45 protein-coding genes and 1 pseudogene (2 of these 46 cut by a window edge) are annotated in these 57,671 nt (G+C 58.7%); 39 read left to right on the top strand and 7 right to left on the bottom strand.

Going from position 1 to position 57,671, the window contains the following annotated elements:
• The 4 genes from N6L25_RS04970 to dinG form a co-directional block, all read left to right on the top strand.
• A protein-coding gene (locus N6L25_RS04970) for a DUF3336 domain-containing protein (protein ID WP_271978520.1) crosses the window boundary here: on the top strand, positions 1–819 show its 3' portion. The gene continues 669 nt to the left of window position 1, outside the view; only the last 819 of its 1,488 coding nucleotides appear in the window; its start codon lies off the left edge, out of view; the stop codon is at positions 817–819.
• A 110-nt stretch (positions 820–929) separates the two neighbouring features.
• Positions 930–2,654 (top strand): ExeA family protein, encoded by a 1,725-nt coding sequence (locus N6L25_RS04965; RefSeq protein ID WP_271978518.1) that lies wholly within the window; start codon positions 930–932, stop codon positions 2,652–2,654.
• Between the two features lie 319 nt (positions 2,655–2,973).
• Positions 2,974–3,414 carry a general secretion pathway protein GspB gene (locus N6L25_RS17665; protein WP_334312382.1) on the top strand — a complete coding sequence of 147 codons (441 nt, stop codon included), beginning with the start codon at positions 2,974–2,976 and terminating at the stop codon, positions 3,412–3,414.
• Complete coding sequence (gene dinG, locus N6L25_RS04955) at positions 3,414–5,558, top strand: ATP-dependent DNA helicase DinG (protein ID WP_271978514.1); 2,145 nt, start codon at positions 3,414–3,416, stop codon at positions 5,556–5,558. The genes N6L25_RS17665 and dinG overlap by 1 nt, the downstream gene beginning before the upstream one ends.
• Positions 5,559–5,815: 257 nt before the next feature.
• On the opposite strand, the gene N6L25_RS04950 is transcribed toward dinG, so the two are convergent.
• Positions 5,816–8,503 carry a LuxR C-terminal-related transcriptional regulator gene (locus tag N6L25_RS04950; protein WP_271978512.1) on the bottom strand — a complete coding sequence of 896 codons (2,688 nt, stop codon included), beginning with the start codon at positions 8,501–8,503 and terminating at the stop codon, positions 5,816–5,818.
• Between the two features lie 268 nt (positions 8,504–8,771).
• Between N6L25_RS04950 and cysB the strand changes: the two genes are divergently transcribed.
• The gene (gene cysB, locus N6L25_RS04945) at positions 8,772–9,749 is read left to right on the top strand and encodes an HTH-type transcriptional regulator CysB (protein ID WP_271978509.1); all 978 of its coding nucleotides are present in this window, start codon (positions 8,772–8,774) and stop codon (positions 9,747–9,749) included.
• A gap of 85 nt (positions 9,750–9,834) precedes the next feature.
• On the opposite strand, the gene N6L25_RS04940 is transcribed toward cysB, so the two are convergent.
• Positions 9,835–10,557: a phosphoadenylyl-sulfate reductase gene (locus tag N6L25_RS04940; protein ID WP_271978507.1), complete on the bottom strand. Its 723-nt coding sequence runs from the start codon at positions 10,555–10,557 to the stop codon at positions 9,835–9,837.
• Positions 10,558–10,939: 382 nt separating this feature from the next.
• On the opposite strand from N6L25_RS04940, the gene thrH reads away from it, so the two are divergent.
• Complete coding sequence (gene thrH, locus N6L25_RS04935) at positions 10,940–11,551, top strand: bifunctional phosphoserine phosphatase/homoserine phosphotransferase ThrH (RefSeq protein WP_271978505.1); 612 nt, start codon at positions 10,940–10,942, stop codon at positions 11,549–11,551.
• A gap of 45 nt (positions 11,552–11,596) precedes the next feature.
• Here the strand turns inward: thrH and N6L25_RS04930 are convergent, their stop codons facing one another.
• Positions 11,597–12,925, bottom strand: coding sequence for an anthranilate synthase component I family protein (locus tag N6L25_RS04930; RefSeq protein WP_271978503.1), 1,329 nt, complete (start codon positions 12,923–12,925; stop codon positions 11,597–11,599).
• Positions 12,926–13,074: 149 nt separating this feature from the next.
• Between N6L25_RS04930 and N6L25_RS04925 the strand changes: the two genes are divergently transcribed.
• Both N6L25_RS04925 and N6L25_RS04920 read left to right on the top strand, forming a co-directional pair.
• The gene (locus tag N6L25_RS04925) at positions 13,075–13,665 is read left to right on the top strand and encodes a hypothetical protein (RefSeq protein WP_271978501.1); all 591 of its coding nucleotides are present in this window, start codon (positions 13,075–13,077) and stop codon (positions 13,663–13,665) included.
• A gap of 186 nt (positions 13,666–13,851) precedes the next feature.
• Positions 13,852–14,862, top strand: coding sequence for a DUF6160 family protein (locus N6L25_RS04920; RefSeq protein ID WP_271978498.1), 1,011 nt, complete (start codon positions 13,852–13,854; stop codon positions 14,860–14,862).
• 251 nt (positions 14,863–15,113) lie between these two features.
• Here N6L25_RS04920 and N6L25_RS04915 read toward each other — a convergent pair whose 3' ends face one another.
• A complete protein-coding gene (locus tag N6L25_RS04915; RefSeq protein WP_271978496.1) occupies positions 15,114–15,731 on the bottom strand; it encodes a hypothetical protein in 618 nt (205 codons plus the stop codon).
• A 619-nt stretch (positions 15,732–16,350) separates the two neighbouring features.
• Here N6L25_RS04915 and N6L25_RS04910 point away from each other — a divergent pair.
• The 10 genes from N6L25_RS04910 (at position 16,351) to N6L25_RS04865 (ending at position 27,240) form a co-directional block, all read left to right on the top strand.
• Positions 16,351–17,268 carry a DUF58 domain-containing protein gene (locus N6L25_RS04910; RefSeq protein WP_271978494.1) on the top strand — a complete coding sequence of 306 codons (918 nt, stop codon included), beginning with the start codon at positions 16,351–16,353 and terminating at the stop codon, positions 17,266–17,268.
• Complete coding sequence (locus N6L25_RS04905; RefSeq protein ID WP_271978491.1) at positions 17,265–19,349, top strand: transglutaminase TgpA family protein; 2,085 nt, start codon at positions 17,265–17,267, stop codon at positions 19,347–19,349. Before N6L25_RS04910 ends, N6L25_RS04905 begins: the two co-directional genes overlap by 4 nt.
• 25 nt (positions 19,350–19,374) lie before the next feature.
• Positions 19,375–20,409 (top strand): DNA polymerase III subunit delta' C-terminal domain-containing protein, encoded by a 1,035-nt coding sequence (locus N6L25_RS04900; RefSeq protein WP_271978946.1) that lies wholly within the window; start codon positions 19,375–19,377, stop codon positions 20,407–20,409.
• Positions 20,410–20,515: 106 nt separating this feature from the next.
• Complete coding sequence (locus tag N6L25_RS04895; protein ID WP_271978489.1) at positions 20,516–20,866, top strand: PilZ domain-containing protein; 351 nt, start codon at positions 20,516–20,518, stop codon at positions 20,864–20,866.
• Between the two features lie 47 nt (positions 20,867–20,913).
• Positions 20,914–21,822 carry an alpha/beta fold hydrolase gene (locus N6L25_RS04890; protein ID WP_271978487.1) on the top strand — a complete coding sequence of 303 codons (909 nt, stop codon included), beginning with the start codon at positions 20,914–20,916 and terminating at the stop codon, positions 21,820–21,822.
• The gene (locus N6L25_RS04885; protein ID WP_271978485.1) at positions 21,819–22,712 is read left to right on the top strand and encodes a DUF4892 domain-containing protein; all 894 of its coding nucleotides are present in this window, start codon (positions 21,819–21,821) and stop codon (positions 22,710–22,712) included. Before N6L25_RS04890 ends, N6L25_RS04885 begins: the two co-directional genes overlap by 4 nt.
• Before the next feature lie 148 nt (positions 22,713–22,860).
• On the top strand, positions 22,861–23,904 hold the full coding sequence (locus N6L25_RS04880; protein ID WP_271978944.1) for a patatin-like phospholipase family protein: 1,044 nt from the start codon (positions 22,861–22,863) through the stop codon (positions 23,902–23,904).
• 130 nt (positions 23,905–24,034) lie between these two features.
• Positions 24,035–24,940 carry a 50S ribosomal protein L3 N(5)-glutamine methyltransferase gene (gene prmB / locus N6L25_RS04875; protein ID WP_271978484.1) on the top strand — a complete coding sequence of 302 codons (906 nt, stop codon included), beginning with the start codon at positions 24,035–24,037 and terminating at the stop codon, positions 24,938–24,940.
• 52 nt (positions 24,941–24,992) lie between these two features.
• Positions 24,993–26,087, top strand: a complete 1,095-nt coding sequence (aroC, locus tag N6L25_RS04870; protein WP_271978482.1) for a chorismate synthase — start codon at positions 24,993–24,995, stop codon at positions 26,085–26,087.
• 64 nt (positions 26,088–26,151) lie between these two features.
• The gene (locus N6L25_RS04865; RefSeq protein WP_271978480.1) at positions 26,152–27,240 is read left to right on the top strand and encodes an MFS transporter; all 1,089 of its coding nucleotides are present in this window, start codon (positions 26,152–26,154) and stop codon (positions 27,238–27,240) included.
• 1 nt (position 27,241) lies between these two features.
• Here the strand turns inward: N6L25_RS04865 and N6L25_RS04860 are convergent, their stop codons facing one another.
• Complete coding sequence (locus tag N6L25_RS04860; protein WP_271978478.1) at positions 27,242–28,393, bottom strand: PilT/PilU family type 4a pilus ATPase; 1,152 nt, start codon at positions 28,391–28,393, stop codon at positions 27,242–27,244.
• A gap of 21 nt (positions 28,394–28,414) precedes the next feature.
• Positions 28,415–29,344: a LysR family transcriptional regulator gene (locus N6L25_RS04855; protein ID WP_271978476.1), complete on the bottom strand. Its 930-nt coding sequence runs from the start codon at positions 29,342–29,344 to the stop codon at positions 28,415–28,417.
• Between the two features lie 126 nt (positions 29,345–29,470).
• Between N6L25_RS04855 and leuC the strand changes: the two genes are divergently transcribed.
• From leuC to cobA, 20 genes and pseudogenes are all read left to right on the top strand, one after another.
• Entirely contained in the window at positions 29,471–30,889 is a 1,419-nt protein-coding gene (gene leuC / locus N6L25_RS04850; protein ID WP_271978474.1) for a 3-isopropylmalate dehydratase large subunit, read from the top strand.
• A 20-nt stretch (positions 30,890–30,909) separates the two neighbouring features.
• Positions 30,910–31,557: a 3-isopropylmalate dehydratase small subunit gene (gene leuD, locus N6L25_RS04845; RefSeq protein ID WP_271978472.1), complete on the top strand. Its 648-nt coding sequence runs from the start codon at positions 30,910–30,912 to the stop codon at positions 31,555–31,557.
• Between the two features lie 16 nt (positions 31,558–31,573).
• On the top strand, positions 31,574–32,647 hold the full coding sequence (leuB, locus tag N6L25_RS04840; protein ID WP_271978470.1) for a 3-isopropylmalate dehydrogenase: 1,074 nt from the start codon (positions 31,574–31,576) through the stop codon (positions 32,645–32,647).
• Between the two features lie 122 nt (positions 32,648–32,769).
• Complete coding sequence (gene asd, locus N6L25_RS04835; RefSeq protein ID WP_271978468.1) at positions 32,770–33,885, top strand: aspartate-semialdehyde dehydrogenase; 1,116 nt, start codon at positions 32,770–32,772, stop codon at positions 33,883–33,885.
• A gap of 383 nt (positions 33,886–34,268) precedes the next feature.
• On the top strand, positions 34,269–37,406 hold the full coding sequence (locus N6L25_RS04830) for a FimV/HubP family polar landmark protein (RefSeq protein WP_271978466.1): 3,138 nt from the start codon (positions 34,269–34,271) through the stop codon (positions 37,404–37,406).
• A 136-nt stretch (positions 37,407–37,542) separates the two neighbouring features.
• Complete coding sequence (truA, locus tag N6L25_RS04825; RefSeq protein ID WP_271978464.1) at positions 37,543–38,448, top strand: tRNA pseudouridine(38-40) synthase TruA; 906 nt, start codon at positions 37,543–37,545, stop codon at positions 38,446–38,448.
• A complete protein-coding gene (locus N6L25_RS04820; protein ID WP_271978462.1) occupies positions 38,445–39,074 on the top strand; it encodes a phosphoribosylanthranilate isomerase in 630 nt (209 codons plus the stop codon). Before truA ends, N6L25_RS04820 begins: the two co-directional genes overlap by 4 nt.
• Positions 39,067–40,275 carry a tryptophan synthase subunit beta gene (gene trpB, locus N6L25_RS04815; protein WP_442915213.1) on the top strand — a complete coding sequence of 403 codons (1,209 nt, stop codon included), beginning with the start codon at positions 39,067–39,069 and terminating at the stop codon, positions 40,273–40,275. Before N6L25_RS04820 ends, trpB begins: the two co-directional genes overlap by 8 nt.
• Before the next feature lie 67 nt (positions 40,276–40,342).
• Complete coding sequence (trpA, locus tag N6L25_RS04810; protein WP_271978455.1) at positions 40,343–41,155, top strand: tryptophan synthase subunit alpha; 813 nt, start codon at positions 40,343–40,345, stop codon at positions 41,153–41,155.
• A gap of 47 nt (positions 41,156–41,202) precedes the next feature.
• Entirely contained in the window at positions 41,203–42,129 is a 927-nt protein-coding gene (accD, locus tag N6L25_RS04805; RefSeq protein WP_271978453.1) for an acetyl-CoA carboxylase, carboxyltransferase subunit beta, read from the top strand.
• A complete protein-coding gene (gene folC, locus N6L25_RS04800) occupies positions 42,113–43,414 on the top strand; it encodes a bifunctional tetrahydrofolate synthase/dihydrofolate synthase (protein WP_271978450.1) in 1,302 nt (433 codons plus the stop codon). The genes accD and folC overlap by 17 nt, the downstream gene beginning before the upstream one ends.
• A gap of 127 nt (positions 43,415–43,541) precedes the next feature.
• Entirely contained in the window at positions 43,542–44,162 is a 621-nt protein-coding gene (locus N6L25_RS04795; protein ID WP_271978448.1) for an SPOR domain-containing protein, read from the top strand.
• Between the two features lie 104 nt (positions 44,163–44,266).
• Positions 44,267–44,812 carry a CvpA family protein gene (locus N6L25_RS04790; RefSeq protein WP_271978445.1) on the top strand — a complete coding sequence of 182 codons (546 nt, stop codon included), beginning with the start codon at positions 44,267–44,269 and terminating at the stop codon, positions 44,810–44,812.
• A 35-nt stretch (positions 44,813–44,847) separates the two neighbouring features.
• Positions 44,848–46,362, top strand: a complete 1,515-nt coding sequence (purF, locus tag N6L25_RS04785) for an amidophosphoribosyltransferase (protein WP_271978443.1) — start codon at positions 44,848–44,850, stop codon at positions 46,360–46,362.
• 44 nt (positions 46,363–46,406) lie between these two features.
• On the top strand, positions 46,407–47,630 hold the full coding sequence (locus tag N6L25_RS04780) for an O-succinylhomoserine sulfhydrylase (RefSeq protein WP_271978442.1): 1,224 nt from the start codon (positions 46,407–46,409) through the stop codon (positions 47,628–47,630).
• Between the two features lie 74 nt (positions 47,631–47,704).
• The gene (locus N6L25_RS04775) at positions 47,705–50,335 is read left to right on the top strand and encodes a DNA translocase FtsK (protein WP_271978440.1); all 2,631 of its coding nucleotides are present in this window, start codon (positions 47,705–47,707) and stop codon (positions 50,333–50,335) included.
• 85 nt (positions 50,336–50,420) lie between these two features.
• Entirely contained in the window at positions 50,421–51,029 is a 609-nt protein-coding gene (gene lolA / locus N6L25_RS04770) for an outer membrane lipoprotein chaperone LolA (protein WP_271978943.1), read from the top strand.
• Entirely contained in the window at positions 51,029–52,375 is a 1,347-nt protein-coding gene (locus N6L25_RS04765; protein WP_271978438.1) for a replication-associated recombination protein A, read from the top strand. The genes lolA and N6L25_RS04765 overlap by 1 nt, the downstream gene beginning before the upstream one ends.
• Positions 52,376–52,502: 127 nt before the next feature.
• Positions 52,503–53,777 (top strand): serine--tRNA ligase, encoded by a 1,275-nt coding sequence (serS, locus tag N6L25_RS04760; RefSeq protein WP_271978436.1) that lies wholly within the window; start codon positions 52,503–52,505, stop codon positions 53,775–53,777.
• 14 nt (positions 53,778–53,791) lie between these two features.
• Positions 53,792–54,616: pseudogene (cobA, locus tag N6L25_RS04755) on the top strand (uroporphyrinogen-III C-methyltransferase); the annotation flags it as partial.
• Positions 54,617–54,684: 68 nt separating this feature from the next.
• Here the strand turns inward: cobA and N6L25_RS04750 are convergent.
• Complete coding sequence (locus tag N6L25_RS04750) at positions 54,685–55,752, bottom strand: 3-deoxy-7-phosphoheptulonate synthase (RefSeq protein ID WP_271978432.1); 1,068 nt, start codon at positions 55,750–55,752, stop codon at positions 54,685–54,687.
• 422 nt (positions 55,753–56,174) lie between these two features.
• On the opposite strand from N6L25_RS04750, the gene N6L25_RS04745 reads away from it, so the two are divergent.
• Positions 56,175–57,671: the 5' portion of a DUF1631 family protein gene (locus N6L25_RS04745; protein WP_271978430.1), read on the top strand. It continues 327 nt past the right edge of the window; the window shows 1,497 of its 1,824 coding nt (coding positions 1–1,497); its start codon is at positions 56,175–56,177; its stop codon lies off the right edge, out of view.

Genomic DNA, 57,671 nt, shown 5'->3' with positions numbered 1-57,671 from the left:
TTGATGGACCAGCAGCAACTCAAGGATTGCCTGCGTGCGAACATGGGGGAGTACACCTTTGAAGAGGCGTTCCAGAAGACCGGGCGCTCCATCAACATCAGCGTTTCGCCGGTGCAGACCAATCAGAAAGCGCGACTGTTGTGCGGATACACGTCGCCCTATCTGCTGATTTGGAGTGCGGCATTGGCCAGTGCCGCAGTGCCTGGGGTCTATCCGCCCGTCACCCTGATGAAAAAAGACCTGTATGGCAGCGTGCTGCCCTATATGTCGCGGCAGAAATTTGTCGACGGCTCGGTGGTCAGTGATCTGCCCATTGAGCGCCTGATGCACCTTTATGACGTCAACTTCACCATCGTTAGTCAAACCAATCCCCACGTGGTGCCGTTCCTGAATCGGCGCGGTGTTGACGAAAAACTGAGTCTCGGTCAGCTGCCGTGGCACTTTCTCAAGTCCGAAGTTCAGTTCCATGGCCAGGGGGTGTTTGACTACCTGCGCAAGCGGGTCAAGCCCGAACTACTGCGACAGCTCTCAGGGCACATGCACACCATCATGGCTCAGCGTTATTTTGGTGATGTCACCATCGCGCCGCAGTATTCGCTGCGTCATTACCGTCACATGCTGGCGAACCCCGATCCCAAAACCGTGCGACAGATGATCCTGGAGGGCGAACGCGCCACTTGGCCAAAAATTTCCATGATCCGCTCCCATGCTCGCATCTCCATGACCCTCGAGCGCTGCGTCGCCCGGCTCAGAGACCAGCAGAAACGCTCGCAACGGGAACTCCGTCTGGTGAACAACGCGCAAACCGGTGGAACTTGAGATGGCAAGCCAGGGAGCGCGGCGGTATGATACGGCGATGATTTTGCGACGGTAGGCAGCCTACGGTTCGAAATCCCGGGCTTTTTGGCACAGCACCTGACTGGACGTCCATGTACTATGAATTTTTTGGGTTTCGGGAACCCCCGTTTTCCATCGCCCCGGACCCACGTTACCTTTACCTGAGCGATCGCCATAAAGAGGCGCTCGCCCACCTGATGTATGGCGTCGGGGGGCAGGGCGGCTTTATTGTCATCACTGGGGAAGTGGGCACTGGTAAAACCACGGTGAGTCGCTGTTTCATCGATAACGCCCCGGACAACGTCGATATGGCGATTGTGCTCAATCCCCGGCTGTCCGCCCGGGAGCTGTTGTCCAGCATCTGCGATGAGTTGGGCATTGCCCATCCGGCGGGCTCCTCCATCAAGCGGCTGGTGGATCTTATCAATCAGGATCTCCTGGAGGCCTACGCCGCGGGGCGTCATAAAGTACTGCTGATCGACGAGGCGCAAAACCTGTCCGCAGAGGTGCTCGAACAGCTGCGGCTACTCACCAATCTGGAAACGGCGGAGAAGAAGCTGCTGCAGATTGTTCTGATCGGCCAGCCTGAACTCAACGACATTCTCGCCCAACCCGAACTGCGGCAGCTCAACCAGCGGGTGACGGCCCGCTACCACCTGGATTCCCTGGGCAGGAACGACCTGCCATCCTACCTGCGTTTCCGGCTCAGCGTCGCCGGGGTGCGGGGTGAGCTGTTCAGCCCCGGAGCGATCAAGAGTCTGTATAAGCTCAGCGCCGGGATTCCCCGGTTGATCAACCTGATCTGTGACCGGGCGCTGTTGGGGGCTTATGCCGAAGGGGAGCATCGGGTGGGTGCCGAGACCATCAAGGTTGCCGCCAAAGAAGTGATCGGCAAGCAGCCCGGCGCGGGCCGGAGACATACGGCTCATCGCTCGACACGTCGTTACGGTGCGCCGGTACTGGTGACCTGCATGGTTGTCGCGGTCGCGCTTACGATGGTGGCCATGGAGTTCTTCCGCGCGGGTCTGGGGCCAGGCTTGGCGGGCATTGAGCAAGCCGTGGCCAATGGCATTGAAGACCACACGGATTTATCCGCTGCCGGCACGGTCGAACGGCCGGCGCCTGCGACCTCGGGCTCAGCCCCGGATGATTCCGCCTCGCCGCCGGCTTCGCCAGTGGAAAGCCGGCCCGAGTTCCAGTTTGAATCCGGTGGCCTCTCCCAGCGACAAGCCTTTGAAGCCCTCTTTCAGCTTTGGGGGGAACAATATGTACCGTCGGAATATCCGGTAGCTTGTGAATTTGCCAAGAGCCGAAGCCTGGATTGTCTCTATCGGGAAGGTACCCGCCGCAGTCTGGAACAGCTCAACCGTCCCGCCATCCTGCGGTTGGTCGACGAGCAAGGTGCGACTCGCTTCGTAGCCCTGGCTTCACTGGATAGCGATCATGCCCGGTTGCAGCTGCCAAACGGTGAACAGCAGACGGTGCGGTTCGGCGAGCTGGAAAGATACTGGTTCGGTGATTTCATCATACTGTGGCGCTTGCCGCCTTACCTGTCGGAGAATCGCAACAGTCAGCTGGCCAGCAGCAAAGAGCTCTGGTTGAGCGCGCAGCTGATGCAACTTGCGGAGTTGTATGGCAACGATGTGGACGAACGGACCAGGGTCAAGGCGATGGACTACCCGAGTCAGGTCCGCTGGTACCAGGGCAAGAAAGGCCTGAAGGTGGATGGCATTGCCGGAGCCATGACACTGATCCAGGTGAACAATGACCTCAACCCAGGCGTGCCCCGGCTATTGAGATCGGGAGATTTCAACTGACATGTCTTACATACTTGATGCGCTGCGGAAGTCCGAGACCGAGCGGCGCCAAGGACAGGTGCCTGATCTTGGCCAGCAGGTCCAGCTTATTCATCGCCCCCAGCCCAGATCCATACCCGCTGCGGTTTGGATTGCGTTGGCGCTGCTGCTTAATGCGGCCGTGCTAGCCTATGTGTTCTGGCCTGGACAGTCGGCAGGCCTGATTGAGTCGGTACAACCCACTTCGGGCGAGCGGTTGTCGGACCCTGCCACAGTGACTGCGCCTAGCGTAGCACCTGCACCGACCGCGGAGACGACAACAAACGCGGAGCCACCACTAATGGTGTCGAATTCTGCCGCGGGGGTTAGTCTGCCCGTCAGTTCGCCGGTGCCTGCGCCCGAGCCGAGTCGAGACACCGCCAACCCCCAACGAACGGCAGTTGCCCAACGGCCAACGGTCATTGTGCCCTCGCCACGACGAAATGAGGCCGTGGCGGAATCGCCATTGTCGGATCGCTATGACTATGGTGAGCGGGTGCCGCATTTGGTCGAGTTGCCGTTATCCTTTCAGCGACAGGTGCCCAGCCTGATCTTCAACAGCCACATCTACGCCTCGGATCCGTCCGGTCGTCGGGTGATGATCAACAACCACTACCTCAGAATCGGCGACAGCTTCAGTGGGATTCGGGTCGAGCGAATTACCGAGGAAGGCGTGGAGCTGAGCCTCCATGGCCGACAGTTCCGTGTGGGTGTCGTGCGTGACTGGGTAAGCCCACGCTGATGGCTCTTACCGAAACCGTCAAGCAGGAAATACAGCAAGCCTACCGCAGTGTCCTTGAGGGCAAGGGCGTTCGCGCCCGCTACGGGCAGCGCCTGATGATTGCCGAAATTGCGCGTTATCTGGGTAGCATTACCGAAAGCGACGGCCTGCGCACCTCGCCGCCGGCCAGTTGCGTGGTGGAAGCCGGGACCGGTACCGGCAAGACTCTGGCCTACTTGATCGCGGCCATTCCGATTGCTCGTGCGCTGGGCAAAACCCTGGTCATATCCACCGCCACGGTGGCGCTGCAGGATCAGATCGTCAACAAGGACTTACCCGACCTCAAGGCTCACAGCAACCTCAAATTCAGTTGGTGTCTGGCAAAAGGCCGGGGGCGTTATCTGTGCATGTCCCGCCTTGAGGCCCGCCTCCATGATGAGGGGGCCGGCGACAGTGAAACCATGCCCCTGTTCCTGCTGGATAACGATAAGGAGCAGGAGCCGGGAACCCGAGAGTTTTTTGAAGACATGCTGGCGCGCTATGGCTCCCAGGAATGGGACGGTGACCGCGACCACTGGGCCAGCCAGATTCCCGATGAGGTGTGGCGACAGGTCACCACCGACCACCGCCAGTGTACCAATCGCCATTGCAGTTACTTCGACAGCTGTGCCTTCTTCGATGCCCGCAAAGGCGTGGAAGATGCTGACGTGGTGGTGGCCAATCATGATCTGGTGCTGGCCGATCTTGCACTGGGTGGCGGCGCCATTTTGCCCGATCCGGAAAACGCACTGTTCATCTTCGACGAGGCCCACCATCTGCCGGACAAGGCGCTGAATCACTTTGCCGCATCGGTGCCGCTGCACGGCACCCGGCAATGGCTGAAGCAACTGTCCCAGGCGTTGGCGAAGATTCCTCCATACCTGACGCCAGGCACCCTGGCGGCGAAAACAGTCGATAAGATCAGTGAGTCGGCGCGGGACGTGGATCTGGTGCTGCAGCAAGTGTTTGACGAGGTCGATCGCGGTCACGACTGGGAACTGAGCGAGGACCGCCGCCAGGACCAGTGGCGTTTCCCGGAAGGGGAGGTGCCGTCGTCAGTGGCTGCTCTTGCCGCTACCGCCCAGGTCGCCACGGCCGCGCTGGTGCGCCAGCTTGGGGTGCTGGCGGACGAGTTGCAAAAGGCGTTTGACGACAAGAAAGACAGCGACGTGGATCGGGACACGGCGGAAGCCTGGTATCCGGTGATTGGCTCCTTCCACAGTCGGGCCGAAGATCAGTTACGGTTGTGGGTTGCCTGGTGTGAGAAGCCCGACGAGGGCAAGGGCAAGGCGCCGCCGGTCGCTCGTTGGACGACAAAGCAACGTTGGGAACACGTCGAGGATATCACCCTCTACAGCAGTCCGGTGCTGGCGGACAATCTGCTCTACAGCCGATTGTGGTCACGGGCCTATGGGGCCGTACTCACCAGTGCCACGCTGACGGCCCTCGGCAAGTTTGACCGCCTGCGGTCGCGGGCCGGGCTGCCGGAGCAGAGCCGATTTATGGTGGTGCCCAGCTCGTTCCGTTACGCCGAAATGGCCAGCGTCGAGGTGCCCGCGATGCGCTCGTTGCCGACAGACGATGACTTCACCGAGGCGTTGGTCAAACGGCTTCCGGATCTCTGGGCCGCGGACAAGGCCACGCTGGTGCTGTTTACCGCGCGTCGCCAGATGCACACCGTGCGGGACCGGTTGGCCGAGCAGTACCCCGGATTGATCACTACCCAGGACGATATGGCCAAGGGTGAAGTACTGCGGCTGCATCGAGAGCGAATCGACGGCGATAAGCCCAGCGTCCTGTTTGGCGTTGCCAGTTTTGCCGAAGGCATTGATTTACCGGGCCACTACCTCAGCCATGTGGTGATCACCCGGTTACCCTTTTCGGTGCCCGATGATCCAATCGAGGCCAGTCTTGCAGAATGGGTGACGGGACGAGGCGGGAACCCGTTTATGGAAATCACCGTGCCTGACGCTTCCATTAAGCTGGTTCAGGCGGTAGGACGGCTGTTGCGCACCGAGCAGGATCAGGGGCGGGTTACCATTCTGGACCGACGGATCGTGACTCGGCGATACGGGCGACTCCTGCTGGATGCCTTACCGCCATTCCGGCGCCTGATCGAGCCGTAACCAACAGGGTTGCTGGTGCCGGAAGGCAAAAAAAAGTGCCAACCAAAAGGGTGGCACTGTAGGAAGGCGGGGGTGGATGGCCCCCTCGCGTTGTCCAACGCGGAACAAGAAATCTGAAGGCCTGAAGTTTCAGAAATCCGGGTGAGGTGACCCTCACCGACAGTACGATCATAAAAGCTCAGGGGGCGTAGAGGGATCGTCCAAAGGGCGTAGAGCATAGCTTTTTCAGGCAGAAAATGTGACCTGAATCACATTGCTCACAGCAATCCGACCTGACGAGCTTTTGCCAGCGCTTCGGTGCGGCTGCTGACCGCAAGCTTACCGTACAGGTTACGGATATGCGCTTTCACGGTGGCGCCTGCCACATCCATCCTGATGGCAATCTCCTTGTTGGCCAGACCCTCATGGATCAGTTGCAGAACCTCCTGTTCCCGTTGACTCAACGCTTCCACCAACGCCACGGCGCCGGTGCCGGCAATACTGGTGCCCATTGGCTCAGTACAGGCCAGCAGCAGCTGACGAAGGGTGCTGGTCCAACGGCCGGGGGAGTGCATCACGTCCGTTTCAAGCATCGCTTGGCGGATCGGCAGGCCTTCATCAAGAAACAGGCGCAGGAATCCCGCTGCCTCGCCTCTGGTAAGGGCCTCACTAAGGATTGCCAGAGCACCCGCATAATCGCCTTCGGCTAACTCGCAGGCGGCGAGGATCAATCTGGCTTCCACATGCTGTCGTACGCTCACAGTTTCCGTGGTTTCCGTCAGCAGGGCGTTCAGCCGCTGCTTGGCGAGCGCAGGTTTGCCCAGATAAACCAGGGCACGCCCGGCACTGAGTTCGTTCTGGGTTCGGGGCAGTGGGCTTGTCGACGGTAATTCGTCGCAGCGTTTGAGCCAGGCCAGTACTCGGCTTCTATCCTCCAGGGCGAGGTAACAGCGCAACAGCAATGCACCGCTGGCGGGTGGCTCAAACACGATGTGACAGTGCCTTTGCCCAGCGGTGGCGGCGGCATCGTCCAGCGCTTCGATCGCTGCCTCGAACCGACCTTCGCTAAAGGCCAGATGGCCGCGGACATACTGGATGATGACGTGCTGTCCGGGTTCGGTGCCGCTTTGCAGGTGCTCCAGCAGCGGGACCAGGTAGGCTTCCGCCAATTGCTGGTCATTGCGCTCCCGGTAGATTTCCACCATGACGCTATTCTGCCAGCAGGAAATCAGTCGTGGCTGTTGCGGGTCGTAATAGTGCTGGTCTACCCAGCCACGGATTTCAGATGAGGTCTCCAGCGCCTGATCGATGTCGCCCCGGCTGCATTGGATCCAGGCCAGTAACCCCCCGCTGGACAGCACCGTGCTGGGTTTACGTTCGAACTGTCCGTGCTGGACGGAGGAGCGCAGTGCATCTTCCGCCGCTGTCAGCTCGCCCTTGCCGAAGTAATCCAACCCCAAACCGTAATAGGTCACGGACTTGAGAGGGATGCGAGTGTGGTCGATGTCCCTCAGTACCTGTTGGGTCAGGTCCGTGGCGCTTTTTTCATCGCTGCGACTGCGGGCCAGGTAAGAGCGTATCAGGGACATTTCGCTTCCCAGCCCTAATGCGCCCTCGGCATCGGGGTGGGAATCGGCCACTCGCCGGTCCAGCTCGTTTTCCAGTTCGGTGAGTTCGGGCTCGATCCGGTCCAGCCGGTTTGCAAAGAACAGGCCCCAGATTCTCAGCATCATCAGCTGGGGACTGGAACGCATCAGGGGCGTCGGCAGTTTCTGTAACCAATCGAGCACCGGCAAATGGAAGCCGGCATGAATCAGATTGTTACCATGCTGTTCCAGTACTTGGGCAAGCCATGGCCAATCTTTGCGATCCACCAACTGGGCGATGCTCTCCTGGATGTGGTTGTGGCCCAGCAGCCATTCGATGCCCTTGATCTGCAGCGCCTCAACCCGCTCTGGATCCTGTTGTCTTGCCTTCTGCAGCAGCGCTTCCCGGAACAGATCGTGATAGCGGAACCAGTGGTGATCGGAGTCCAGTGGAATCAGAAAAAGGTTATCCTTCAACAACCGTTCCAGGTAGTGCTGGCTGTCCTGGCTGACCCGAATCGAATCGCACAGTGATGCACACAGCCTGGGGGGGCAGGCTGTGTCCATCAAGAACCGCGCCACATCGGTGGGCTGCTGGTCGAGGATTTCGCTCAGCACATAGTCACTGATCTTGCGTTCATCCACCGTCAGTGGCGACGACAAGGACTTGGATTGCGGGTCCATCTCCCGTCCAGACAGTGCCGACAGTTGCATCGCGGCCACCCAGCCTTCGGTGTCCCGCCAAACTTGCTTAATGGCATCGTCGCTTAGCGCTATCCCCATGTAGTGACGAAAGAAATTTCGGCACTCAGTCTCGGAAAAGGCCAACAGTTGTGGATGGATGTCGCAGACCCAGCGGCGGACCCGCCAGCGGGGCACCGGCAACGCCGGCTCAACGCGGGAGGTTACGGTTACGGTAATTTGCGGCGGCAGATAATCGATAAAGTAGGCCAGTTGGCGGAGGATTTGCGGGTCCTTGATGACATGAAAATCATCCAGGACCAGAATCCGTGCATCAGGGCTCTGGGCCAGCGTGTTGAGTAACGCGGTGACGGCGCCGTCGAGTTCGTTGTCTGGATAGGTCTGAATGAGAGCGATGACGTCCGCCATTGGCTCGGCACCGTCATGGGCAATGGCACCGGCTACGTAATGCCAGAATCGGCGAGGCACATCGTCATGCTCATCGAGAGCGAGCCAGGCGACCCGGTCGGCCAAACCCGCACACCATTGGCTGACTAGTGTGGTTTTGCCATACCCGGCCGGCGCCACCACCAGATTCAGTCGTTTCGGTTGCTCCGGCTCCAGAAGACGCAAAAGCCGGGTTCGATGAACGGCGCGCACGTCGGCAGCAGGTCGAAGGAATTTGGTGGTCAGCAACATGGGCGCCAGGTCACTCTTTACGTGTTTTCAGTCCGTTAACAGCACAAATTGTGTGGTTTACCCTATTGAAGTCAAGAGTTGATAGAACAAATTGCGAGAAACCGGGCCACCGGTTCGCTATAAATGGTCTAAACTGACTAAACGAAAGCACATATTCTAAAAAGGCATGAAAAATAATATTGATATGCGTATTCTTTCGCCAAGCAGGTTCCGATACGACACATTCATGGAACGGAGTTCGTCGGTTTTCAGGGGAGCGACAGGGTAGATGAAATTACAGCAACTGCGATATATCTGGGAAGTTGCGCATCACGATTTGAACGTATCCGCCACGGCCCAAAGCCTGTTTACGTCCCAGCCTGGCATTTCCAAACAAATCCGTTTGCTGGAGGATGAGCTTGGTATCGAAGTGTTTGCGCGCAGCGGCAAGCACCTGACGCGGATCACCCCCGGCGGCGAAACCATCATCCGCGAAGCCGGCGAAATCCTTCGCCGGGTCGAGGGCATCAAGAAGATTGCCCAGGAGTTCAGTAACCAGAAGAAGGGCGAGCTCAGTATCGCCACCACACACACCCAGGCGCGATACGCATTACCGCCAATCATTCAGGGGTTTATCGAGGCCTACCCGGATGTCTCCCTGCATATGCATCAGGGCACGCCGATGCAGATTTCCGAGATGGCGGCTAATGGCGCGGTCGATTTTGCCATTGCGACCGAGGCCATGGAGCTGTTCTCAGACCTGATTATGATGCCCTGTTACCGCTGGAATCGCAGTATCATCGTGCCCCGCAACCACCCCTTGGCAAACGCCAGCGAATTGACCTTGAAGCGCCTGGCTGAATATCCGCTGGTGACGTACGTGTTCGGCTTCACCGGCCGCTCCAAGCTGGACGAGGCATTTCAGGCGGAAGGCTTGAGCCCCAAGGTGGTATTCACGGCAGCGGATGCCGATGTCATCAAGACCTATGTGCGGCTGGGGTTGGGCGTCGGCATTATTGCCAGCATGGCTTACGATGCCAAAACCGATTCGGACCTGGTGTGCCTGGACGCGCAGCAGCTGTTCCGGCCCAGTGTGACCCGAATCGGCTTTCGCAAGGGCACTTTCCTGCGAGGCTATATGTACGAGTTCATTCAGCGTTTCGCCCCTCATCTGACCAGGGAGCGCATCGATGAGGCGGTTTCCCATCAGGGCAACCGGGCCGAGCTCGATGCCTTGTTCGACGACATCGAACTGCCAACCTACTAGGAGCACTGGCGCTCGCACACCCAGAGCTGCCCTGGAGATGTGCGAGGGGAGCAAGCGGCCTCCGTAGGAGGCCAGATCCAGCGGCTCAGTCTTTCGCGATGATGTTGTCCGAGTGCAGACCGCACTCCTTCTTGGTGGCTTCCTCCCACCACCACCGTCCTTCCCGCTCGTGCTGTCCCGGCAATACCGGCCGGGTGCAGGGCTGACAACCGATACTGATAAATCCCTGCTCGTGCAGCTTGTTATACGGGGCTTCGCTCATGCGGATATAGTCCCACACTTCTTTGGACGTCCAGTGTGCCAGCGGATTGAACTTGACCAGTGTCTTGTCGGACGTGGAGAAGGCTTCGTCAATCTGCACCACTGGTACATCATTGCGGGTGTCAGGGCTTTGATCCTTACGCTGGCCAGTGATCCAGGCATCCAGTGTCGCCAGCTTGCGGCGCAGGGGATTGACCTTGCGAATCCCACAGCATTCTTTGTGGCCATCCTGGTAGAAACTGAACATGCCCTTACGGCTGACCAGGTCCGCCACCTCGTCGGCGTCGGGGAACATCACTTCGATGTCAATGTTGTAGTGTTCCCGTACACGATCAATGAATTCGTAGGTTTCCGGGTGTAGGCGACCGGTATCCAGGGTGAACACCTTGAGATTATCGGTGAGCTTGTGGGCGAGTTCGATAAGGGCCACGTCTTCCGCGCCACTGAAGGAAATCGCGATGTTGTCGTAGCGGGCCAACGCCGCTTTCAGAATGGCCCGCGGGCTGGCGTCGGCCAGTTCCTGCTGAAGTGTGTAGATGTCTGTCATAAGTCTCTAATCGGGAGTCGTTGGTTGTGTCATCAGCGTGGGGAAGTGGACCGGAGCTTCTGGGTCTGAAAAGTGGGCAAGACCAAAAAGGGGCGCGGGGACCTTCAAGCGCTGTAAGTATTGGGCAAATCTATCATTATATGCAGCATTGCCAAAAGAAGATGGGTGCATATCGTTATGCCCTGAAACTGCCCGGTGCATTCGGCGGCGGTTTTTTCTATCATACGACCAGCCAGTAAGGCGTGATATCGCCATTTAATCATTTGGCCTTTTGACCAATCGGCCTTTTATCAATGGAAGCCTGGGAAAACGGTAGATCCGGCCTAGCCTTGCAAGGTCGGTTCGGCGTTGTTTAAGGGCTTCCAAGACCTAGGAGAAAACTGTGGAACTCGCTTGCCTTGACCTGGAAGGGGTACTGATCCCGGAAATTTGGATTGCGTTCGCCGAAAAAACCGGCATTGAGGAGCTCAAGGCAACCACCCGGGATATTCCAGATTACGACGTTCTGATGAAGCAGCGCCTGCGCTTGCTGGACGAGCACGGCTACGGCTTGCCGGCGATTCAGGAAGTCATTGGTGAGCTTGAGCCGCTCGAAGGCGCGCGGGAGTTTCTCGACTGGCTGCGGGAGCGTTTTCAGGTCGTTATCCTGTCTGACACCTTTTACGAATTCGCCATGCCGTTGATGGCCAAATTGGGCCATCCGGCGCTGCTTTGCCACAAACTGGAAGTGAACGACGAGGGCCGCATCACCAATTACCTGCTTCGCCAGCGGGATCCCAAGCGCCAGTCGGTTCGAGCCTTCCAACTGCTGAACTACCGGGTCATTGCCGCCGGTGATTCATACAACGACACCACCATGTTGACCCAGGCGGAAGAGGGTATTCTGTTCCATGCCCCGCAAAACGTGATCGACGAATTCCCGCAGTTCCCGGCGGTGCACGATTACGAGAGTCTGAAGGAAACATTCCTGCGCTTGAGCAACCGCGTCAGCTGATCGCCGCGGCGTCCACGTCCGAATGACGGGCGTGGGCGATTCGTCTCAGGCCTGACCGAACCGCCGCTCCAGCGCCTTCATCATGGGACCGATCTTGTCCAGGGTTTCCTGGTATTCCGAGCCCGGATCCGAGTCCGCCACGATCCCCCCACCACCGTGGCAGTAGAGATACTCCCCGTCTCCATACAGCGTGCGGATCGCTATGTTGCTGTACAAATCGCCAGCGCTGGTTAGGTAAAACGCCGAACCGCAGTAGGGGCCACGCTCGGTCAGTTCCAGTTCCGCAATAATCTCCATGGCCCGAATCTTGGGTGCACCCGTGATCGAGCCGCCAGGAAAGGCCTGGCACAGCGCCGCCAGTGGCTGATGGCCTGGGGCCAATCGTCCGGACACGGTGCTCACCAGGTGGTGGACGTTGCGGTAGCTTTCCAGAGCCATCAACTTGTCGGCCCGAATGCTGCCGGGTACGCAGAATCGGCCCAAGTCATTGCGCAACAGGTCGACGATCATCACGTTTTCAGCCCGGTCCTTCAGGCTGTTGCTGAGTTCCGCTGCCAGCCGGCGGTCTTCCTCGTCGGAGCTGCCCCGGGGACGAGTGCCTTTGATGGGCTGGGTCACGACCTGGTCGCCATTGATTTCAAGAAAACTCTCCGGTGAGATCGACAGCACCGGACCGGGACCCACGGTCAGATAGGCCGCATGACCCGTTGGAAACTGGCTTATCAGGTGGCTGTACGCTTGCCAAAGAGGGCCTGAGTAGGCACTGCGAAAACGCTGGGACAGATTGACTTGATAGCAGTCGCCGCTGCGAATGTAGTCAAGAATGCGGTTGACGTTGCGCTCGAACCGGGCTTGCTGTTCGTCGGCGTGAAACGATCCGAGGGCGAGGGGCCTTTGCTCGGGTGTGACTGGCGCGGCCGTTTCCTCGAGTAACTGCGTCAGGGTATCGACCACCTCGATTTTACAGCCTTCCGCCAGGTGAAGCTCGAATGCCCACCCTGAGCCGGCAATCGGCTGCAACCACCAGAGATAGAGGCCGGCTGCAATCACCACCCGCCCGGATTCCGGCGCGAGTTTCCGCAGCGCCGGTTCCAGCAGAGAGCCCGCCTCGTAATCGAACATGCCTGCCAATCTGGCATTCCCGGGCAGCGTCTCGCTGGCCCGCTGCAGTGCCACCAGCTGTTCGGTGTTGTCGGAATGGATCAGAAACCGCTCCGTCGGCCTGGCCGCAAGCCAGGGCGGGCGGGCGGGGTCGAAATCCGGCGCGAACGGATTACCAAAACAAACGAAGCCGGACCAGCAGGAGAGCGCAGTGAGAAAACGATCACGGTGTTGCTGAGACTCAGCGTGCAGGATGTAAAAGTGATTGGACATTACTTGCTCAAGTTGATGGACCACGCGGTTGTTGCCGCTGCAAGCTCGCTATTATCGCAAAGTTTTGAGTTGGTTGAACGTGGTAGCGAGGTGTGTCGATTTCTATGTCGCACATTCACGCGATACCCAAAGCTAAATCAGGAGGCCTTGTGAATAAGACCGGTATTTTTTCCGCCCTGGCGATGACCTGTGTCCTGGGGGTTGGTTCGGCAGGTGCTGCCGCATCCGAAACGGCCAGGCAGCAGCCAACCGCGGCCCAGATCCAGCAAGAGGTGGATCAGAACCTGCAGTTTCTCGGTGGTCATACGCTCAAGAAGGCCAAGGCGCTGCTTGAATATTACGGAGATTTCGCGCCTTTCGGAGCCGCGCTGATGCCCAGCGGCGACGTCAAGTTTGTCTGGGCCATCAGGCCCGGGGAAGACACCGCCGGAATCAATCCGGCGCTGGTGCTCGAATCCGTCAGAACGGCGTTGCAGGCCCAGGCTGCCAATGGCCGCATTCTGGGTTCGGCGGTGATCTACAAGTACCTGCCCACCGGCAGCGGGCAGTCGGCGGAGCCCCAGGTCAACATCGAACTGGAATACCTCAACGGCGAGGCTCGGGTTCTGGCTACTAAATATCAGAAATCCGACGATGGCTATGCCTATGGCGATGCCGTCCGCGGCGAATTCGAATCCATCGTGTTCGCCTCCCAGCCATCATCTCCGGCCGCCGCAACGGGGACTTCCCAGGGAGGGTGAACGGGTTCTGTTACAAAGGGTGAATGGGTTCTCAGAAGTGTGTAATGGGGTGTAAGTGGATCGTTAAATATTGTGCGCCGTATCTCAGAAACCCGTCTCTTGCTCTGCAAAACTGGCCTTGCGGTTATGGAATGAACCGCGACAAAAAAATAATAGATAAATAGATCCTTAGATAAGGAGAACAAAATGAAAGGCCTGAAAAAACTTGCTCTGGCAACTGCGGTTGCTGCTGTACCCTTCGCCGCCCAGGCGGAACTGAAAGCCATGGACGACGCCACCATGGGCGCGGTGACCGGTCAGTCCGGTATCACCATTGAACTCGAAGCCAACGTCAGCGTCGGTGAAATCGCTTACCAGGACGACGGCTTCCTGGCGATCAACGATGTCACCATCGGTGGTGCGGCCAACCCGCTGACCGGTGCTGGCGGCACGGCCGGCGCGTTGGACGACATTAAACTGTTCATTGACGTGGCCGGTGCTGGCGGTATTGGCGACACTGGTGCCCAGGCTGTGGGTAACACCTACCTGGTGGGTGCCAGCGCTGCAGGCAACGTGACCTGGAACAACACCGAGACCCAAGCGGACGGTTCCGCCAGCTACGAAGCCTCTATGCCTGAGATCCAGGACGGTGACCTGGTGATCGGCATTCGTTCTGTTTCCGGCCTGCCGGTGGACTTTGGTATGAGCGTAGGCTCGGTGAGCCTGGCCAAGAGCACCGCCACTGTCGGTGCCCTGGATGCCGAGCGCCGTGCCAACGGTGGGACCAGCACCACGCTGGTATCTGATCTGAACATGAGCGGCCTGCTGGGCCCGATCGACATCGTGATCCAGGAAGATACCGATGTGATGAACATCAACGCCTACTTCAATGCTCAGGGTACCCTGAACGCTGATTTCGTTGGCACCTACATGGACTTCGAACTGCACAACCGTCGCGGCGCCGACACCAACGGACTGGTCATCACCGACGCTTCAGGCAACACTCTGACCGACACCAGCTTCGCCCACGCTCAGGTTGATGTGGGCAAGGCCACCAATGCTGCTGGCAGCGATGCCCTGGCGTTCAACGTCAACAACTTCTCCGGAGATCTGGATCTGACCAACATCCGTATGGGCAGCTCTGCCGCACCGTCTATCGGGGATGTGTACATGACTGATATCGCCATCGACGCTCAGATGACTGTCTACGGTCACTAAGCCAAGCGACATCGGTTGCTGAAAAGGCCATCCCTCGGGGTGGCCTTTTTTTGTTGAAATTCCGATGGATGAAGGGCTCCCTCCTGAGGGAGCTTCTTGGCTAGCGCCGATAGCCCAGCATGATCGGTAAGAGCTGCACGAATTAATCGAATGGAAAGATTGGGAAATTTGGAAAGTTTGGGGAATTTTGGGAGTTTTGGAAATTTGGGAGTTTTGGAAATTTGGAAAGTGCCGAGGCAACAGGCTGCAGCCTATTGATCCGGCACTTGAATGGACAGATCGAATCCCCCGCCAGGCCGGGGCGTCAGAGTTATGGGGCCTTCGTTGATGCCTTGGGGCAGAGTGATCTGGTCGATACCCGGCGGATTGCCGATGGACAGGTTCAGGTTCTGGCCGTCAAAACTCAAACCTAACTGGTCGTTCAGGAAGGTCTGGTTGAAGGGCCCGTCCGGAATCTCCAGTTGCTCGCCGAAAATGATCGGGGGTTGGTTGGGAATGAAAAACTCGGGAGGCTGAGCAAGGGCGATCTCATCCTGAGGCACCAGCAATGCCCGTCGCAGGAATTCGGCCTCGGCCTGCTGTAATGCATCGTCCTGGGTAAGGCCCTGGTAATGCTGGGCGGCGTCCCGGTAGGCCTGTTCCTCCGCTTCAGTCAACACCGGTTCCCCCGGTGAAATGGTCAGGGACTGCAAAATTCGACGCCGGTCGGCCTCGGGCTTCTGCTGCTGGCGCGGTACCACGATAACGGCAGAGTCCTTGACGTAGGTTTCCACCATCTCATCGGAAGTCAGGGTTTGTACACCGGCCCAGGCGGGCACGGACATAACTGCGCCGGTGATTGCGGTGAGCAGCGGTAGGTGACGTGTCATGGCCAGCCTCTAGTAATTAGGCAAGGAATGGGGGCTTCTGAAAATACTCCTGTCAGAGGCGTTCCTGTGGAGTCGTGTAAAAACTGAAAGGAATACGGAGTACTTACACGGGCTCCTAAGGTAAAGTATTTGGTTTGAGCGCCAGCATTTCAAGCGGAGAATCCAGGGTTTGTGAACGGATTCGGTGAATCGCGGTCCTGTTAGGGAGCCTCTGATTAACTCCGGATCTCCTCTGGCATTCAGAGCCATTCACAATCAAGGCGCGACTTTTTAGTTATGTCTGGACTTGGCAGTAATGTCTGGACCTTGCAAAAAGGCGCAACGCCGAGTGTGGATGGCTCTGAACGCCCCGCAGGGCGCGTTCTGAAGGCTGCACCTGCGGCGTTGCGGCTCTTGCCAAGGCCAAGTTTTTTATCAAAACAGGGCCATTGGCTGCGAACCGCGTCTTGCATCTACAGCCTTCAGATCGCGCAGAGGCGATTCGGAGTTAATCAGAGGCTCCTTAGCCATGGCGCATTCAAATCGCAGCAATGAGGTGGGAATACCAGTGCAGTGGATCGGACAGAGATGGCGGGGCTGGGTGGACCGAAGGATCCCAAGGTCGGATGCGCAACAGTTCATGCAACGTAATATTTTTATCCTCCCTACCGCCATGGGGCTGGTGTTTGGCTTGTTGTTGGTGGTCATGCTGCTCACCGGGATCAATTACCAAAACAGCCTCATTTACCTGATGACCTTTTTGCTCGGCGTGGTGTTCGTGGCAGCCATGCACCAGACCCACAAAAACCTGTCTGGCCTCAAGCTGACGCTGGTTCAAGTGGGGGACGGCCACGTCGGCGAGCGCATACCGTTTGTGTTTCGCGGCGCGGCGGATGCGTCGGATGCGATTGCCATCAGGCTCAGTCTGCCGGAGAGCGGTGCCACCCTTTCCCATGTGCTGGCTCACGAAACGGCCGACCTGGTGTTGATGACAAAGGGCGAACGCCGTGGCTATTTATTACCGGAGCGGGTTCGGGTTGAAACCCGGTTTCCGTTCGGTTTATTGAAAGCCTGGTCCTGGATACGCCCCGTCAGTGCCGCCATTGTCTACCCAAAACCGATTACACCGCCAGAGGGGCATTGGCTCACTGCCGATGACGCCGAGTCTTCGGATGCGTCGGTTTCGGTGGCGGGGCAGGATCAGGCTGAGTTTCGGCCCTGGCGGCAGGGCGATTTGAGCCAACGGGTTCAGTGGAAGCGCTATGCCCGAAGCGGTGAGATGGTGATTGCCGACTGGGAAGGGGAGCAGGGCAGTCCGAGCTGGCTGGACTTTGAGGCCTTCCCCGGCGTCGACCTGGAACTTCGCTTGAGTTACCTCGTTGCCCAGGTAATGGAGCGATCCAAGGCTCAGGATTCGTTTGGATTACGCTTGCCTGGAATCAGGATTGAGCCCGATTGCGGGCCGGCCCACACTGCCAGCTGTCTCCGTGAATTGGCGGTGTTCGGGTTGCCGACGACGCAATGGATGGGATCCAAATCAAGAGATAACGCCTTATGAGCCGTTTACTCCGCAGACTCCATGGCAATGGCTCGGATACCGACGGTGCCTTAGCCGTGCCCGGTCGGGCGCTGCTTTGGCTCATCGGCGCATTCTGGGTATTGCTGCTGCCGCAATGGGATCGGTTGCCTGTCTGGTTGCTGACCACCTGTGTCTTGCTGGCGGGGTGGCGCTGGTTGTCGCAGCTGGGGCGCATCCGGCTGCCCGGGCGGGTGGTCCGCACCTTGATTATGGTGGCGCTCATTGCCACCTATCTGGTGACCGTTAACGGACACTTCACGGTGGATACCGCTGCCTCGTTCTTTGTGATTGCGGTTGCCCTGAAGTGGCTGGAAACCCGCTCCGAGCGCGACTACTACGTGTTGTTCTTTATTCTCACCTACCTGGCGACGGTCAATTTTCTGTTCGAGCAGGGTATTTTCTGGACGCTACTCAATCTCGCCGGTGTGTTGATGTTGCTGATTGGCTTACAGGTCCTTAACGCGCCTGAGTTACCCCATGCCTTCGCCCTGGGCTGGCGCCGACTGGGGGGAATGTTCCTGAAGAGCCTGCCCATTGTGGTTCTGCTGTTCCTGTTTTTCCCCAGATTGGAGCCGCTGTGGAGTGTGCCGCTGGTGTCCGGGGCGGCCAAGACCGGGATTTCGGATTCCATGGCGCCGGGCGATATTTCCAGCCTGGCGCAAAGCAGCGAGCGGGCCTTCCGGGTCAGCTTCGGTGGCGGGATACCGGCGAGCGCGGATCGCTATTGGCGGGGGCTGATTCTGGACCGATTCGAGGGCGAGCGATGGAGTCAGCACCAGCGCACTCCGGTGCGCCCGCCGGGCCGGGTGTTGTCTGATGGCGGGGTCGGGGAGCTTCAGCCTGGTGAATACGATGTCCTGTTGGACCCGACCGGCCAACGGTGGGCCTTTGCCCTCGATAACTCGACCGCCGTATCCGATAATGTGGAGGCCGCTGACTGGGGGCTGTTTCATTTTCGACGGCCGGCGGATACACCGGTTCGCTATCGGCTGGCCCGAACTAGCGCTGTGCCCAACGTATCGGCCTTGAGTGAAACGATGGAGCGCCGGTTTTTGCAGCTTCCGCCGACCGGTAACCCGCGTGCCCGAGCCCTGGCCCGGGAACTGCAGCGGCAGTCTGCCTCCTCCGGCGAGCTGGTTGAAACGTTATTGGCCCGCTTTCGGGATAATCCCTATTATTACACCCTGCGTCCGCCGGTCATGCCAGAGAATGGTGTGGATACCCTGTTGTTTGATGCCATGCGCGGTTTTTGTGCCCACTACGCCGGGGCAACGACATTTGTGTTGCGAGCTGCGGGTGTTCCGGCGCGGGTGGTGGTCGGGTACCAGGGGGGAGAGCTCGGTGCGGGTGGCGACTACCTGATCGTCCGCCAGTATGATGCCCATGCCTGGGTGGAAGCCTGGTTGCCCGAGACCGGCTGGACCCGCATCGACCCAACCGCGGCGATTGCCCCAAGCCGTATTCAGTCAGGGTTGCGGGAGGCCGTGGCCGAGGAAGGCTCGTTTCTCGAAAACAATTGGGCCTCGCCGCAGCGCTATGGCAATTTGGCGCTGCTCCAGTGGGCGTCGCTGCAACTGGACAAGGTCAACTATCAGTGGCAACGATGGGTGGTTGGTTATCAGGGCCAGTCTCAGATGGACCTGATGTCTCGATTGCCCGGCAATATAGGGTTGAAAGACCTGGGCTACATCACTGCTGGGCTGGTCGCGGTGGTGTTGTTGGTCATTGGCCTGGTCGCGGCCTGGCGTCAACGCTCGCTGCTGGCGCAGGACTCGGTGATGCGCCTGCTGGTCCGTTGGCGGCGGGAACTTGGCCGTGCAGGCATCCCCCTCGAGGAGGGCCAGACACCACTGCAGATTGCCGAACGGGTCGCCCACCACGCTCCGCAGGCCGGTGCGCTGGCGCGCTCCTTTGCCCAGACCTTAAACAACCATTACTATGGCGGCCTCAGTCCCGACAAACCAGGCCGCAGACGGCAGACGTTGATGCGCCTGAGAAGGCTGTTGGTATCCCACAAAAAGGCCCTGAAACATCCGGGCTCAACGAAAACGCAAGGTTAGTCCAGTGCACCCAACCGTTCAGTCCATGCCATGGCTTGCAGACGCCTGGCGCTTAGTTGAAGGCAGTATGCGGGCAGGGCGCCTGACTCACGCGTTACTGATTGGTGGTGACCGCGGCGTCGGTAAACAGGTGCTTGCCGAGTCTCTGGCACACCTGTTGGTGTGCGAACAGGTTGCCGCAGCGGTCAACGTTGGAGATAACGGTGGCGAGATGGGGCTAGCCCCCTGCGGGCAATGTAAACAATGCGAACTGGTGGCGGCCGAGTCCCACCCCGATATTCGTCGCTATGCTCCGGAAAAATCACGCTTAATCAAAGTGGACCAGATTCGGGCCTTGTCGGTGTTCGCTGTGTCGTCACCGCAGGTCGCTCGGCGCAAGGTGATACTGGTCGACCGGGCGGACCAGTTGAACCTCAATGCGGCCAATGCGTTGTTGAAGACCCTGGAGGAACCGTCAGACGATGTGGTGCTGTTGCTGCTGCAGGAGAGCGGTCGACCGATCTTGCCGACATTGAGATCCCGTTGTCAGTGTGTGACGATTGCTACACCAGCGAGCCAGGTCGGGCTCGATTGGCTCGAACTCCAGCCCAGAGGCGATACCCACCAGGAAGCTCCGTCCCGTGATCAGCACCTGCGAGCGTTAACCCTGGCGGGCTCAGCGCCCAGGCTCGCATTGGAATATCTCAACGGCGAATTTCTCGGCCAACGCCAGGACGCGCTGGACGCCTTCCGTCGTTTCATGAAAAACGAGCTGTCGCTTGCCGAGGCGGCAAAATCCTTCAAGACCCTTGGCCTGGAGGGCACTCTCTGGCTGATGGAGAACTGGGCAGCTGACCTGGCCAGGCTGGGCGCCGGGGGGCGCGCGAGTGATCCCGATAGCGCGGATATGCTCAGATACCTGGCAACGTCGAACCCACCATGGCGAGTGCATGGCCTGTTGCAGCAGTTGCAGGAGGCTCGCGCCGCAGGTATCTATAATGTCAACCCGGAGCTGGAAGCGGAACGGCTGCTGATGGCCTGGCAGGACTTTATGCCGAGCCGAAGGCGCCGGGCCCCCTAGATCGATCGGCTTCGCGGCCTGCGGGTAAGTTTGATAAATGCCTGCTATGATAGCGAAATACAATAAGTTTTAGACCCTTTTGGGCGTGTGTTTTGAGGATTATGTTATGGGGCCAGGATTTGGTGCACGCAGTGGTATTTTGACGCTGACGATCAAGGACAAGGCGGTGCTGTACGCAGCGTACATGCCCTATATCCGCCAGGGTGGACTGTTTATTCCCACCCAAAAACAGTATCAGCTTGGCGACGAAGTTTTCCTGCTGCTTAACCTGATGGACGAACCCGAGAAAATCCCCGTTGCTGGCAAAGTGGTCTGGATTACTCCCAAGGGGGCACAGGGGAATCGAGCCGCGGGCATTGGCGTCCAATTTAACGGTGACGACGAGACCGCCCGAACCAAGATCGAATCTTATCTGGCCGGCGCCTTAAGCTCCGATCGGCCCACCCACACCATGTAGTGGGGGCGATTGGCGCTCGGGTAATGCAGTTCCGCAGGATCTCTGTAATGAACGACAAAACGGTAATGGCACCTTTGGCTGATCATGGCTCCGCATACCGGGAAATTCGCTGGCCCCTGAAACACTTGGTACTGGCGGGCTTGCACTGGCCAGGGAAACAAGTCGGCAGCGACCGGCCCCCGGTGGTGATGCTACATGGTTGGCTGGATAACAGTCTCAGCTTCGTGAAGCTGGCGCCGGTGGTGGCAGAGCATGCGGAAACGTATGCGCTTGACCTTCCGGGGCATGGCCATTCCGATCATCGTGCTGCCAGCCAATCCTATCTGCTGGTGGACTACGTGGCCGACCTGGCGGAGTTGCTGGAAACCCATTTCGATAAACCGGTGGATTTGGTGGCTCATTCGCTGGGAGGGGTGATCGCCATGCTGTTTGCCGCAACCTTTCCCGAGCGGGTGCGGAAGTTGGTGGTGATCGACAGTTTTGGTCCCCTGAGTCGAGAGCCGGCCGAACTGATTCCCCAGTTGCGCCGTGCCATTGGCAAACGCCATCGCGGTTCCGGCGCCAGTACCGTGTATGGTTCGCTGGAAGAGGCCGCCAAGATCCGAGCTGGCGGTCTTAGTCCGTTGTCCCATGAGGCTGCCCATGCCCTGGTCCCTCGTAATCTGCAGTCGGTGGACGGTGGTTTCCGCTGGCGCACTGACGCCCGGTTGCGACACCCCTCCATGATGATGTTCGACGAGGCGCAGGTGCTGGCGATCCTGGGCAATATCACTACCGACACACTGCTGATCCGGGCAGAGAAAGGCCTGGTCGCCTCAAGCGAGCGCTATCAGGCGCGTATTGATGCAACTCCCCGTGTCACAACGGTAACCGTTCCCGGCGGCCACCATTGCCACCTGGACGGCGACATCGAGCCGGTGGCGTGCGCAACGATGGAGTTCCTTGACGAAACATGATTAGACGGCGTCATTTCACACTGTTTCTGTTGATTGGCTGGGTTGTCGGCACCACGACGGTGGACGCGGCGACGCTGATTGAACCCTTTCCCCTGGCGTCACCGGAGACCGAGACCCGCATCCAGTCCCAGGCTCACCGGGTGTTGCTCAGCCCGGTCCGCGAGGTCAACGACGAGATTCGCTCAGAGTCGGTGGCTCGGGTGCCGGTGTCTGGTCTGGGCCTGCTGCTCAAGATCGACATCGATTCCAACAGGCGGGAAGCACGGGAATACTATCGCTCAGCATTGGCCGCCCTTGGCGCGAACATCCTGTTCGAATGCAGTGGACGGGCCTGCGGCCGAAGTAATGTCTGGGCCAACCAGATCTTTGGACAGGCGATTCTCTATGGACGTGACGCCAATCAGGATTATCTCGCCGCAGTGGTGCAGCAGGGCGAAACCAACTACCTGATCCTGGTGTATACAGTGACTCGCGGTAACTATCGGGAATACGCTTGGACCGAACAGCTCGAGCTGGGCGCCAATGCCGTCGTGCCGGGCCTGGGCGGGGCTAACGGACGGGTGCGTGGGCCGCTGATTGTGCCCTGGACCGGTGGTTTCACCTACCGCTTTGAGTGGGATGCAACGGACCGGCGCAGGCTCAATGAATGGGCCGCCTCAAGCGGGGCCGACGTGGTGATTATCAGCCACTCGACGATTAAATCGGATGAATCGCTGGCGGAGTCCATGCAACGGGCCACCAACGCCGCCGAAGCCATGTCCGCCTTGTTGCAGAAGAGCGGCATCAGTCTTGAACAACAGCGACAAGTCATTGCCGGACCGACGATTCCTTCCGATGATCCGGCCCGAGCCGGTGACCGTGTGGAACTTGTGGTTATTGCCGCGCCCTAGGGAGGTGGTCGACATCGTGGTAAATGATTTGGAACAGGGGCAGCCAGAAGCGTTGGAGCAGGACGGTGTAGGCGAAGACCGCCCGGAGCCGTCAGCGGATGAGCCAAGCGCTTGCAGCTCCACAACACCGCCCAAGAGGACGGTCGCGCTGACCCTGGGTAGCGGCGGCGCCCGGGGGTACGCTCATATAGGCGCCATCGAAGTCCTGGTTGAGCGGGGCTACGAGATCATCGCGATCTCCGGCTGTTCCATGGGCGCTCTGATCGGTGGCATGTATGCCGCCGGCAAGATGAAGGACTACAAGGACTGGGTCACCGGCCTTGGCCAGTTCGATGTCTTGAAACTGCTCGATGTAACCTTCAATTCGGTGGGGGCGATTCGTGGCGAGAAGGTGTTCTCGGTGGTCCGGGATCTGTTGCAGGACACCCGCATCGAATCACTGCCCATCGCTTACACCGCGGTAGCGACTGACCTGCTGGCGCACAAGGAAATCTGGTTTCAGGAAGGTCCGTTGGATCAGGCGATCCGGGCTTCTATTGCCATCCCCAGTGTGATTACGCCGTTGATCCATAACGGCCGGGTGCTGGTCGACGGCGCCTTGCTTAATCCCTTGCCCATTATCCCCACCATTTCATCCCACGCGGATTTGGTTTTCGCGGTCAATCTCAGCGGCGAGGACGATCGGCCGCCACGAGTCGCGGATGCCGGATTTCAGGAACAGCCGGAAGATCAATCGGACGTCGAGGAATGGGTGCAAAAAGTGCGGGACAAGGCATCCCGTCTCTTCGACTGGGATGCACTGAAAGCCTTTACCGGCAGGCGTGATCCGGAGAACGCTTTGGACGACGACCCAGAAGCGAAGATCAGTCGGGAGCTGGAGCGGCAGGAGTCTTCTGCCAAGCGGGAAAGCAGGAAAACGCTGGACGAAACCGGCGCCATCGACTGGGACAAGTTAGGCATTGGCAAGTTCGATATCATGAACCTGACGATCGAAACCATGCAAAGCGCCTTGGTGCAGTACAAAATTGCCGGCTATCCTCCGGATTTGCTGATCAATATTCCGAAGAACGCCTGTCGCACCTACGATTACCACAAAGCGCCGGAACTGATTCAGCTGGGCCGGGAGCGGATGACCCAGGCGTTGGATCGGTTCGAGCAGCATCATATGAGTTCGGGGCCACTGTCCATCTGACGCTGTCTGCCTGCGCCTCGTCCGAGTTGGGGCTGCGAACCGGAGCGCAAAGGGCGTATAATCCGGTTTCGATACACATCCTGGCGGCACTGGCGGTCGCCAGGGCATCCGAAGAAGGAACCGTCTCGCCGTGACCCAACCCATAGATGATCTGCACACCGTGCGCGATTACCTGCGCTACGTTTCATCGCAATTTGCAGCGTCGCCCCTGTTTTTCGGCCATGGCAGTGACAACGTCTGGGACGAGGCGGTTCAACTGGTGATGCGAAGCCTGCACCTGCCGTTGGAGAACAACACGCTGTTTCTCGATGCCCGCCTCACCCGGCAGGAGCGGCAATTGATTCTGGAGCGAGCGCACCGGCGCGTCGATGAACGGATACCCCTGGCCTACATGTTGGGCGAAGCCTGGTTCATGGGGATGCCGTTTTATGTGGATGAACGGGTGCTGGTCCCCCGGTCACCCATTGCTGAGCTGCTTCAGTCCGGTTTACAGCCCTGGCTGGGGGATAAGCCGGTAGGGCGGATACTGGACCTTTGCACCGGCAGCGGTTGCATCGGTATCGCGGCTGCTACGGTGTTTGAGGAGGCTGAGGTGGAGCTGTCCGACATCTCCGCGGACGCATTGGTCGTCGCCGCTCGTAACATCGACTTCCATGAGGTGGGCGACCGGGTCCAGGCGATACAGTCAGACCTCTTCGAGAATCTGCATGGCCGCTATGATGTCATCCTCAGCAATCCACCCTATGTCGATGCCGAGGATCTGGCCGCCATGCCGGAAGAATTTCACCATGAGCCGGAGTTGGGGCTGGCAGCCGGCGTCGATGGTCTCGATATCGCCCACCGGATACTGGTCCAGGCCGCCGATTATCTGACTCCGGGTGGCTTGCTGATCGTGGAAGTAGGCAACAGTTGGGTGGCGCTGGACGCCGCCTACCCGGATCTGCCGTTGACCTGGCTGGATTTCGAGCAGGGCGGAGATGGCGTGTTCGTATTAACTGCGGAAGAGTTGTCCGCCTGGCGCGCCCGCAATAGTTAATCAGAGGCTCCTTAAGGTCAGTTATTCAATAACCTATATAAGATTCTGAATTATGTCTGGAAATACCTTTGGAAAACTCTTTACGGTAACCACCTTTGGCGAAAGCCACGGCCTCGCTCTTGGTTGCATCGTCGACGGTTGCCCGCCGGGAATAGATCTGAACGAGGCGGACCTGCAACAGGATCTCGACCGTCGCAAACCGGGCACATCCCGCCATACCACCCAACGCCGGGAGCCGGACCAGGTACGAATTCTGTCTGGTGTTTTCGAGGGCAAGACCACTGGCACGCCCATTGGCCTGTTGATTGAAAACACCGATCAGCGTTCCAAGGATTACTCCAAGATCGCCAATCAGTTCCGTCCGGCCCATGCCGATTACACCTACACCCACAAGTATGGGATCAGGGATTATCGTGGTGGTGGTCGTTCCTCGGCGCGGGAAACCGCGATGCGTGTGGCGGCAGGTGCGGTCGCCAGGAAGTTCCTGGAACAGCGCCTGGGTATCCGCATCCGTGGCTACTTGTCTCAGCTTGGTCCGATCTCGGTGGACAAGCTGGACTGGGACCAGGTGTATCAGAACCCCTTCTTCTGTCCGGATGCCGATAAGGTGCCCGAGCTGGAACAGTACATGGATGCCCTGCGTAAAGAGGGCAATTCCATTGGAGCCCGCATCAACGTGGTGGCGGAGGGTGTTCCTCCGGGGCTGGGCGAGCCGATTTTCGACCGCCTCGACGCCGATCTGGCGCATGCCCTGATGAGCATCAACGCGGTCAAGGGTGTGGAAATCGGCGCCGGTTTTGGCTGTGTCACCCAAAAGGGCACAGAGCATCGGGATGAGCTGACGCCCGATGGCTTTACCTCCAACCACGCCGGCGGCGTACTGGGGGGAATTTCATCCGGCCAGCCGATTCTCGCCAGCATCGCCCTGAAGCCGACGTCCAGTCTCCGGCTGCCAGGCCGCAGCATCGATCTGGAGGGCAACCCGGTGGAGGTGATCACCACAGGTCGCCACGATCCCTGCGTTGGTATTCGGGCTACCCCGATCGCCGAAGCCATGATGGCCATTGTACTGATGGACCATTACCTGCGGCACCGGGCACAGAATGCCGATGTCACGGTGACCACTCCGGACATCGAGAAGCGCTGAGGAAGGGCTTATTTACTGGCGACTGTCCAACCTCTATTTCTGGTTCTTCGCACTACTCGGTGCCTTGCTGCCTTACTGGTCCCTCTATCTCGAAGATAGGGGGTACAGTTATCTCCAGATTGCTACCCTGATGGCAACCATCCAGCTGACCAAAATCATCGCGCCCAGTGTCTGGGGCTGGCTCGGTGATCGCAGTGGCCAACGCGTAAGGCTGGTGCGGATCGGTGCCCTGGCAGGCGCCGGTTGTTTTCTGGGGGTATTTCTGGAACCCGGATTCGCCGGCTTAATGCTGGTCATGCTGGCGTTTACCTTCTTCTGGAACGCCATCCTGCCGCTGTATGAAGTCATCACGCTGCGGGGGCTGGGTGCAGACCGGGCGCGCTATGGCCGGGTGCGGCTGTGGGGCTCGGTGGGTTTTATCGGCACCGTGGCCGGTGTTGGGGCCATTCTGGAAATCGTTCCGGTCAGACTGTTGCCCTGGATTGTACTGCCGGTGTTCGCAGGCATTGTCGTTTCCGCCTTCATCCTACCGACCGAGCCGGGCGCGCGGAAGGGGCAGGAGGACACCCGGGGACTGCTCGCCATCATGGCGTCGACGTCTGTGCTGGCGTTTTTCCTGATGAACTTCCTGCTACAGGTGTCCCACGGCGCCTACTACACGTTTTTCAGTATCCACTTGGAGCACTATGGCTACGGTAAGCTGGCCATTGGCCTGCTGTGGTCGCTGGGTGTTCTGGCGGAGATCGTTGTGTTCCTGGTCATGCACCGGCTCCTCAGTCGCTTTTCGCTACGCCGGATCGCACTCGCCGCCCTGGCGTTAACCCTGCTGCGCTGGATACTTATTGCCGAGACCACCGGTGTGTTGGCCGTGCTGATCTTCGCGCAACTGCTCCATGCCGCCTCCTATGGGGCGTTGCATGCGCTTTCTGTGCAGTTCATCCACGGCTATTTCGGTAAGGGCCATCATGGTCAGGGTCAGGCCCTGTACAGCGGGCTGAGTTTCGGTGCGGGCGGAGCGGTCGGGGCGTGGCTGTCCGGCTTTCTGGTTGAGGGCTACGGTACCGAGTTGGCGTTTTGGGGCAGCGCCACAGCCACGGCGGTGGCGCTGATCCTGACCTGGCGGTGGTTGCGGCCGCCTCCAGAGGGCAGTTAACTCAGCCAGGCTGGTCCTGGTTTTCAGCCTCTTCGGTTTCTTCGAGGCTCAAACTGAAACCACCACCATTGGAGCCGGTGCTGCTGCCTGGATCATTGCCGTGTAGCTTGATTTTGAGGCGCAGGTTGTTAGCTGAATCGGCGTTTTTGAGGGCCTCGTCTTCGGTGATCTTGCCATCTTTCCAAAGGTTGAACAGCGCCAGGTCGAACGTCTGCATACCGATGTTGGTGGACTTCTCCATGATCTCCTTGATGCCGTCAATCTCGCCCCTCAGGATCAGTTCACTGATGGTTGGCGTACCCAGTAGGATCTCAATGGCAGCGCAGCGCTTGCCGTCGACCGTTGGGATCAGACGCTGGGAGACGAAAGAGCGGAGGTTCATCGCCAGGTCCATCAGCAGCTGAGGTCGACGTTCCTCGGGGAAGAAGTTAATGATGCGGTCCAGGGCCTGGTTGGCGTTATTGGCATGCAGTGTGGAGATGCACAGGTGACCGGTTTCGGCAAAGGCGAGGGCATGCTCCATGGTTTCCCTGTCCCGGATCTCACCGATTAGAATGACGTCCGGCGCCTGTCGCAGGGTATTTTTCAGGGCCTTGTGGAAGCTTCGGGTATCCACGCCCACTTCCCGCTGGTTAACGATGCTCTTTTTGTGTCGGTGAATGTATTCCACCGGATCCTCAATGGTGATGATGTGGCCGCTGGAATTGGCGTTGCGATGGTCAATTAGCGCCGCCAGCGATGTTGACTTGCCGGAACCAGTGGCACCGACGAACAGCACCAGGCCGCGTTTCGACATGACCACGTCTTTGAGAATGGTTGGCAGACCCAGTTTGTCGGCATTCGGGATCTCGGTAACGATGTTTCGGGCGACGATGGAAATTTCATTGCGCTGGCGGAAGATGTTGATCCGGAACCGGCCTACTTTGGGAATGCTGTAGGCCAGGTTCATTTCCAGCTCCTGCTCGAATTCCTCAACCTGTTCCGCATCCATGACGGCGTAGGCGATTTTCTTGATCTCGCCCGGCGGCAAGGGGGTGCGATCGATGGGTTTCAACGTACCCTGGAATTTGGCGCAGGGCGGAGCCCCGGTGCTCAGGTAGAGGTCAGAGCCATCTTTCATGGCCAGGATCTTTAGGTAGTCGTCGAAACCCATGTGATCTCCTGTCGTTATTGGTTATTTCGGGGTAGCCAGTCTAGCGGGATTCACTGGGGGATTTCCGTCTGTTTTCTGTGACTTTTCTTGACCTTCTCTTACGATCGCCTGTAACGCCGAGGCGGCCGCGCTGAGCTTTCGCCCCTGAAGGCCAACGGCGCCCAATACCCGTGTCACCAACTGGGGAATGGCCAGTTGGGTGATGGAGGCGTCAACCATGCTTAAAGGTAGAACACTCCAGCCAAGCCCGACACTGGTCATCATCTTGATGGTTTCGAGATAGTTGGTGGGCATCTGGGGCGTCAGCGGAAGGCTGTGTTCCAGGAACAAACGGCTGACCACGCGGTAGGTGGCGGTGGAGGTATCCGGCAGTAGCGCGGGGAACTGGCTGAGATCCGCCAGGGTTGGGGAGGGCAGTGAGGCCAGGGGATGATCGGGGCCGGCGACGAACACCATGGAGTCCTGCCATTGCTCGTACACCGTGAAATGGCTGCCCATACTGTCGCTCAAGGTGACAAAGGCCAGTTCAGCATTGCGTTTGCGCATCTGGGCGTAGGCGCTTTCCGACTCCATGAACTGCAGGTTCAGGCGAACCTGGGGGTATTCCCGGCTAAATCGTCGCAGCCAGGCGGGCAGGTGGTGCAGGCCAATGTGGTGACTGGCGATGATATCGAGTTCGCCGCCGATGTCTCCGTCCGTTGCACGCAGCGCCACTTTCATGTTGTGGAACTCATCCAGGATCCTGCGGGCGTGGGGGAGCAGCCTGGCGCCAGCGTCGGTCAAGTGCAGGTGACGCTGACTGCGGTCGATGAGCGGATGGCCGAGTTGGCCCTCCAGCGCGGCGAGCCGTTTGCTGATCGCGGGTTGGGTGATGTGCAGTGCCTCCGCCGCCTCTGAGAAGGAGCCAAGATCGACAATCGTCACGAACGCTTTAAGGCTGTTGCTGTCCATTTGTTACTGACCGATGCCTTTATTCCAGCTAGGAATCCAATATATAAAAAACATGAATTGAGGTTATTCGATCCTAGGGTATACCATATTGCTCATAATGACACCGAGAGAGCTAAGGAGCCTCCCATGGCGGGTAAAACCTTATACGACAAATTGTGGGACGATCATCTCGTCAAGCAGCGCGACGATGGTTCTGCGCTGATCTATATCGACCGTCAACTGTTGCACGAAGTGACGTCACCCCAGGCCTTCGAGGGTCTTCGTCTGGCCGGGCGCAAGCCCTGGCGTCTCGACGCCAACCTGGCGACGCCGGATCACAACGTGCCGACCACCGATCGTGACAAGGGTATCGACGGAATCGTCGATCCGGTTTCCCGCACCCAGGTGGAAACGCTGGATCGCAACTGTGACGAATTCGGGATACTTGAGTTCAAGATCAAGGACCATCGTCAGGGCATCGTTCATGTCATCGGGCCCGAACAGGGCGCGACATTGCCCGGTATGACCATCGTCTGTGGCGATTCCCATACCTCCACCCACGGCGCGTTCGGAACCCTGGCCCACGGCATCGGAACCTCCGAGGTTGAGCATGTACTCGCCACCCAGTGCCTGGTCCAGAAAAAAATGAAGAACATGCTGGTGCGGGTCAATGGCAAGCTCGGGCCCGGCGTAACGGGTAAAGACGTGGTACTGGCGATCATCGGCAAGATCGGTACTGCCGGCGGCACCGGCTATGCCATTGAGTTTGGTGGCGACGTAATTCGGGATCTGTCCATGGAAGGTCGAATGACCATCTGTAACATGGCCATCGAGGCAGGTGCCCGAGTGGGCATGGTGGCGGTGGATGACACCACCATCGACTACGTCAAGGGCCGGCCCTTCTCTCCGAAGGGGGATCAGTGGCAGGCCGCGGTCGCCTATTGGCGTACCCTGCACAGCGATGTCGATGCGGTCTTCGACAAGGTGGTGGAACTGGATGGCGCTGACATCAAGCCGCAAGTCACCTGGGGCACGTCGCCAGAGATGGTGACCGGCGTCGATGGCAATGTGCCCGATCCGGTCGCCGAAGCCGATCCAATCAAGCGGGAAGGCATTGTTCGGGCGCTGAAGTACATGGGCCTGGAAGCCAATATGCCGATCACGGCCATTCAGCTGGATCGGGTCTTTATCGGCTCCTGTACCAATTCCCGCATCGAGGACCTCCGGGAAGCGGCTGCGGTGGTCAAGGGGCGGAAAGTGGCTGCAAGCCTTAAGCAGGCCATGGTCGTACCAGGTTCCGGTTTGGTTAAGGCACAGGCTGAGCAGGAAGGACTCGACAAGATCTTCGTTGAGGCGGGGCTGGAATGGCGCGATCCGGGCTGCTCCATGTGCCTGGCGATGAATGCTGACAAGCTCGGTCAGGGCGAGCACTGTGCGTCTACCTCCAACCGTAACTTCGAGGGACGTCAGGGTTTTGGCGGGCGTACGCATCTGGTGAGTCCGGCCATGGCCGCTGCCGCCGCGATTGCCGGCCATTTTATCGACGTTCGCGAACTGACCCACTGATCCACAAGGAGACAAGTCCCATGCGCGCATTTACGCAACATCAGGGCATTGTGGCCCCCATGGACCGTTCCAATGTGGATACGGACATGATCATTCCCAAGCAGTTTCTCAAATCGATCAAGCGTAGCGGCTTTGGGCCGAACCTGTTTGACGAACTCCGCTACCTTGATGAAGGCCAGCCTGACCAGGACTGCTCACAGCGTCCGCTAAATCCGGAGTTTGTGCTGAACCAGCCGCGCTACAAGAACGCCAGTGTGCTGTTGGCGCGAAGCAACTTCGGTTGCGGTTCCAGTCGTGAGCACGCCCCCTGGGCCTTGGACGACTTCGGTTTTCGGGCCATTATTGCCCCAAGTTTTGCGGACATTTTTTACAACAACTGCTTTAAGAATGGCTTGTTACCAATTGTTCTTTCTGAAGAAATTGTTGACAAGCTGTTTCAGGAGGCTGAGCAGGCGGAAGGCTACCAGCTCGACGTTGACCTGGAGTCGAAGACGGTAACCACTCCGGCTGGCGAGTCTTACAGTTTCGAGGTGGACGATTTTCGTCGCCACTGCCTGTTGAATGGGCTGGATGACATCGGGGTCACTCTGGAAGCTGCCGATAGCATCAAAGACTACGAAGCCAAGCGTCGCCAGAGCGCACCCTGGCTGTTCAACGCTGGACACTAAAGGAAAAGGATACACGATGAGTAAGTCAGTATTGCTGTTGCCGGGTGATGGTATTGGTCCTGAAATTGTCACCGAAGCGGAGAAAGTTCTGCGTAAGGTCAACGACAAGTTCAATTTGGGCTTGCAGTTCGAGTCTGCACTGGTGGGCGGAGCCGCGATTGATGACGCCGGCGTGCCACTTCCGGAGGAAACCCTGAGCAAGGCCCGGGCGGCGGATGCCATCCTGCTGGGTGCGGTTGGCGGTCCCAAATGGGATGGTCTGGAGATGGCAAGGCGGCCGGAAAAAGGCCTGCTGGGCCTGCGTTCCAATTTGGAGCTGTTTGCCAATCTGCGTCCGGCCATCCTCTACCCGCAGCTGGCCTCGGCTTCGTCACTGAAGCCGGAAGTGGTGTCCGGTTTGGATATCATGATTGTGCGTGAACTGACTGGGGGCATCTATTTCGGTCAGCCCAGGGGTGTGCGGGAACTGGAAAACGGTGAGCGCCAGGGCTTCAACACCTACGTCTATACCGAATCCGAGATCCGTCGCATCGGCCGTGTCGCCTTCGAAGCGGCGCAACAGCGCAACAAGAAGCTGTGTTCTGTGGACAAGGCCAACGTATTGGAAGTTACCGTATTGTGGCGTGAGATCATGGAAGAGCTGGCCAAAGAGTACCCGGATGTGGAACTCAGTCATATGTACGTGGACAACGCGGCGATGCAGCTGGTTCGGGCGCCGAAGCAGTTTGATGTCATTGTGACCGGCAACATGTTTGGTGATATCCTTTCGGACGAAGCAGCCATGCTCACCGGATCGATCGGTATGCTGCCATCCGCCTCCCTGAATGCTGACAAGCAGGGCATGTACGAGCCGTGCCACGGTTCCGCCCCGGATATTGCCGGCCAGGGTGTCGCAAATCCGCTGGCGACCATTCTTTCCGCCGCGATGATGCTGCGGTACAGCCTGCAAGCGGAAGAGGCGGCGGAGGCAATTGAGGCTGCGGTGAGCCGGGTATTGGATCAGGGGCTGCGTACAGCGGACATTATGTCCGAAGGCAGTCAGAAGGTATCCACCCGCGAAATGGGCGAAGCTGTACTGGCGGCGCTCTAAGGGATTGATGGTCTTGTAACGAACCCGACGGCAACAAGACGCTGTTGCTGCGGGATCATCCATCCTGTCCTTGCCGGCGATACGGGTAAGGGCGGGCATAATATGAGGTTCAAAGGTCGCACATGAAGCGAATTGGACTTGTAGGCTGGCGTGGCATGGTGGGTTCCGTCCTCATGCAGCGCATGCGTGAAGAAAACGATTTCGCCGATATCGAGCCGGTGTTCTTTACCACGTCCCAAGCCGGCAAACCGGCACCGGATGTGGGTAAGGAAGGGGTGCCACCCCTGCAGGATGCTTTCGATATCGAGGCACTCAAGCAAATGGATGTGATCGTGACCTGTCAGGGTGGCGATTACACTCAGGACGTTTTTCAGCGGCTGCGTGACAGCGGCTGGGATGGGTACTGGATCGATGCCGCTTCCACGCTGCGGATGGCGGACCATTCCGTCATCGTGCTGGACCCGGTTAACCGCGGGGTGATCGACGAAGCGCTCGACAAAGGCGTCAAGGATTTTATCGGTGGCAACTGTACGGTTAGCCTGATGATGTTGGCACTTGGGGGTCTGCTGGAGCAGGACCTGATCGAGTGGGTGTCGCCCATGACCTATCAGGCGGCTTCCGGCGCGGGTGCCAAGAACATGCGGGAACTGCTGTCCCAAATGGGTGAGCTGCGGGACGGTGTTGCTGAGCTGTTGGCAGATCCGTCGTCCGCCATTCTGGACATTGACCGCAAGGTTACCGAGACCATGCGCTCTGACGGCTTTTCCACCGATAACTTCGGTGTGCCCCTTGCCGGCAGCCTGATTCCGTTCATCGACAAGCAGCTCGATAGCGGCCAGAGCAAGGAAGAGTGGAAGGCTCAGTGCGAGACCAACAAGATTCTCGGCCGAGGCGAGAATCCGATACCGATCGACGGTATCTGCGTGCGCATCGGCGCCATGCGTTCCCACAGTCAGGCATTGACCATCAAGTTGCGCAAGGATCTGTCGATCGCTGAAATCGAATCGATACTGGCGGCTGGTAACGACTGGGTTAAGGTCATTCCCAATGACCGGGACGCCACCATGCAGGAACTCACGCCTGCCAAGGTGACGGGTACCTTGAGCGTGCCTATCGGGCGTATTCGCAAGTTGTCGATGGGGCCGGAATATATCTCGGCATTCACTGTTGGCGATCAGCTGTTGTGGGGCGCGGCCGAACCGCTACGCCGGATGCTGCGGATTCTGCAGGAACGTTAAGCGGCGTTCGGATGCGGCGGGCGTAATGCCAACTGTGTCCGGTTTCCGGAAGCGGAACAGGGGCGGAGGCTGATTTCAGCCTCCGCCCCTGTTATTTTCGAGGATTGCTGGTTCACGAAGCAGGATTCGTGGGCTAGACTGGCGAACATAGGACGCTGGCTGACCACAAGTGGTAACAGCAGGTTCCGCCAAGGTGCTGAACAATTGGTAGAGCGAATGTGGCTGATTGATTGATAAAACAAGAGTTATCATCAATACTTAGCCAATTGATCGATTCCGAAATCTAATAATAATTAGACTTTGTCTAGACGAAAGTCATCCAACCTCGTCCGATTCTGTTTTACGAAGCAGTAAAGAATAACGGAGACTGGAAAGGAAAAAGCATGAAGGTACGCAAGCTTGCGGTTGCCCTGGCGTTGGCAGGTGGACTCGGCTCAGGAGTCGCACAGGCTCTGGGACTCGGAGAAATTGAACTCCAGTCTTTTCTGAATGAGCCACTTGAAGCCGATATTTCACTCAGTAGCAGCGCTGGCATCAACTCCAGCGAAGTCTTTGTTAATCTTGCGCCTGCAGAAGCCTACCGTCAGGTTGGTATCGTTCGCAGTTATTTCCTCACCAAGCTCCAGTTCAATGTGACCACGGCGCCCAACGGCAGCCTGGTGGTCAATGTCAGTTCAGCCGAGCCGGTTAAGGAACCCTATCTTAATTTTTTGCTGGAAGTGACCTGGCCCAGTGGGCGGTTAATGCGGGAGTACGCCGTTCTCGTTGATCCTCCGGTGTATGCGGAAGAGTCCGGTCTCGTCGAGCAGGTTCAGGTTCCACAGGCACCGGCTCAGTCCCGGCCGGCGCCTGCGCAGCAGCCGTCCGTCAGCTCGACTCCGGCAGCGCCGGTAACTTCTCCGTCGCCTGTCGCTACCCGACCGGCGGCGGATACCTATGGCCCGACCGGGCCTTCGGATACCCTTTGGGCCATTGCCTCGGCCGTGCGTCCAGATGCCTCGGTGTCCCATCAACAGGTCATGCTGGCGATCCAGGATCTCAATCCCGATGCGTTCATCAATGGCAACATCAATCGGATGAAGCGTGGTCAGATTCTTCGGGTGCCATCGCCGGAACAGATTCAGTCGCGGACCCGCGCTGAGGCGACTCGCCAGGTAACCGCGCAGAACGAGGCTTTGACCGCTACGCCTCAGCGACCGGTTGATGCCCGAGCGGCAGAGGCGGCGCAGCTTGCGTCCGATTCAACGCCGGCAGCGGGGGGCGATGAGCTCAAGTTGCTGGTTGCTGACCAGCCCGGAGCGCGTACCGCCGAAGAGGGTGGCTCCGCCGGAGGTGACGGCCAGCTAGCAGGTGGCGTCGACGCTGGCAGTGCAGTGGCGATGGAAGAACTGGAAAGCACCCGCCGCGAAAACGAAGAATTAAGCGGACGGGTTGAGGATCTTCAATCCCAGGTGGAAACGCTGCGGCGGTTGCTCGAGCTTAAGAACTCCCAGTTGGCCGAGTTCGAACAGGGGCTCGCCGCCCAAGATGGCGTAGAGTCTGCGCCGCCGGGTGTAGAAATCCAGGCTCCGGGCGATGTCGTGGATGGTGACGCGGCCCTGGATGTGACCGAAGAGGGGGCTGGGCCAGACCGCGTTGAGGTTCAGCCGGGCGATGAAGGTCAGCCGGCGGACGCTGAGGATGCTGCTGATGAGCTGGCGGCGGAAGCGGAACCTGCGGCCATGGGTGAAGCTGCTCCGGCAGATGCCATGGCTCCAGAGGTTGAGTCCGATGAATCTTCGATAACCGATACCGGCCTGCCTTCGATGGCCGACGAAGCCATCGTTCCGCCGCAGGCGGATTCCCAGGACAGTGAGAAGGGATTCCCCGGTAATATCATCGATATGATTGTGCGCAATCCGATGTACCAGATCGGATTGGGCGGCGGTCTGGTCTTGCTGCTGCTCCTGTTGTTGCGCGTTGCCCGTCGCAACGCCAACAAGGAGCGTGAATTTTATGCTCAGCTCGAGTCAGAGGGCGATCAGGATGAAGCCGGCGCGGAACCGGTACCGCTGACCACAGCAGCGGGCGAAGCCGAGGATGAGGTTGCCGATCCGCTTGCCGAAGCGGATACCTACATTGCCTATGGTCGTCTGGATCAGGCGGTGCAGTCGCTTGAGGGCGCCATTTCCCGTGAGCCCAGCCGTTCCGACCTTCGTGTGAAGCTGCTGGGCGTCTATGCCGACGCTCAGAATCGGGCCGCCTTCGACAAGCAGTATGGCGAGCTGGAAGCACTGGATGACGATTCGGCACTGGCCGAAGCCACCGCCTTGCGAGCCCGCCTGGCGGAAGCCGAAGAAACCCCCAGTATCGACGAGCTCGAATCGGAACTGTTGTCCGACTCGTTTCGCGATGAGGTTAAGGACCTGCAGCCGCCAGGTGATCAGGCGGAGGCTGTGAGTGCTCAGGAATCCGTCGATGAGACCGAAGCAACGTTCGCCGATTTTGATCTTGGTGACGAAGAGCCGGCGCCTGTCGCAGACGCCGCCAGCGCCGATGAAGAGGCAATCGAGTTTGATCTGTCTGACCTCGAACTGGAAGATACCGAAGCGGCTGCGGCCGAGCCGGCAACCGAAGTCAAGGATATTGACGAGGCGTTGATGTCTGCGTCGGCAGAGCCCGAATCGGAAGATAGGGGCTTGGAATTCGAGTTGGATGAGGATGTGGCCGAAGCGGCCAGTGAGCTCGAACTGGAATTGGGCGACCTGGACGATGATTCCGTATCCATCGACGACCTGGAATCCGTAGAACTACAGGATCAAGCTCCTGAACTGGAAGATGACTTCACTTCCATTGAGTTGGCTGATGAGCTGGGTGGCGAGTTGCCCCAGGCGGAGGCTGGCGAGCCTGAAGAACTGCTTCAAGAGTTGGAGCCTGAGGCGGACGAAGGTCTGGACGCGTTGGACGAGTCCTTCCTTGACGAGCTTGATGCCGAGCTCGACAAGGTTGCCGGTGAAATGGGCGAGGAGCCTGCTGACGAAGGGCTGGAAGGCCTCGAAGGTCTCGAACTGGACGTCTCCGATGAAGACCTCGCCTTGATTGAGGAGGCAGCCGACTTTGCTCAGGGCGAGCCGGAGTCTGACGTTGCCGCTGGTGAGATGGATTTGGATGTTGAAGACCTGAGCATGGATGATTTGTTGGAAGAGACCACGCTGTCCGAAGAAGCGCCGGTGCTGGACGAAGTCCCCGAGCTGGGGCCAGAGGCACCTGTCGCCGAGGAGTCCGTGCCCGAAGCTGGCGAGCAAACTGAAGCGCCGGCCAAGAGCGGCTTCCAGGACATTGATGAAGCCGAGCTTGGCGAGGAAGATGATTTTGACTTCCTCGCTGGTACCGACGAGGCCGCCACCAAACTCGACCTGGCTCGTGCCTACATCGAGATGGGCGATGCCGATGGCGCCAGGGACATTTTGGAAGAAGTGGCTATCGAGGGCGACGATAAGCAGAAAGTTGAGGCCCAGGATCTCCTTAAAACTCTGTCCTGATACGTTATAATATCGTTCGTTGATCATAGCGCCGGCCGTAGGAAGGGCTCAGTCCCGACCGGGCCGGCGTTTTGCGTTACCGGTTCCGTGAGCGATAGCCGGCGCTCATAAGTTTCACATCATTGCGGATTGACCCTTGTTTATAGATCCCCCAGCACTGTCAACCGATAACGCCATAGGTGGTGGTCGAGTCGCCATGGTCTTCGAATATGACGGCGAAGCGTTCCATGGATGGCAGTTCCAGAAATCCGGCGTTCGATCCGTACAGGGCGAACTGGCCAAGGCGGTGCAACGAGTGGCAAACCACCCTGTGGAGCTGGTCTGTGCCGGGCGGACAGATGCAGGCGTACACGCCAGCTATCAGGTGATCCACTTTCATACGCCGTCGGTCCGCACCCTCAGGTCCTGGGTGATGGGGGTGAACACCGCGCTGCCGGATGACATCGCGGTGCACTGGGCGGGCGCGGTGGATGCGGAATTTCATGCCCGCTTTTCTGCCATCTATCGACGCTACCGCTATATCATTCATAACGGGCCGGTCAGGCCGGGCATTATGCGTCGTCAGCTCACCTGGACCTATCGTCCGCTGGATGTCGATGCCATGCATCGGGCCGCGCAGGCGTTGGTGGGGGAACACGACTTTTCTTCATTTAGAGCCGCGGGCTGTCAATCGCGATCGCCAAACCGGTATCTTGAGTTTATCGAGGTCAGCCGACGTGGCGATTATGTCACCATCGATGTGCAGGCCAATGCGTTTTTGCATCACATGGTGCGCAATATCGCCGGGGCGCTGATGGCGGTGGGTTGTGGCGAACAATCCGAAAGCTGGATCGGAGAGATTCTGTCCGCCAGGGACCGTCGATTGGCCAGCGTCACCGCGCCGCCTTATGGTTTGTATCTGGTGGATGTGGGGTATCCTGATGGGGCTGGCGTGCCGCTGGCCGCGGCGGGGCCCGGATTTGTTCGTCCCTGGTTTTCAGGGGAGCAGAATGCGCCACGGGCAATGAGCAAAATTCATCGAAGATCGGAACGGTCCGAATGAAGACCCGTATTAAAATTTGTGGCATCAGCCGAGTTGAAGATGCGTTAGCCGCAGCGGAAGCCGGAGCGGACGCTATTGGTCTGGTGTTCTACGATCCAAGTCCTCGCGCCGTCAGTACGGAGCTTGCCAGGATTATTGCCGATTCTGTACCGGCCTTTGTCTCTGTGGTGGGGTTGTTCGTCAATCCCGACCCGGCGTATGTGCGCCAGGTAACGGATCAGGTGTCATTGGATCTGCTTCAGTTTCATGGCGATGAATCGGCGGCATTTTGCAGCCAGTTTGATCGCCGCTGGATCAAGGCCGTTCGGGTGCAGCGGGAGGAGGATGTGGTTGCGGCCTTTGATCGCTATGCCGAAGCCGCCGGTATCCTGGTGGATGCCTACGACCCGCAGTTGTACGGCGGCACCGGCAAGTCCTTTGATTGGCGGATGATTCCGAAACAACGTCCACTGCCACTGATATTGGCCGGTGGTTTGAACTCTGATAACGTAGCCCGCGCTGTGGCCGAGGTTCATCCCTGGGCCGTTGACGTCAGCGGCGGTGTCGAAGTCCGAAAGGGCGAGAAAGATCTTTCCAGGATTACCGCATTTATTAACGAGGTTCACCGTGTCGACAAAACTGACTAAAGAGTTGCTGAGCACACTTCCGGATGCCCGGGGCCACTTCGGGGCCTACGGCGGTCGATTCGTGTCCGAAACGCTGATGGATTCATTGATGATTCTGGAGAGGGAATACCTTCAGCTCAGACAGGATCCGGATTTTCAGGCCAAGTTCGACAAGGACCTCGCAGAGTACGTGGGGCGTCCGAGCCCATTGTACTTTGCCGAACGATTAACCCGTGAAACCGGGGGCGCCCAGATCTGGCTTAAGCGGGAAGACCTTAATCACACCGGTGCCCACAAGGTAAACAACACCATTGGACAGGCGCTGCTGGCCAGTTTTCTCGGTAAGAAGCGCGTCATCGCGGAAACCGGCGCCGGCCAGCACGGTGTGGCTACCGCCACGGTGTGCGCGCGCCTGGGGCTGGAATGCCATGTGTTCATGGGTGCCGAGGATGTCCAGCGCCAGTCGCTCAATGTTTATCGCATGAAGCTCCTGGGGGCTGAAGTGCATGCCGTCGAGAGTGGTACCCGCACCCTCAAGGATGCGATGAACGAGGCCATGCGTGACTGGGTGACCCATGTGGATGACACCTTCTACATTATCGGTACCGTGGCCGGCCCCCATCCATATCCCATGCTGGTGCGTGATTTTCAGGCGGTGATCGGCCGGGAAGCCCGGGAGCAGAGTCTCAAACAAGCCGGCAAGTTGCCGGACGCCCTGGTGGCCTGCGTGGGCGGCGGTTCCAACGCCATTGGCCTGTTCTATCCCTTCCTCACTGACGAAGAGGTAGCGATGTATGGCGTCGAAGCGGGTGGTTATGGCATTGAGACCGGGCAGCACGCCGCACCGCTGTGCGCCGGTCGCCCCGGTGTTCTGCATGGCAACCGCACCTATTTGATGGAAGATGACAATGGCCAGATTTCGGCCACCCATTCCGTCAGTGCCGGTCTCGACTATCCAGGCGTGGGGCCGGAGCACAGCTGGTTGAAGGACATCGGTCGCGCCAATTACGTGTCGGTGACCGATGATGAAGCATTGGATGGTTTTCGTCAGTTGACCCGCGTTGAAGGTATTATGCCGGCGCTGGAGTCTTCCCATGCAATCGCTTACGGGACCAAGCTGGCGGCCACCATGGATAAGGACCAGATGGTCATCATCAATGTTTCCGGGCGCGGTGACAAAGACATCCATACCATTGCCAAGCTCGACGGTATCGAAGTCTGAGTCCGCCTAGCCAATGAAATTGTCTCAGCCACCCGTTGGGTTGCGCTGATTGAGTCAAGGATTCTCCATGAGTCGTATCGAAGGCGTGTTGAACAACCTCAAGGGCCAGGGCCGGAAGGCGCTGATTCCGTATATCACGGCGGGCGATCCCCATCCCGACCAAACGGTCGAGCTGATGCACACACTGGTTGCATCCGGCGCAGACATCATTGAGCTGGGGGTGCCGTTTTCAGACCCGATGGCGGATGGACCGGTGATCCAGTTGGCCTGTGAGCGGGCACTGGCGCACGGCACCTCCTTGCGTCAGGTGATTGGCATGGTCAAACAGTTCCGCGAAAAAGATAACGGCACCCCCGTGGTGTTGATGGGCTACCTCAATCCCATGGAGGCCATGGGCTATGAGGCGTTTGCCGATGCCGCGGTTGAGGCGGGGATCGATGGTATCCTCACTGTCGATATGCCGCCGGAAGAGGCCGGCGACGTGGCGCCGCTCTTTGCCGCCCGTGACCTCGATCCGATTTTCCTGTTGGCACCAACCACCACCGATGAACGTATTCGCGCCATCAGCAAACATTCCTCTGGCTATGTGTACTATGTTTCTTTCAAAGGGGTAACCGGAGCCGCTCGCATCAACGTGGATGAAGTGGCCGACAAGGTCCGGCACATTCACGAATTGACATCGTTGCCAGTGGGCGTCGGCTTTGGCATTCGGGATGCCGAAACCGCTGCCGCCGTTGGCCGGGTATCCGATGGTGTAATTGTCGGTAGTGTTCTGGTCGATACAATAGCCAAAAATCAGGCGGATCCAGAGCAACTTAAACAGGCGCTCGAGGGTCTGCTGCAACCCATGCGTAGCGCTCTGGACGACCTGGCCTCCTGACTAGGGGAGGTGCGGGGCAGGCAGGCATCGAAGGACAGGATGACATCATGAGTAACTGGCTGGACAAGATTATGCCGAGCAAGATCCGCTCGGAATCCAAGCAGCGTACCGGTGTACCGGAGGGTTTGTGGAAAAAGTGCCCGAAGTGTGGCGCGTTCCTGTATAAGCCTGAACTGGACAAGAATCTGGAGGTCTGCCCGAAGTGCGAGCATCATTTGCGTGTGTCCGCCCGACGGCGGCTGGATATCTTTTTGGACCCGGATGGACGCTCTGAAATCGGCGTTGAGCTGGAACCGTGGGACAGACTGAAGTTCAAGGACAGCAAACGCTATAAAGAGCGTTTGGTTCAGAATCAGAAAGCCACGGGCGAAAAGGATGCACTGGTCGCCATGCGCGGCACTTCCCAAGGCATTCCCCTGGTTGCCTGTGCGTTTGAATTTAACTTCCTGGGTGGATCGATGGGGCAGGTGGTGGGTGAGAAGTTCGTCCAGGCTGCCAATATTTGCCTGGAGGAGCGTATTCCCCTGGTCTGCTTTTCCGCTAGCGGTGGCGCCCGCATGCAAGAAGCCATACTGTCGCTGATGCAGATGGCCAAGACCGCTGCGGTGCTGGAGAAAATGAAGGCGCAGGGCATTCCCTACATTTCGGTTTTGACGGACCCGGTATTTGGCGGTGTGTCCGCTAGCCTGGCCATGCTGGGAGACCTGAACATGGCCGAACCCAATGCTCTGATTGGTTTCGCTGGGCCGCGGGTGATTGAACAGACTGTTCGGGAAAAGCTGCCGGAAGGCTTCCAACGGAGCGAGTTCCTGCTTGAGCACGGTGCGATTGATATGATCGTCCATCGCCATCAAATGCGCGATCGTATCGGTGGTATCCTGGCGAAGTTCACTAACCAGAGTAAGCCTGAGCCGGATGCCGAAATAGAATTTGAAGTGAGCGAGAAGTCTGACTCAGATGTCGAAGCAACCTGATCCTGCCCCCCCCCGACCGGTAGCTCCGGGCGCGGGGGGGAGTCTTGAGAGCTGGCTAAGTTACCTCGAAGCCATCCATCCCTCCGAAATCGATCTTGGGCTCGATCGCGTTCTCACGGTTTTCCGAAGGCTGTTTAGGCGGCCACCGAAAGGGCGTATCGTCACCGTTGCCGGCACTAACGGCAAGGGCAGCACCGTGGCCTGCCTCGCCCAGATCCTCAGGCAGGCCGGACGTCATGTCGGCACCTATACCTCTCCTCACCTGCACCGCTATAACGAAAGGATCACCATCGACGGCCAACAGCTGACCGACGACGCGATTGTCGCCGCCTTTGAGCGGGTTGAGCAAGCCCGGGGTGCGATCAGTCTCACCTATTTCGAGTTCGGCACGCTGGCTGCCTTTGTGGCTCTGGCGGATGCCGGCGTCGAGGACTGGGTGCTGGAGATAGGGTTGGGCGGGCGGCTGGATGCCGTGAACGTGGTCGATGCGGATCTGGCAATTATCACCTCGGTAGGTATTGATCATGTGGACTTCCTTGGCGATGACCGGGAAGTCATTGGTTTCGAAAAGGCCGGCATTCTGCGCGCCGGCAGACCGGCAATTTATGCTGAAATGTCGCCGCCGAGATCCGTACTGCAGCAAGTGGCAGCGCAGGGCGTTCAGCTCATGCGCTTGGGCACGGATTATCATCTCGATTGCGGGCCCGATTCGACCGTGCTGCGATGCCCCTCGCTGGATCGCTCCTTGGCACTGCCGAGCCTTAGCCTGCCACGGCAAAGCGTTGCAGCGGCGGTCGTGGCCGCCTGGATGCTCGAGCCCGGATTGGGCGATGGCGCCATTGAGAATGCCTTGGGCCGGGTACACTTGCCAGGGCGATTTGAACGATTGTCACAAGCCCCTGATATATATGTGGACGTCGGTCACAACCCGCACGCTGCGGCGTGGCTGGCGGAGCGGTTGGGTCAGCTGAAACAGCCTGGCCAGCGGGTTCGCGGTATTTACGCCTGTCTTGCCGACAAGGACAGCCTGGGTGTGATACAGGCGCTGCGTGATGTCGTCGATTACTGGTATCTGGCCGGACTGACTTGTCCCCGGGGCGTCTCCGTAGCGGAGCTGCAGGCGCGGATTGGGGGCGTCGAGGGGATCGAATCGCCGGCGCTGGCGATATCGGTCGGGGAAGCCTTGCAGCTCGCCATCGCCGAGGCTGACGAGGCGGATGTGATTCTGGTGTTCGGTTCATTTTTTACTGTCGCCGAAGCCAGGCAGGCGTTACTCGGTGCCTGATACCACGCTGGCCCAGGTCGGCGGGCTCGCCTTAAAAATCGGTCATTAAGGCAGGCTGGTTTTGAGTTCTCGGCAAGGCCCGGTTAGTATTTCTGGAAGACGCTCTATCAACAGGGGATTAAAGATCGTGGACGGACTTAAACAAAGGGTCATTGGTGCGTTGGTACTGGTGTCGCTGGCGGTTATTTTTGTGCCCATGCTGTTTGATGAGCCCCATTCCGAGCGATCTTCCCGCGTCATTAGCCTTCCAGAGGAGCCGCCTTTCCCGGAAGTTGAAATGCCTGAGCCGGTGGCCGTAGAGACGCCGGCGTACCACATCGAGGAAGAGCCAACGGCCGACCCTGTCGCCGAAGCTAAGCCCGCGGCGCCGGCCCCCGCACCGGAGCCCATCGCGCCTCCCAAGCCTGCGCCCGCCCCAGACCCTGTGGCCGAGTCGGTTGCGTCCGGGAGTCCAGAGCCTGAACCGGAGCCCCAAACCGTAGATCAGCAGGATTTCAGCCGCTCTCTGGCAGGTGCCTGGGTGGTTCAGTTGGGAAGCTTTGGTAATGCCGATAATGCGCGCCGGCTGCGGGATAACGTTCGGGAGCAGGGCTTCAGCTCCCACCTGCAACAGATTTCCCGTGGCGATACCGCGTTAACCCGGGTCTTTTGCGGACCGTTCGCCGATAAAGCTTCCGCTGAGCAAGCCAAACGCAAGCTCGACGCCGCCTTCGGTTTGAATAGCCTGGTCACCTCAAACGACAGTTAATCGGTATTCATGGCGTCCCCGCTGCCAATTGGAGTTTGGTGTGCCGGGGATTCCTGATAGAATTTGCGCTTCCGTTTTTCACTGAGCCTTCTTGTAGCGAATTCATGGATGCGCTGATCTGGATCGATTGGGTGGTCATCACCCTCATAGCTGTATCAACTCTTATCAGCCTCAAGCGCGGTTTCGTCAAAGAGGCGCTGTCGTTGGTGACCTGGGTGGGTGCCTTTGTCATCGCACGAACCTTCCATCCCCAGATGCAATCCCTTCTGGAGAACTCGGTTGAAACCCCATTAGTCCGCTTGATTGCAGCCTTTGCAATATTGTTTTTTGCAACGCTGATCGTAGGTGCGATCATAAACAACATGATCGGCCATCTGATCCACGCGACCGGCCTTACGGCAACCGATCGGGTGCTGGGGATGGCGTTTGGGCTTTTGCGTGGCGTGGTGGTGGTCATAGTGGCAATCGCCTTTACCCGTTACACCCCGCTTGCTAATGATACCTGGTGGCAGACCTCCATCATGATTGACCGCCTGTCGGTGGTTGAGGATTGGTCCCGACGGACGCTGGGAGATGATTTTACCCAGTTTCTTGGCCCGGCTGAGGAGCAGTCAGAAACCCTTATGGAACCTGCGGCGGCTCACCGCTAACATTCAGCTTAAACGCTTCGGAGTAGACCCTATCCATGTGTGGAATTGTCGGAATAGTCAGCACTTCTAACGTCAACCAAGCGCTTTACGACGCGTTGACGGTCTTACAGCACCGGGGCCAGGATGCGGCGGGCATTGTCACCTTTCAGGATGACCGTTTTTTCCTCCGCAAGGACAACGGGCTGGTGCGAGACGTGTTTCGTACCCGACACATGCGACGTCTGGTTGGCAATGTGGGAATTGGACACGTACGCTACCCAACCGCAGGCAGCTCCAGTTCCGCTGAAGCGCAGCCGTTCTACGTCAACAGTCCTTACGGCATCACGCTGGCCCATAACGGCAACCTCACCAATGCCGATGAGCTGAGCCAGGACCTGTTCCGTACTGATCTTCGCCACATCAACACCAATTCGGATTCCGAGGTGTTGCTCAATGTCTTTGCCCATGAACTGCAGAAACTCGGCAAGCTTGATCCGACCAAGGATGAGATTTTTGCTGCGGTTAAGGCGGTGCATCAGCGTTGTAAAGGTGCTTACGCGGTCATTGCCATGGTGACGGGGTACGGCATCGTCGGCTTTCGCGATCCCAACGGCATTCGGCCTGTCTGTTACGGCGTTCGGGAGACCGAGGAGGGGCGTGAGTACATGATCGCCTCGGAAAGCGTCGCGCTCAGTGCAGCCGGTTTTACCCTGGTGCGCGATATCGCCCCCGGTGAAGCGGTGTACATCGAAACCGATGGCACCCTGTATACTCAGCAGTGCGCAGAGCAATCGCACCTGATCCCGTGTATTTTTGAGCACGTTTACTTTGCCCGGCCAGATTCCATCATGGATAAGGTATCGGTGTATAAGGCTCGCCTGCGAATGGGGGAGACCCTGGCAGACAAGGTGCTGAGGGAGCGACCGGATCACGATATTGATGTCGTCATCCCCATTCCGGATACCAGCCGAACCTCCGCCATGCAGATGGCGCATCGGTTGGGTGTGAAGTTCCGCGAGGGTTTCATCAAAAACCGTTACATTGGCCGGACGTTTATCATGCCGGGCCAGAAAATGCGCAAGAAGTCGGTGCGCCAGAAGCTCAATCCCATCGACCTGGAGTTTCGTGGCAAGAATGTGATGCTGGTGGATGATTCCATTGTCCGGGGCACAACCTGCCAGGAAATCGTTCAGATGGCTCGCGATGCCGGGGCGGAAAACGTCTATTTTGCCTCTGCGGCGCCCCCAGTTCGATACCCCAACGTGTACGGCATCGACATGCCATCGGCGAGCGAACTGATCGCCCACGATCGAAGCGTGGAAGAAATTTGTGAGATGATCGGTGCCGACTGGCTGATCTACCAGGATCTTGACGATCTGATAACCTGCGTGAACGACGTTAACCCCGAGATTGAGTCCTGGGAGTGCTCAGTGTTTGATGGGCAATACGTCACCGGGGACGTCGACCAGGCCTACCTCGAGCGCATCGAGGCGCTTCGTAGCGACAAGAACAAGTCCGCTAAGGCCAAGGCTGACAACGCGATCATTGATCTGCATAACGACGAAGACTGATCTGTGGCCGTGCCGGGCCGTCAGGAAACTGTAAGGAGCTGCAAATGACCTATCGCCGAGAAGAGCATACCTTCATTCCTGAGGCCGATTTAGAGGGCATGTCGGTCGAAACGCTGGCAGTACGGGCCGGGCAGGTACGGACGGCCCAGCTCGAGCACAGCGACCCGATTTTTCCAACCTCCAGCTTTGTCTACGGCAGTGCGGCCCAGGCTGCCGCGCGTTTTGGTGGCGAAGAGCCCGGTAACATTTACTCCCGATTCACCAACCCCACCGTGCAGGCATTCGAGGCCCGAATCGCGGCAATGGAAGGCGGCGAACGTGCGGTGGCAACGGCGTCTGGCATGGCGGCCATTCTTAGCACCTGTATGGCGTTGTTAAAAGCCGGAGACCATGTGGTGTGTTCCCGCGGTGTGTTCGGCACCACCAATGTGCTGCTGCAGAAATACTTCGCCAAGTTTGGCGTTGAAATTTCGTTTGTCAGCCTGACGGATTTGCGTCAGTGGCAGGACGCCGTCCGATCCAACACCCGGATGCTGTTTCTGGAGACCCCATCCAATCCGTTGTGCGAAGTGGCCGACCTGGAGGCGCTGTCCCAGTTGGCGAAGTCTGCGGACGCCTTGCTGGTGGTGGATAACTGCTTCTGCACGCCGATTTTGCAACGCCCCCTGGAGTTCGGCGCAGACGTGGTGATTCATTCCGCCACCAAGTACCTGGACGGCCAGGGCCGCTGTGTTGGCGGCGTGGTTGTTGGTTCCAACGCGCTGATGGAGGAGGTCTACGGCTTTCTGAGATCCGCCGGTCCGACCCTCAGTCCGTTTAACGCCTGGGTGTTCCTCAAGGGACTGGAAACGTTACCAATTCGTATGCGTGCCCACTGTGAGAATGCGTTAGAGTTGGCTACATGGCTGGAGCAGCAGGAAGGCATAGAGGAAGTCTTCTATGCCGGCCTCAAGCAGCACCCGCAACACCAGTTGGCGCTAAAACAACAAAGTGGTTTCGGTGGTGTGCTGTCGTTCCGGGTGCGCGGTGGCCGGGAAGCGGCGTGGGCGTTCATTGACGCCACACGGATGATTTCGATTACCGCCAACCTTGGCGATGTTAAGACCACCATCACTCATCCGGCGACCACGACCCATGGCCGGCTGTCTCCGGAAGATAAGGCCCAGGCCGGAATTACCGAAAACCTCATTCGGGTATCCGTCGGTATCGAATCCAGCGCGGATCTGAAAAAGGATCTTTCCCGTGGATTAGACGCCCTCAAGGGCTGAGTGGGGCGGAGACAACCAGACCGTCGCGGGTTTCCGCAGGGACGACACACAGTAACGGAATCGTCAGAGTTTTCATGGCAGAGCCCAAAAAAGCACAGAAGTCACCGGAACTCACCGAGAAGCAACAGCGCTTTCGCAAACTGGTCGGACAGGGCGCGCGTGAAGGCGCGGTCATTGCGCTGGTGGTGTTGGCTATCTACCTGTTTATGTCTCTGCTCACCTTCAGTCCGGCGGACCCGGGCTGGGCAAGCATTGGCCACCAAACCGATGTCACCAATTATGCGGGACGCACCGGCGCCTGGCTGGCTAGCTTGCTGATGGATTTCTTCGGCTATGTGGCGTTCCTGTTCCCGACCATGGTCGCCGGCTACGCGATCATGCTCATTCGGCGACGTAACGATCCTATGGAGTTGCATTGGCCGCTGTTTATGGTGCGATTCGGCGGTTTTGCGCTGATTTCGTTATCCGCCACCAGTCTGCTCTCCCTGTACTCGCTGTTCGGTCTTTCGGCATCCTCCGGCGGCGTGATGGGCGTGGCGGTGTCCGACGCCATGGTGCTGTTCTTCAACCTGCCCGCGACCACTTTGTTGTTAGTCGCCATCTTTCTGTTCGCGCTGACGGTGACCACCGGTTTGTCCTGGTTCTGGCTTATGGATCAGGTGGGCGGATTGACCTTGAAGGGCTATGAGTGGTGCTGGGCGTCGGTCCAGGAGCGGATGCAGGCGTCGGCGCTCGCCGATGTTGATCAACCCAGGCCACAGCCCGATGCCCAACCGGAACCGCCGGTGCTGAATACCCGAGTGGCCGAACCGCTAGACGCTGAAGTCACCCGCTGGTGGCGGAAACTGCCCTGGATGGGGCGCAGGGCAGGGCGGACCGGGGTGAGCGACAAGACCGCTGAGCGGAAAGAGCCCGCGCTGGGCGACACCCTGCGGTCGATCCCAGAGGAGCCGGCGCGGTTGGAAAGTTTTTCGTCTTGGGATTCGGAGCCGGTAGCGCCAGCCCGGCCGGTCAAGTCCAACGCGCCAGACTCACGGAAAGAGTCACGTAAGGAATCGCCAAAAGAATCACCTAAAGAGCCGCTGGAAGAGCCCTCAAGGCCCTCGAAATCCTTGAAAATTTCCCCTTTCAAACGGGATGACAAACCGGCCAGGAAAGACGGTGGTAAACAGCCCACGCTGTTTGAAGACATCGAAAGTGCCATTCCACCCATTTCATTGCTGGACCCCCCCGAGGAGCACCAGGAAAAGGGATATTCCGAAGAATCGCTTGAGCATATGTCGCGCCTGCTTGAGGAGAAGTTGGCGGATTTCGGGGTCACCGTAGAAGTGGTTGAGGTCAATCCCGGCCCGGTCATCACCCGTTTCGAAATCAAGCCGGCGCCTGGCGTCAAGGTCAGCAAAATATCCAATCTGGCGAAAGACCTGGCTCGTTCGCTGGCCGTGCTGAGTGTCCGAGTCGTTGAGGTGATCCCGGGAAAATCGGTTATCGGTATCGAAATTCCGAACGAGAGCCGCGAGATGGTGCGTTTGAGCGAGGTGCTGGGAGCGCCGGTGTTCGAAGAGTCCAGTTCCGCCTTGACGATGGCCCTGGGCAACGACATCGGTGGTAACCCGGTGGTTGCCAACCTCGCCAAGATGCCGCACCTATTGGTGGCCGGTACCACGGGCTCAGGTAAGTCGGTGGGGGTCAACGCCATGCTGATCAGCATGCTGCTCAAGGCCACCCCGGAAGAAGTCCGCTTTATCATGGTCGATCCCAAGATGCTTGAACTGAGTATCTATGACGGCATTCCCCACCTGTTGGCTCCCGTTGTGACCGATATGAAAGAGGCCGCCAACGGCTTGCGCTGGTGTGTGGCGGAAATGGAGCGTCGCTACCGCTTGATGGCGAACCTGGGCGTACGCAATATTGCCGGTTACAACCGCAAGGTGAAGGAGGCCCAGGAGGCTGGTGAGCCGTTGCTGGACCCTCTCTGGCAACCGGATGAGTACCTCAACAATGACGAGCAGGAACGGCCCGAGCTGGAAGCGCTTCCATTCATAGTGGTGGTGATCGACGAATTCGCCGACATGATGATGATTGTCGGCAAGAAGGTGGAAGAGCTGATTGCCCGGATCGCGCAGAAGGCCCGTGCCGCCGGTATCCACCTGATACTTGCCACCCAGCGGCCATCGGTGGATGTGATAACCGGGCTGATCAAAGCCAACATTCCCACTCGGATCTCGTTCCAGGTCTCGTCCAAGATCGATTCGCGCACGGTGCTTGATCAGGGCGGTGCGGAGCAGCTCCTGGGGCACGGGGACATGCTCTATCTACCGCCGGGAACCGGTTTGCCTGTCCGGGTGCATGGCGCCTTCGTTGATGATGATGAGGTCCATCGCGTGGTGAGTGCCTGGAAGGCCCGTGGAGAACCCATCTACGTGGACGATGTGCTTAATGGAGCCGAAGGTGAACACCTGCCGGGAGTTCCCACGCTCAATGAAGGTGGCGGCGACAGTGAGGGGGATGCGCTGTTTGACGAGGCCGTGGCCTTCGTCACCGAAGGTCGCCGGGTTTCCATCTCCTCGGTACAGCGAAAATTCAAGATTGGCTACAACCGAGCGGCCAATCTGGTGGAGGCCATGGAGGCCTCCGGTGTCGTCAGTCCGGCGGGCCACAACGGGTCGCGGGAAGTTCTGGCACCCCCCCCACCGCGAGACTAGGTGAAAATCTAGGTGAGAAACCAGGTGAGAAATTAGGAGAGCAACGATGAGAATGAGCAACGTAGTCGCCGGCCTGTTGGCATTCATGGCGGTTTGGCTGACGGCCCCGGTCGCGGCCCAATCCCTGTCTTCGGCAGCGGAGGAGCTGGCTCAGACCCTGCGGGGCTATCGGACTTACCAGGCTCGCTTCATTCAGATACTGGTTGACGAGAACGGTGGCCAGGTTCAGGAATCCCGGGGCATGCTCAAGGCCAAGCGCCCCGGCCTGTTCTATTGGGAAACCAATGAGCCCATGGCGCAGTTCATCGTCAGCGATGGCGAGCGCGTCTCGGTCTATGATCCGGATCTCGAGCAGGTGACGATTCATGCTCTGGATGATCGAGCGGCCAGTACTCCGGCGTTGCTACTCAGTGGCGAAGTCGACAATCTTGCCGAACACTACGAGGTGAGCGAGCGCCGCCTTGGGCAGGATACCCGTGAATTCACCCTGCTACCCCGCAATCCGGATTCGCTGTTTGTGTCGCTGCGCCTTTCGTTCTATCGAGGCGAGCTGCAGGAGATGCGATTGGAAGACTCCCTGGCTCAGCTCAGCATCCTCAGTTTCGACCAGATCCAGCTCAACGCGGAATTGGCGGACTCGACATTCGCTCTGGAGTACCCGGAGGGCGTTGACGTCATCCAGGACGGGGTCTGATGCAGGACAGCCTGTTCGTCGACGCAGGGTTTGAGCCGCTGGCAGCCAGGATGCGCCCTGGTTCGCTGGACGATTACGTTGGTCAGGCTCACCTGGTGGGCCCGGGTAAACCCTTGCGCCGGGCGATTGAGCAGGAACAGCTGCATTCCATGGTGCTCTGGGGACCTCCCGGGGTGGGCAAGACCACCTTTGCCCGGTTGCTGGCGAACGTTGGCAATCTGAGCTTTGAAACCCTCTCCGCGGTGCTTAGCGGGGTCAAGGATATTCGCGCCGTCGTCGACCGGGCCAAGCTGCGCAAACATTCCGAAAGCCGCGGCACCCTGTTGTTCGTTGATGAGGTCCATCGCTTCAACAGGAGTCAACAGGACGCCTTTTTACCCCATATCGAAGACGGCACCTTCATCTTTGTCGGGGCAACCACCGAAAATCCCTCCTTCGAGCTCAACAGCGCGCTTCTGTCGCGGACCCGGGTTTACGTACTCAAGCAGCTCGGCGAGCAGGATATTTTGATGTTGCTCCGGCGTGTACTGGAAGCCCCGGAGGGGCTGGCCGGCCGCGTAGTGGTCAGCGACGAAGTGCTGGGACTCATCGCCGGTGCGGCAGGGGGCGATGCCCGCCGGGCCCTCAACGTGCTTGAGGTGGGGGCCGATCTGGCCGAACCCGATGACACCGGTGCCGCCAGAATTACCCCGCAGAACCTTGAAATGGTCCTGCAGACGAGTCTGCGCAGGTTTGATAAGGGCGGTGATATTTTTTACGACCAGATCTCCGCGCTGCATAAATCCGTTCGCGGATCTGACCCGGATGGCTCGTTGTATTGGTTGTGCCGAATGTTGGAAGGCGGGTGCGATCCGCTCTATGTCGCCCGACGCCTGGTGCGAATTGCCAGTGAGGACATCGGTAACGCTGATCCGCGGGCATTGCGGCTGGCCTTGGATGCCTGGGACGCCCAGGAGCGTTTGGGGTCGCCGGAAGGCGATTTGGCCCTCGCCCAAGCAGTCACTTACCTGGCGCTGGCCCCCAAGAGTATTGGAGTCTACCAGGCCTTTAACCGCTGCATGGCCGACATACGCAACGAGCCGGATTACGAGGTCCCGGTTCATCTTCGCAATGCGCCCACCAAGTTATTGAAATCGCTCGGTCATGGAGATGACTACCGCTACGCCCACGATGAGCCAGGGGCCTTCGCGGCCGGTGAATGTTACCTGCCGGAGGCCATTCAGGGGCGTCGCTATTATCAGCCGGTGAACCGAGGTCTGGAGATCAAGCTGGCTGATAAGCGCGCGCGACTGGACGAGATGAATCGCAGCAGTGATCGCCAGCGATACCCGCCTGACAAAGGTTAGCGGCTGCCTGGTCGCCGAATCCCGAGCCTTGGGGCAGTGTTCAGCGACGCTCCCGCAGGTATAATGCGATCAAAGTGCCGAACGAAGCCATTTTCATTCAAACAGATACCGCAGAATCAGGACAATCATGCTCGATCCAAAACGCGTACGCACTCAAACCGAAGAGGTTGCCCGTCAACTGGCTGTCAAAGGGTTTGATTTTGACCAGTCGACCTTTGAGCAACTGGAAGAGCGTCGACGCTCGATTCAGGTCCGTACCGAGTCGCTGCAGAGTGAGCAGAACAAGCGCTCCAAATCCATCGGCAAAGCGAAGGCGTCTGGCGAGGACATTCAGCCTCTGCTGGACGAAGTGGAAAGCCTGAAGCGTCAGCGCTCTGAGGCAGAAGAGGAGCTTCGTGAGGTTCAGGAGCAGCTCAACGCCTTTCTGGCTGGCATCCCGAACGTCCCGGATCCGTCCGTACCGGTCGGGGAGTCTGAGGACGACAATGTGGAAGTACGGCGTTGGGGCGCGCCGAAGGATTTCGATTTTGAGGTGAAGGACCACGTGGCCTTGGGCGAAGCCTTGGGCGGGCTCGATTTTGAAACCGCCAGCCAGTTGGCCCATTCCCGGTTTGCGGTTATGCGTGGCTCGGTCGCCAGGCTGCACCGGGCGCTGGCGCAGTTCATGCTCGACCTCCACAGCATCGAGCACGGTTATACCGAAGCCTATGTACCTTATCTGGTCAATGCCAACACGCTGTATGGCACCGGCCAGCTGCCAAAGTTTGAAGATGACCTCTTCAAAATGGAGGGGGATCATCCGCTTTACCTGATTCCGACCGCTGAAGTTCCAGCCACCAACCTGGTGAGCAACACTATCCTTGAGGATGCGGAGCTTCCGCTTCGATTGGTCTGCCACACACCGTGTTTCCGCAGTGAAGCCGGTTCCTACGGCCGGGACACCCGGGGCATGATCCGCCAGCATCAGTTTGACAAGGTGGAGCTGGTACAGGTGGTCAAGCCGGCGGAGTCCGATGCGGCGCTGGAAGCCCTGACCGGGCATGCCGAGAAAGTTCTGCAGCTGCTGGAGTTGCCGTATCGCGTCGTTGAGCTTTGCGGCGGGGACATGGGCTTTTCCGCAGCGCGTACCTTTGACCTTGAGGTCTGGCTACCAGGTCAGGGGAAATACCGCGAAATTTCGTCGTGTTCCAACACCCGTGATTTCCAGGCACGGCGTATGCATGCTCGTTGGCGTAACCCGGAAACCGGAAAGCCCGAGCCGGTTCATACATTGAACGGTTCCGGACTGGCTGTTGGCCGTACCCTCATAGCGGTGCTGGAGAACTACCAGCAGGCGGATGGCAGCATTCTGGTTCCCGATGTACTCAAGCCGTACATGAGAGGCATCGACAGGATCCAATGAACCAAAATGGACAAAGTGGCGCCCCAAAAGGGGGCGACCGCACCGCATCAGTGCTCCCGCGTTACCGGGCTAACCCGGTAACGCACAATTCCAACGACTCCGCCGGCGAGGTGTTCCTTGTTGGGGCGGGGCCTGGTGATCCTGAGCTGTTAACCGTTAAAGCCTGGCGGATTATTACGTCCGCCGAGGTGGTGCTGTACGACCGCTTGGTATCGAACGACATCATCGACCTGATCCCGGAGACTGCTGAGCGGATCCATGTTGGTAAACGTCGAGCGGACCATGCATTGCCCCAGGAACAGATTAACCAGAAACTGGTGGAGCTGGCTCAGCAGGGCAAGCGGGTGGTGAGGCTCAAAGGCGGCGATCCGTTCATTTTTGGTCGCGGTGGCGAAGAGATTGAAACGCTGGCGGAGGCCGGAGTGCGCTTTCAGGTGGTGCCGGGAATTACCGCTGCCTCCGGCTGTGCCGCATACTCCGGAATTCCGTTAACCCACCGTCATTATGCCCAATCCGTACGTTTCGTGACGGGCCATCTGAAGAATGACACCTGCGACCTGCCGTGGAAAGATTTCGTGCAGAGCAACCAGACCCTGGTGTTTTATATGGGCTTGGTGGGGCTGCCGATCATCAGTCGTGAGTTGATTGCCCATGGCATGGATCAATCGATGCCGGTCGCGTTGGTGTCAAAGGGCACCACGCCGGAACAGACAGTGGTCGTCGGCGAACTGAGTAATATCGTCGAGAGGGTTCAGGAAAGCGGTGTGCAGGCGCCCACCATCATTATCATTGGCCAGGTGGTAGAGCTGCGCTCCAGGCTCGACTGGATTGGCGCCTAGTCCGGTCTGGTTGGCATAAAAAAGGGACAGTGGTTAACACTGTCCCTTTTTGATTGCATTGTCGAGGCCTAGCGATTGGGCAGTACGTCTTTGAGCTTGTCGCGCATGTCGCGGATCGCTTTCTCGGTGGTCGGCCAGTCGATGCAGGCATCGGTAATGGATACACCATACTGCAGTTGGGACAGATCCTCGGGAATGGACTGGTTACCCCAGTTCAGGTGGCTTTCCACCATCAGTCCCTGAATAGAGCTGTTTCCTTCGAGAATCTGGTGAGATATGTCCTGCATCACCAGGGGCTGAAGGCCTGGATCCTTGTTGGAGTTGGCATGGCTGCAATCCACCATAATGGATTTGCGCAGCCCGGCTTTCTCCAGCGCCTGCTCGCACAGCGCCACGCTGACGGAATCGTAGTTGGGCTTTCCGCCGCCGCCACGCAGCACCACATGACCGTAGGCGTTGCCCTGGGTTCGGATAATGGCAACCTGGCCTTCCTGATTGATGCCCAGGAAGCTGTGCGGGTGGGAAACGGATTTCATGGCGTTGACCGCAACGTCCAGACTCCCATCGGTTCCGTTCTTGAAGCCAATGGCCATGGACAGGCCACTGCTCATTTCCCGGTGAGTCTGAGACTCGGTTGTTCGGGCGCCGATGGCGGACCAGGAAATGGTGTCTTGCAGGTACTGGGGTGAGATGGGGTCCAGGGCTTCGGTCGCGGTGGGCAGTCCCAGCTCGGCAATGTCCAGCAACAGGCGACGGCCAATGTGCAGTCCTTGCTCAATGTCGAAGGTGTCGTCAAGGTGGGGGTCGTTAATCAGTCCCTTCCAGCCAACGGTTGTGCGAGGCTTCTCGAAGTAAACCCGCATGACGATCAGCAGGGTGTCGCTGACTTCCTCCGCCAGGGCCTTGAGCTTCTCGGCGTATTCCCGGGCTGCTTTCACATCGTGGATGGAGCAGGGACCGACAACAATAAACAGGCGATGGTCCTTGCCATCCATAATGTCGTAAATCGCCTGACGTCCCCGTTCGACGGTTGCCGCTGCCTGTTCGGACAGTGGCATCTCCGCTTTCAGCGCCTCAGGGGTAATCAACGTCTCCTGGCTGGCGACGTTGACGTTCTCGAGCTTGATGCCGGACATGCTGCTTTGATCCTCGATTCGTGTCTGCTACGGGGCGGTATCACATGAACGATTGAGCGTCACGTGAACAATTGAGCCCCATCTATTCAAATGGTTATACGGTCGGGAGGTGAGGCCTCCGTGTACCGGAGTGTTCGATATACTGCGTTATTTACCCAGGCTTTGCAATGCGGCGAGGGTGCGGTAGCCGGGGGATTCTGCCTGATAGAGCCGGCGTGTTCTTCGCCTTGTGGTACAAACTGATACGACTCCGCTCTGGACGCGCGGGGAATGCCATGGTGCAATGGTTTGGTCGCTGGCACCGCACTCCACGTTCGGTGTGTTGGTCCGCAAACCAGGCCGGCTCCGGATCGCTGTTTTGGAACCACGGCGTCAGCGGCATAAAACGGAATTTACTCGCCACCATGTGGACCTACAACTGAATGTCACAGCAAGTCAAAGCCCCGCCCGGAGCTGATGTTTCAGCGGACATCAAACAACTCATCAACGATATTATTTGCGGGATCCGTATTCCTGATCTGCCGTATCCGGTTGGCCCGCTGGACGATGACCGGCATGCGGATTGGCGGCCTTTGCTGCTTTCCTGCTGGAATGAACAGCGGGACGAATCTGTCGTTCACCTCATCAAATCGGTATCGCTGGCCTGGACCGTGCGTCAGGTGAACTCCGCCTATCTTGCGGATCGCATTATGGATGTGTTCTTGCAGACCTCGGGATTGCACGTGGCTCTGGCGGGAAAAGTGGCCCGATTGCGTTTTTTTCTGGCTTGGCGATTGAATGATCAGGGGGCGTCCGGGTTTGAAGGCGGTATCACGAATTGGCTGGACAGCCTTGGCGATTGGCGCGGCTGGAGTGATTCCGGCGGGCGTTCGGCCCGTGCGTTACTGGATCAACTGGACGCCATGGTGATCGCGGTGTCCGCCTGTTTCGAGACGGGCACACTGACGCCGTTTTCAACCTACAGCGCCCAATGGGCGACTGACGCCGATCTACGACTTGAACGTGTCGGCATGCTTCGGAGCCGGTTGCTGGCGACCGAACAGGGCGCCGCGCGGCAGCGATGGGCAGACCATACAGCGCGGGCATTGGTCGGACGGGCTCTGATCGAAAGGGAGCTGCCTGATGCCATTTCCGAGTTTGTGGTAACCCATTGGCTCAAACTCTTACGGCAGGTCGCGCTCAACACCGGGATGGCCAGTGATGATTGGCGCCATGCGAGAAAGTTGTTGGAATGGCTGGTATGGGTTGGAGATCCCAGCTTGTCCGATGGCAGTTCTGATCGGCTCTATCATGTTGGCGAGCAAATCGGTGATCGCTTGTCCGAGGTGTGGCAGAGGGTGTTCGGACAGGCCTTGGCGCAAAGTGCCCTGAATGTTGTCGAAACCGTGATCGTTGCGCGTCTGCGGGGCGAACCGCTGGAACTGGCGCCCGCCCTGGGTGGTCATCGAAACCTCCAGTTTGATGAAGGCTGGTTAACACTGGCGCGGCCATCCGAGCACGAACTGGCAGCTGCACTTCAGCAGTGGTTTGTTGAAGGCCAGGGCGCCGACGAGCAACGACGTTTTTTCTTGGCCTTTCTGGACGATACCTGTGAAGTTCTCTGGACCAACGGGGCTGGCGTAAAGTTGGGCCTGCTGCCCTGGTCGGAGTTTGTCCAGGCCCGGTCAGCCGGTCGCTTGAGACCGATACCTCCGCTTAATCGTTTTCAGGATGTATTAAAAGATACGGTTTTGTCCCTTGCGGGGGTCTACCATGGCCAACGCCGACAAAGGGAGCAGGCGGCGCTTCAGGCAAAAGCGAGAGCAGAGGAGCTTCGGCGTAAGGTCGAGGCTGCCGAACAGCAAAAGCGCGAGGAACTCACGGCCAAATTGCAGGAACAGCAACGCCTTAAGGCCGAAGAGGAGGCGAAGCAGCAACAG

It is taken from the genome of Marinobacter sp. SS21 (assembly GCF_028369065.1).
Taxonomy (GTDB): domain Bacteria; phylum Pseudomonadota; class Gammaproteobacteria; order Pseudomonadales; family Oleiphilaceae; genus Marinobacter.
Note: the sequence above shows the minus strand (reverse complement) of the source record. Positions and strands in the feature narration are given on the sequence as shown.

Excerpts from the sequence above, each read along its gene's own strand:
- N6L25_RS04950 (WP_271978512.1), bottom strand. The coding sequence starts at position 8,503 with ATGTTGCTGACCACCAAATTCCTTCGACCTGCTGCCGACGTGCGCGCC.
- cysB (WP_271978509.1), top strand. The coding sequence starts at position 8,772 with ATGAAATTACAGCAACTGCGATATATCTGGGAAGTTGCGCATCACGAT.
- N6L25_RS04765 (WP_271978438.1), top strand. The coding sequence starts at position 51,029 with ATGCAGGACAGCCTGTTCGTCGACGCAGGGTTTGAGCCGCTGGCAGCC.
- N6L25_RS04830 (WP_271978466.1), top strand. The coding sequence starts at position 34,269 with ATGAAGGTACGCAAGCTTGCGGTTGCCCTGGCGTTGGCAGGTGGACTC.
- N6L25_RS04885 (WP_271978485.1), top strand. The coding sequence starts at position 21,819 with ATGATTAGACGGCGTCATTTCACACTGTTTCTGTTGATTGGCTGGGTT.
- N6L25_RS04895 (WP_271978489.1), top strand. The coding sequence starts at position 20,516 with ATGGGGCCAGGATTTGGTGCACGCAGTGGTATTTTGACGCTGACGATC.
- lolA (WP_271978943.1), top strand. The coding sequence starts at position 50,421 with ATGGCGGTTTGGCTGACGGCCCCGGTCGCGGCCCAATCCCTGTCTTCG.
- leuC (WP_271978474.1), top strand. The coding sequence starts at position 29,471 with ATGGCGGGTAAAACCTTATACGACAAATTGTGGGACGATCATCTCGTC.
- N6L25_RS04915 (WP_271978496.1), bottom strand. The coding sequence starts at position 15,731 with ATGACACGTCACCTACCGCTGCTCACCGCAATCACCGGCGCAGTTATG.
- dinG (WP_271978514.1), top strand. The coding sequence starts at position 3,414 with ATGGCTCTTACCGAAACCGTCAAGCAGGAAATACAGCAAGCCTACCGC.
- N6L25_RS04905 (WP_271978491.1), top strand. The coding sequence starts at position 17,265 with ATGAGCCGTTTACTCCGCAGACTCCATGGCAATGGCTCGGATACCGAC.
- N6L25_RS04820 (WP_271978462.1), top strand. The coding sequence starts at position 38,445 with ATGAAGACCCGTATTAAAATTTGTGGCATCAGCCGAGTTGAAGATGCG.
- N6L25_RS04855 (WP_271978476.1), bottom strand. The coding sequence starts at position 29,344 with ATGGACAGCAACAGCCTTAAAGCGTTCGTGACGATTGTCGATCTTGGC.
- trpA (WP_271978455.1), top strand. The coding sequence starts at position 40,343 with ATGAGTCGTATCGAAGGCGTGTTGAACAACCTCAAGGGCCAGGGCCGG.
- N6L25_RS17665 (WP_334312382.1), top strand. The coding sequence starts at position 2,974 with ATGGTGTCGAATTCTGCCGCGGGGGTTAGTCTGCCCGTCAGTTCGCCG.
- N6L25_RS04910 (WP_271978494.1), top strand. The coding sequence starts at position 16,351 with ATGCAACGTAATATTTTTATCCTCCCTACCGCCATGGGGCTGGTGTTT.
- N6L25_RS04750 (WP_271978432.1), bottom strand. The coding sequence starts at position 55,752 with ATGTCCGGCATCAAGCTCGAGAACGTCAACGTCGCCAGCCAGGAGACG.
- N6L25_RS04940 (WP_271978507.1), bottom strand. The coding sequence starts at position 10,557 with ATGACAGACATCTACACACTTCAGCAGGAACTGGCCGACGCCAGCCCG.
- serS (WP_271978436.1), top strand. The coding sequence starts at position 52,503 with ATGCTCGATCCAAAACGCGTACGCACTCAAACCGAAGAGGTTGCCCGT.
- accD (WP_271978453.1), top strand. The coding sequence starts at position 41,203 with ATGAGTAACTGGCTGGACAAGATTATGCCGAGCAAGATCCGCTCGGAA.
- asd (WP_271978468.1), top strand. The coding sequence starts at position 32,770 with ATGAAGCGAATTGGACTTGTAGGCTGGCGTGGCATGGTGGGTTCCGTC.
- purF (WP_271978443.1), top strand. The coding sequence starts at position 44,848 with ATGTGTGGAATTGTCGGAATAGTCAGCACTTCTAACGTCAACCAAGCG.
- N6L25_RS04900 (WP_271978946.1), top strand. The coding sequence starts at position 19,375 with ATGCCATGGCTTGCAGACGCCTGGCGCTTAGTTGAAGGCAGTATGCGG.
- N6L25_RS04930 (WP_271978503.1), bottom strand. The coding sequence starts at position 12,925 with ATGTCCAATCACTTTTACATCCTGCACGCTGAGTCTCAGCAACACCGT.
- leuB (WP_271978470.1), top strand. The coding sequence starts at position 31,574 with ATGAGTAAGTCAGTATTGCTGTTGCCGGGTGATGGTATTGGTCCTGAA.
- aroC (WP_271978482.1), top strand. The coding sequence starts at position 24,993 with ATGTCTGGAAATACCTTTGGAAAACTCTTTACGGTAACCACCTTTGGC.
- N6L25_RS04775 (WP_271978440.1), top strand. The coding sequence starts at position 47,705 with ATGGCAGAGCCCAAAAAAGCACAGAAGTCACCGGAACTCACCGAGAAG.
- N6L25_RS04890 (WP_271978487.1), top strand. The coding sequence starts at position 20,914 with ATGAACGACAAAACGGTAATGGCACCTTTGGCTGATCATGGCTCCGCA.
- N6L25_RS04860 (WP_271978478.1), bottom strand. The coding sequence starts at position 28,393 with ATGGGTTTCGACGACTACCTAAAGATCCTGGCCATGAAAGATGGCTCT.
- folC (WP_271978450.1), top strand. The coding sequence starts at position 42,113 with ATGTCGAAGCAACCTGATCCTGCCCCCCCCCGACCGGTAGCTCCGGGC.
- N6L25_RS04920 (WP_271978498.1), top strand. The coding sequence starts at position 13,852 with ATGAAAGGCCTGAAAAAACTTGCTCTGGCAACTGCGGTTGCTGCTGTA.
- N6L25_RS04790 (WP_271978445.1), top strand. The coding sequence starts at position 44,267 with ATGGATGCGCTGATCTGGATCGATTGGGTGGTCATCACCCTCATAGCT.
- leuD (WP_271978472.1), top strand. The coding sequence starts at position 30,910 with ATGCGCGCATTTACGCAACATCAGGGCATTGTGGCCCCCATGGACCGT.
- N6L25_RS04780 (WP_271978442.1), top strand. The coding sequence starts at position 46,407 with ATGACCTATCGCCGAGAAGAGCATACCTTCATTCCTGAGGCCGATTTA.
- N6L25_RS04965 (WP_271978518.1), top strand. The coding sequence starts at position 930 with ATGTACTATGAATTTTTTGGGTTTCGGGAACCCCCGTTTTCCATCGCC.